At 42.4% G+C, this 41,118-nt stretch carries 42 protein-coding genes, 1 tRNA gene and 1 pseudogene; 29 read left to right on the top strand and 15 right to left on the bottom strand.

Going from position 1 to position 41,118, the window contains the following annotated elements; genetic code table 11:
• The first annotated feature begins 780 nt into the window (after positions 1 to 780).
• From spxA to pepF, 5 genes are all read left to right on the top strand, one after another.
• Complete coding sequence (gene spxA / locus AS888_RS17240; RefSeq protein ID WP_034314502.1) at positions 781 to 1,176, top strand: transcriptional regulator SpxA; 396 nt, start codon at positions 781 to 783, stop codon at positions 1,174 to 1,176.
• Positions 1,177 to 1,667: 491 nt separating this feature from the next.
• Complete coding sequence (gene mecA / locus AS888_RS17245) at positions 1,668 to 2,336, top strand: adaptor protein MecA (protein WP_061143389.1); 669 nt, start codon at positions 1,668 to 1,670, stop codon at positions 2,334 to 2,336.
• Between the two features lie 75 nt (positions 2,337 to 2,411).
• The gene (gene cls, locus AS888_RS17250; RefSeq protein WP_061143390.1) at positions 2,412 to 3,920 is read left to right on the top strand and encodes a cardiolipin synthase; all 1,509 of its coding nucleotides are present in this window, start codon (positions 2,412 to 2,414) and stop codon (positions 3,918 to 3,920) included.
• Positions 3,921 to 4,019: 99 nt separating this feature from the next.
• Complete coding sequence (locus AS888_RS17255) at positions 4,020 to 5,231, top strand: competence protein CoiA (protein ID WP_061143391.1); 1,212 nt, start codon at positions 4,020 to 4,022, stop codon at positions 5,229 to 5,231.
• A gap of 185 nt (positions 5,232 to 5,416) precedes the next feature.
• Entirely contained in the window at positions 5,417 to 7,234 is a 1,818-nt protein-coding gene (gene pepF / locus AS888_RS17260; RefSeq protein WP_061143392.1) for an oligoendopeptidase F, read from the top strand.
• An 864-nt stretch (positions 7,235 to 8,098) separates the two neighbouring features.
• On the opposite strand, the gene AS888_RS17270 is transcribed toward pepF, so the two are convergent.
• From AS888_RS17270 to AS888_RS17285, 4 genes are all read right to left on the bottom strand, one after another.
• Positions 8,099 to 8,992 carry a ClpXP adapter SpxH family protein gene (locus AS888_RS17270; RefSeq protein WP_081092501.1) on the bottom strand — a complete coding sequence of 298 codons (894 nt, stop codon included), beginning with the start codon at positions 8,990 to 8,992 and terminating at the stop codon, positions 8,099 to 8,101.
• Positions 8,989 to 9,393: a globin domain-containing protein gene (locus AS888_RS17275; protein WP_061143394.1), complete on the bottom strand. Its 405-nt coding sequence runs from the start codon at positions 9,391 to 9,393 to the stop codon at positions 8,989 to 8,991. Before AS888_RS17275 ends, AS888_RS17270 begins: the two co-directional genes overlap by 4 nt.
• Before the next feature lie 212 nt (positions 9,394 to 9,605).
• Entirely contained in the window at positions 9,606 to 10,274 is a 669-nt protein-coding gene (locus tag AS888_RS17280) for a lytic transglycosylase domain-containing protein (RefSeq protein WP_397252050.1), read from the bottom strand.
• A gap of 23 nt (positions 10,275 to 10,297) precedes the next feature.
• The gene (locus tag AS888_RS17285; RefSeq protein WP_061143396.1) at positions 10,298 to 10,876 is read right to left on the bottom strand and encodes a CYTH domain-containing protein; all 579 of its coding nucleotides are present in this window, start codon (positions 10,874 to 10,876) and stop codon (positions 10,298 to 10,300) included.
• A 316-nt stretch (positions 10,877 to 11,192) separates the two neighbouring features.
• On the opposite strand from AS888_RS17285, the gene yjbM reads away from it, so the two are divergent.
• Genes yjbM through AS888_RS17300 form a run of 3 tightly spaced genes read left to right on the top strand, consistent with a single transcriptional unit; the run spans position 11,193 to position 13,574 of the window.
• The gene (yjbM, locus tag AS888_RS17290) at positions 11,193 to 11,813 is read left to right on the top strand and encodes a GTP diphosphokinase (RefSeq protein WP_061143397.1); all 621 of its coding nucleotides are present in this window, start codon (positions 11,193 to 11,195) and stop codon (positions 11,811 to 11,813) included.
• A 49-nt stretch (positions 11,814 to 11,862) separates the two neighbouring features.
• Complete coding sequence (locus AS888_RS17295; protein WP_061143398.1) at positions 11,863 to 12,657, top strand: NAD kinase; 795 nt, start codon at positions 11,863 to 11,865, stop codon at positions 12,655 to 12,657.
• A 17-nt stretch (positions 12,658 to 12,674) separates the two neighbouring features.
• Complete coding sequence (locus AS888_RS17300; protein ID WP_061143399.1) at positions 12,675 to 13,574, top strand: RluA family pseudouridine synthase; 900 nt, start codon at positions 12,675 to 12,677, stop codon at positions 13,572 to 13,574.
• Positions 13,575 to 13,680: 106 nt separating this feature from the next.
• Here AS888_RS17300 and prpE read toward each other — a convergent pair whose 3' ends face one another.
• Complete coding sequence (gene prpE / locus AS888_RS17305) at positions 13,681 to 14,424, bottom strand: bis(5'-nucleosyl)-tetraphosphatase PrpE (protein WP_061143400.1); 744 nt, start codon at positions 14,422 to 14,424, stop codon at positions 13,681 to 13,683.
• Between the two features lie 113 nt (positions 14,425 to 14,537).
• Between prpE and mgtE the strand changes: the two genes are divergently transcribed.
• The gene (gene mgtE, locus AS888_RS17310) at positions 14,538 to 15,917 is read left to right on the top strand and encodes a magnesium transporter (RefSeq protein ID WP_061143401.1); all 1,380 of its coding nucleotides are present in this window, start codon (positions 14,538 to 14,540) and stop codon (positions 15,915 to 15,917) included.
• A gap of 112 nt (positions 15,918 to 16,029) precedes the next feature.
• Positions 16,030 to 16,803 (top strand): enoyl-ACP reductase FabI, encoded by a 774-nt coding sequence (gene fabI / locus AS888_RS17315; RefSeq protein ID WP_061143402.1) that lies wholly within the window; start codon positions 16,030 to 16,032, stop codon positions 16,801 to 16,803.
• Positions 16,804 to 17,177: 374 nt separating this feature from the next.
• Here fabI and AS888_RS17320 read toward each other — a convergent pair whose 3' ends face one another.
• Positions 17,178 to 18,092, bottom strand: coding sequence for an iron-hydroxamate ABC transporter substrate-binding protein (locus tag AS888_RS17320; RefSeq protein WP_061143403.1), 915 nt, complete (start codon positions 18,090 to 18,092; stop codon positions 17,178 to 17,180).
• Between the two features lie 337 nt (positions 18,093 to 18,429).
• Between AS888_RS17320 and AS888_RS17325 the strand changes: the two genes are divergently transcribed.
• The 9 genes from AS888_RS17325 (at position 18,430) to spoVIF (ending at position 23,024) form a co-directional block, all read left to right on the top strand.
• Positions 18,430 to 18,741: a hypothetical protein gene (locus AS888_RS17325; protein WP_061143404.1), complete on the top strand. Its 312-nt coding sequence runs from the start codon at positions 18,430 to 18,432 to the stop codon at positions 18,739 to 18,741.
• Between the two features lie 11 nt (positions 18,742 to 18,752).
• Entirely contained in the window at positions 18,753 to 19,337 is a 585-nt protein-coding gene (locus tag AS888_RS17330) for a hypothetical protein (RefSeq protein WP_061143405.1), read from the top strand.
• 15 nt (positions 19,338 to 19,352) lie between these two features.
• Entirely contained in the window at positions 19,353 to 19,718 is a 366-nt protein-coding gene (locus AS888_RS17335) for a DUF1360 domain-containing protein (RefSeq protein ID WP_061143406.1), read from the top strand.
• A gap of 297 nt (positions 19,719 to 20,015) precedes the next feature.
• On the top strand, positions 20,016 to 20,513 hold the full coding sequence (locus AS888_RS17340; RefSeq protein ID WP_061143407.1) for a YhcN/YlaJ family sporulation lipoprotein: 498 nt from the start codon (positions 20,016 to 20,018) through the stop codon (positions 20,511 to 20,513).
• An 18-nt stretch (positions 20,514 to 20,531) separates the two neighbouring features.
• Positions 20,532 to 21,002, top strand: coding sequence for a stage V sporulation protein AC (spoVAC, locus tag AS888_RS17345; protein ID WP_061143408.1), 471 nt, complete (start codon positions 20,532 to 20,534; stop codon positions 21,000 to 21,002).
• 3 nt (positions 21,003 to 21,005) lie between these two features.
• Positions 21,006 to 22,031, top strand: a complete 1,026-nt coding sequence (gene spoVAD, locus AS888_RS17350; RefSeq protein ID WP_061143409.1) for a stage V sporulation protein AD — start codon at positions 21,006 to 21,008, stop codon at positions 22,029 to 22,031.
• A gap of 16 nt (positions 22,032 to 22,047) precedes the next feature.
• Positions 22,048 to 22,404, top strand: coding sequence for a stage V sporulation protein AE (spoVAE, locus tag AS888_RS17355; protein WP_061143410.1), 357 nt, complete (start codon positions 22,048 to 22,050; stop codon positions 22,402 to 22,404).
• Between the two features lie 101 nt (positions 22,405 to 22,505).
• Complete coding sequence (locus AS888_RS25215) at positions 22,506 to 22,658, top strand: YjcZ family sporulation protein (protein ID WP_081092502.1); 153 nt, start codon at positions 22,506 to 22,508, stop codon at positions 22,656 to 22,658.
• A 111-nt stretch (positions 22,659 to 22,769) separates the two neighbouring features.
• A complete protein-coding gene (gene spoVIF / locus AS888_RS17360; protein ID WP_034314458.1) occupies positions 22,770 to 23,024 on the top strand; it encodes a sporulation-specific transcription regulator SpoVIF in 255 nt (84 codons plus the stop codon).
• Between the two features lie 77 nt (positions 23,025 to 23,101).
• Here spoVIF and AS888_RS17365 read toward each other — a convergent pair whose 3' ends face one another.
• Positions 23,102 to 25,375 (bottom strand): ATP-dependent helicase, encoded by a 2,274-nt coding sequence (locus AS888_RS17365; RefSeq protein WP_061143411.1) that lies wholly within the window; start codon positions 25,373 to 25,375, stop codon positions 23,102 to 23,104.
• A 148-nt stretch (positions 25,376 to 25,523) separates the two neighbouring features.
• Between AS888_RS17365 and AS888_RS17370 the strand changes: the two genes are divergently transcribed.
• Positions 25,524 to 25,820, top strand: coding sequence for a hypothetical protein (locus AS888_RS17370; protein WP_061143412.1), 297 nt, complete (start codon positions 25,524 to 25,526; stop codon positions 25,818 to 25,820).
• A gap of 53 nt (positions 25,821 to 25,873) precedes the next feature.
• On the opposite strand, the gene AS888_RS17375 is transcribed toward AS888_RS17370, so the two are convergent.
• The 5 genes from AS888_RS17375 to AS888_RS17395 form a co-directional block, all read right to left on the bottom strand.
• Positions 25,874 to 26,365: a spore coat protein gene (locus tag AS888_RS17375; protein ID WP_061143413.1), complete on the bottom strand. Its 492-nt coding sequence runs from the start codon at positions 26,363 to 26,365 to the stop codon at positions 25,874 to 25,876.
• Positions 26,366 to 26,599: 234 nt separating this feature from the next.
• A complete protein-coding gene (locus AS888_RS17380; RefSeq protein ID WP_061143414.1) occupies positions 26,600 to 26,863 on the bottom strand; it encodes a hypothetical protein in 264 nt (87 codons plus the stop codon).
• A gap of 158 nt (positions 26,864 to 27,021) precedes the next feature.
• Positions 27,022 to 27,450 (bottom strand): GNAT family N-acetyltransferase, encoded by a 429-nt coding sequence (locus AS888_RS17385; protein WP_061143415.1) that lies wholly within the window; start codon positions 27,448 to 27,450, stop codon positions 27,022 to 27,024.
• A gap of 4 nt (positions 27,451 to 27,454) precedes the next feature.
• Positions 27,455 to 27,970, bottom strand: a complete 516-nt coding sequence (locus AS888_RS17390; protein WP_061143416.1) for a YjcG family protein — start codon at positions 27,968 to 27,970, stop codon at positions 27,455 to 27,457.
• Between the two features lie 70 nt (positions 27,971 to 28,040).
• A complete protein-coding gene (locus AS888_RS17395; RefSeq protein ID WP_061143417.1) occupies positions 28,041 to 28,763 on the bottom strand; it encodes an alpha/beta hydrolase in 723 nt (240 codons plus the stop codon).
• A gap of 191 nt (positions 28,764 to 28,954) precedes the next feature.
• On the opposite strand from AS888_RS17395, the gene AS888_RS17400 reads away from it, so the two are divergent.
• On the top strand, positions 28,955 to 29,512 hold the full coding sequence (locus AS888_RS17400; protein WP_061143418.1) for a phosphatidylglycerophosphatase A family protein: 558 nt from the start codon (positions 28,955 to 28,957) through the stop codon (positions 29,510 to 29,512).
• 20 nt (positions 29,513 to 29,532) lie between these two features.
• Here the strand turns inward: AS888_RS17400 and AS888_RS17405 are convergent, their stop codons facing one another.
• Complete coding sequence (locus AS888_RS17405) at positions 29,533 to 29,754, bottom strand: hypothetical protein (protein WP_061143419.1); 222 nt, start codon at positions 29,752 to 29,754, stop codon at positions 29,533 to 29,535.
• A 207-nt stretch (positions 29,755 to 29,961) separates the two neighbouring features.
• On the opposite strand from AS888_RS17405, the gene AS888_RS17410 reads away from it, so the two are divergent.
• Both AS888_RS17410 and AS888_RS17415 read left to right on the top strand, forming a co-directional pair.
• A tRNA-Val gene (locus AS888_RS17410) sits at positions 29,962 to 30,033 on the top strand.
• Positions 30,034 to 30,188: 155 nt separating this feature from the next.
• On the top strand, positions 30,189 to 31,016 hold the full coding sequence (locus AS888_RS17415; protein ID WP_061143420.1) for a hypothetical protein: 828 nt from the start codon (positions 30,189 to 30,191) through the stop codon (positions 31,014 to 31,016).
• Positions 31,017 to 31,159: 143 nt separating this feature from the next.
• On the opposite strand, the gene AS888_RS17420 is transcribed toward AS888_RS17415, so the two are convergent.
• The gene (locus AS888_RS17420; RefSeq protein ID WP_061143421.1) at positions 31,160 to 32,296 is read right to left on the bottom strand and encodes a site-2 protease family protein; all 1,137 of its coding nucleotides are present in this window, start codon (positions 32,294 to 32,296) and stop codon (positions 31,160 to 31,162) included.
• A gap of 543 nt (positions 32,297 to 32,839) precedes the next feature.
• Here AS888_RS17420 and truA point away from each other — a divergent pair.
• The 3 genes and pseudogenes from truA (at position 32,840) to AS888_RS17435 (ending at position 36,617) form a co-directional block, all read left to right on the top strand.
• Positions 32,840 to 33,576: pseudogene (gene truA / locus AS888_RS17425) on the top strand (tRNA pseudouridine(38-40) synthase TruA).
• A 102-nt stretch (positions 33,577 to 33,678) separates the two neighbouring features.
• Positions 33,679 to 34,203 (top strand): type 1 glutamine amidotransferase domain-containing protein, encoded by a 525-nt coding sequence (locus AS888_RS17430; RefSeq protein ID WP_061143427.1) that lies wholly within the window; start codon positions 33,679 to 33,681, stop codon positions 34,201 to 34,203.
• Between the two features lie 335 nt (positions 34,204 to 34,538).
• Positions 34,539 to 36,617, top strand: coding sequence for a YhgE/Pip domain-containing protein (locus AS888_RS17435; protein WP_061143422.1), 2,079 nt, complete (start codon positions 34,539 to 34,541; stop codon positions 36,615 to 36,617).
• A gap of 223 nt (positions 36,618 to 36,840) precedes the next feature.
• Here AS888_RS17435 and AS888_RS17440 read toward each other — a convergent pair whose 3' ends face one another.
• Complete coding sequence (locus tag AS888_RS17440) at positions 36,841 to 37,779, bottom strand: DHH family phosphoesterase (protein ID WP_061143423.1); 939 nt, start codon at positions 37,777 to 37,779, stop codon at positions 36,841 to 36,843.
• A gap of 365 nt (positions 37,780 to 38,144) precedes the next feature.
• Between AS888_RS17440 and AS888_RS17445 the strand changes: the two genes are divergently transcribed.
• Genes AS888_RS17445 through AS888_RS17455 form a run of 3 tightly spaced genes read left to right on the top strand, consistent with a single transcriptional unit; the run spans position 38,145 to position 40,886 of the window.
• Positions 38,145 to 39,332: a CaiB/BaiF CoA transferase family protein gene (locus AS888_RS17445; protein WP_061143424.1), complete on the top strand. Its 1,188-nt coding sequence runs from the start codon at positions 38,145 to 38,147 to the stop codon at positions 39,330 to 39,332.
• A gap of 14 nt (positions 39,333 to 39,346) precedes the next feature.
• Positions 39,347 to 40,552 carry an acyl-CoA dehydrogenase family protein gene (locus AS888_RS17450; RefSeq protein ID WP_061143428.1) on the top strand — a complete coding sequence of 402 codons (1,206 nt, stop codon included), beginning with the start codon at positions 39,347 to 39,349 and terminating at the stop codon, positions 40,550 to 40,552.
• Positions 40,553 to 40,574: 22 nt separating this feature from the next.
• Entirely contained in the window at positions 40,575 to 40,886 is a 312-nt protein-coding gene (locus tag AS888_RS17455; RefSeq protein ID WP_061143425.1) for a DUF3870 domain-containing protein, read from the top strand.
• The last annotated feature ends 232 nt before the right edge of the window (positions 40,887 to 41,118 follow it).

Below are 41,118 nucleotides of genomic sequence, written 5' to 3' on the forward strand. Positions count from 1 at the left end.
GCCCGCGGAAAGCGAGTGCCTGGAGTGGAAATCAACGTCTAAATTGTACAGGCCATAAAAATAGACAAACTCGATTTTCATCGAGTTTGTCTACAGTCTGCAAGGGCCGGTCATTCACCGGCCCTTTGATTTGTGAAAAAAGAGGGAAACGGGCCGAAATAAATACGCGGAAGCCCGAAAAAAGGGAGAAGCCGGCCGAAAAATTAAGTGGAAAGGGAGCGGATATCAGGAAACAAGGGGTTTTTTTCTGCAGCCACTGTCATTTTTTATAAGGAATGGAATAGGTATAGCTTCTCGGATGGAAATGACGCTGCCTTCTGGGGCTTTCGAATTCCTTTTTTTTACTTTTTGAAGAGTGTGTGCTAAAAGAAGCGTTTTTCATATGAAAGCAGGGATTTGGCCGTCATTAAAGAAAATATATTTAAAGGCTTTTGTTTATTGAAAGGGAAAGGGGGTAGATACAAGTAAAGGGAAAGTAAAATATATGAGGGCCGAATTGAGAGTTAAATGAGAATGACAGCCTGGTATTTTCAATTAGGAAAATGGATTGATAATGTATTACATAAAAATCAGAAAAAGCTATAGTACAGGCAAAACAAGAAGATTTAAAGGGTTTTTTCAAATATCAAAAAGGGTATTCATTTTAAATAAAATAGTGTATAATAAGGTTTATGAAATACTTATTTAAAATTATTTCAAATTAGAGTGGTACTTATGAATACTAATAGTAGATTTCCCCTCATAGATCACCGATTCTATATTTAGGGAGTGTGAGTAAACATGGTAACATTATATACATCACCTAGTTGTACTTCATGCAGAAAAGCAAAAGCATGGTTAGAGGAACATGAGATTGGATATAAAGAACGGAATATTTTTTCAGAACCGTTAACGATCGATGAGATCAAAGAGATACTTCGAATGACTGAAGATGGCACCGACGAAATCATTTCAACACGGTCAAAAACCTTTCAAAAGTTAAATGTGAATTTAGAGAGCCTGCCTCTTCAAGAATTATATAAATTGATCAAGGAAAATCCTGGGTTGCTGAGACGTCCGATTATCCTTGACGAAAAAAGGCTTCAAGTTGGTTACAACGAAGATGAGATAAGACGCTTTTTACCGCGTAAAGTCCGTACTTTCCAGTTGCGTGAAGCACAGCGCATGGTCAACTAATAAAAAGGTCTTTCAAGCTCTGCCAGGAATTGTGCAGGGCTTTTTCTTTATACATAATCGATTCTTTTTCGCTTTTTCCTTTTGTAATCGGGTACAATTATCGATTCTTAGTCAAAAGTGGATGTTTGGTGTTTCCGGGCATATCCTATATTCAGTCTTCATTTAAAGATTAAAGATGAATGAGGTGCACCTCATCTTATATATTGGGCATCATAAGGCAGTGCGGGAAAATGACGGGGTGCACGGTGAGAGTTGCATGCCGATGAATTTTTTTATAGAATGAATGGAATATTAGGCAAACAATTGTTTTTTAGATAAGTAATGTTTTTTATTTCCCTTCTTCAAGGTTTTGTCATAAAATGATGTAAAATAGTCTGTTCAACTGACTAACATGATTTAGAGTATTCACTTACGGGTAAAGAGCTTTAAGGGCAATTTTCGCTTGGGGGTTATTATCCCTTCAAAATGAGAAAGGAAGGGAGAGGGGAATCATGGAAATCGAACGCATTAATGACGATACAGTTAAATTTTATATTTCCTATATAGATATTGAGGAAAGAGGCTTCGATCGCGAAGAAATTTGGTACAGCCGTGAGAGAAGTGAGGAACTTTTTTGGGAAATGATGGATGAAGTGCATCAAGAAGAAGAATTCATGATTGAAGGACCTTTATGGATTCAGGTTCAAGCTCTTGAAAAAGGCTTGGAAGTATTGGTCACAAAAGCCCAGCTTGCCAAGGATGGTCAAAAACTCGAGCTGCCTCTTTCAGATGATAAGTTAAAGGATTTGAATGTATCGGATAAGATGGATACGCTTCTTGATCAACATTTTCATGGTAAGGATGAAGAAAGCGGCATGACATTCGAAGACGGTATGATTGAGTTCATTACAACTTTCGAAGATTTCGAAGATGTCATTTCATTAAGCAAGCGTCATGGCTTGGATGACTGGACAACGAAACTTTATGTTTATCAAAATAAATATTATCTATATATCGAGTTTTCCGAGGCGGAAATCGACGAGGAAGAAATCGATAATGTTCTAAGCCTTTTATTGGAATACAGCCAGGAGTCACCAATAACGGTGCATATGCTTGAAGAGTACGGGAAAATAGTTATTGAAAATGATGTATTCTCAACGGTCGATAAATATTTCGCCTAAATGTTGAGGCCGATTTCAGTAGAAATCGGCCTTTTCCACCTATGTGCCTGCGTTAGTTAATTGGAGGTAGCTTATGTGAAGAATATAGTTGGCATCACCCTGCTTTTCCTCTTGTTGGTCTGCCCTTGGTTTTTCCTTATGAATGAAGCCAATGGCGGATTTGTTTTTTATTCAAGCCTTACTTTGACCCTTTTTTTGACAATAATTGGATTTGTCATTTTCCTTGAAAATAGGAATCCATCCCAAACGATTACATGGCTTGTTGTTTTTGGTGCTTTTCCATTCCTCGGCTGCATTTTTTACTTTTTGTTTGGCCGTAATTTCAGGAAAGAAAGGATATTTCGCAAGAAGTATTTCTTGAATAAGCAATCTTTCGTGAAAATAAGCGGAGAAGCGGAACATCACGAACGGATAAAGGAAATGGGCGAAAGCTCACAGCAGTTAATCACCCTTGCGAATAGGCTGGGGAATAGTCCCATTTCATTTGTAACTGAAACGCGGATTTTAAGGAACGGTCAAGAGACATTTTTCAATATTATCGAACAATTAAAAAAGGCGAGACATCATATTCATTTGGAATATTACATCGTCAGGGATGACGGCATCGGCTGTACGTTAAAGGATGTCTTGCTGCAAAAGGCGAGTGAAGGGGTGGAAATCCGTTTTCTCTATGATGCGGTTGGTTCCTGGAGGCTGGCTCGTTCCTATATCGATGACCTTAAGCAGGGTGGAGTCGAGATGGTCGCATTTGGACCTTTGCAGCTTCCTTTTTTAAACAATACGTTCAATTTCCGTAACCATCGAAAGATCATTGTGATTGATGGTTCTGTCGGATTCGTGGGCGGACTCAATATCGGAGATGAATATTTGGGTCACGATTCAAAATTTGGTTATTGGCGTGATACTCATCTTATCGTAAAAGGAGAAGCGGTCCGGACATTACAGCTCATTTTTTTACAGGATTGGTATTACAGCACCAATCATAGCTTTTTAACGGATGAATATCTTATGGCCGACATGCCGCCCCTAGATGATCATGGCGGAGTCCAATTGATTGCCGGCGGTCCGGACAGTGAGTGGACGGTCATTAAAAGCATATTTTTCAAGATGATCACTTCGGCAGAAAAGTCTGTCTGGATCGCTTCCCCCTACTTCGTTCCTGATGACGATATCCTTCAAGCGTTGAAGGTAGCCGCTTTAAGTGGTCTGGATGTCAGACTGTTAGTGCCGATGAACCCAGACAAACGGATCGTATACCATGCTTCGAGAACCTATTTTCCGGAAATGCTTGCTTCGGGGGTGCGCATATTCCAATATAGTGAGGGTTTCATGCATAGTAAAATCATCATTGTTGATGGTCAGTTGGCTTCGATCGGGACAACCAATATGGATATGAGAAGCTTTCATTTGAATTTCGAGGTCAATGCCTTTCTCTACAGAACGGAAAGCACCCAACAGCTTGTTAATGATTTTGTGGAGGATTTGAAGGTATCTCAAGAGGTGGAAATGGATGCGTTTTCCAAGCGTAATGTTGGATTGAAAATACTTGAATCCACCTGCCGATTACTTTCACCGCTTCTTTAAAGGATGCCGTTTCCGTTATATGCCGATCAGGCATTTTTTTTTTGAATTGAAAGGGATTGATGGAGGTGCAAGCGAATGTTATGTGGGAGGAGGAGATTTATGCTGACTGCGATAAAAAAAGATGGAACATGGATTACCCTTCCTGAAAAGATGCCAGCTAACTTGCTGATGCAATGGAGGAGATCGGGGAAATATTACTGTCCAAGCTGTAAATCGGAAATGTCGATAAAAGCCGGAGAGGTCAGAATTCCCCATTTTGCACACAAAAATAATCATTCGTGCCATGCATCCTCGGAACCGGAATCCGCCTATCATTTAAGCGGAAAACGAAAATTGTTTCAATGGTTTTTGTCACATGATTATCAAGTCGAACTGGAAGCTTACCTTCCTGACATTAAGAAAAGGGCCGATATTTTGGCAACGGTAGGAGGCATCCGCTATGCAATCGAATTCCAATGCTCGACCATCCCCGAGATCGAATTCATTGACCGAACTGAAGCCTATCGAAGCATGGGCATCAAGCCGATTTGGATTCTTGCGGCAAATTGCCTAAAAAGGAAAAATAAGCATGAATTCCAGTTATCCGATTTTCAATGGCTTTTTGTCACTGGCAGTTACCAGCACCCTTTCCTGTGGATGTTCTGTCCCGAATCCAACCAATTATCAGCATTAAAGAACTTAACGCCTTTTTCCCCCAGAACTGTCTTTGCCGAATTGACGACTGCTCCTTTGAAGTTCCTTTCCCCTCATAAATTAATACCGCGAAAATGCTCCCGCTTCCCTTTTCTTCCTGCTTGGAGACAAAAACGAAAGAATTGGTGCCTGCATGTCGTGAAAAACGCACGCAGAGGCGACCCTTTTCTTAAAGGGCTCTACCTACACCGTTTGGCGGCTGCAACCATTCCAGTTGAAATAGGGATTCCCGTTAAGGGGATGTTATTGATCAAGACTGCGGCAGTTGAATGGCAGGCATGGATTTACATGGATGTGTTTGGAAAGAAAAGACCTGGGGAAATGATTTACATGAAGGATGTTATCCGTCATTTCCGGAATCATGCAAGGACTGGAAAAATAAAATTCAGGACGTTACCATTGCTTCATGATAAGTCTGCGGAATATCCATTAAGGCAACATCTTCTACTATTGGAGAACATGGGCTACATCATGAAGGTGGCCGAAGGTGAATTCACCGTTGAAAAACGCATGTCCGTTCCCTCGAACAGTGAAGAAGGACAAATGCTGGAAGAAACTTTCTATCATGAGCATAAGTTGATGATTGAAAAGGGAAATATCCAGTATAATGAGGGGTGATACTCTTTTGTCCTTGAATTGAGGAGAAAGGGCAGGATTATTTTCGTTAATGGAGAAATAGTAATAAGACTGGGGATTATAACTCGAACAAAGCATGGATGCCCTGGTACCGACTGAAGTGTTTGATCCGGTGTCATTTGATTGGCCGAGTGGCAAGTTTCTATAGAATGGAGAGGGATTTTTTTATGGTGCAGGAAACAAAAGTGAATACTTTACCGGCAAGAAATGAAATAGCTGCTGAAGATACTTGGAGACTTGAGGATATCTTCGCAACCGAGGAAGATTGGGAAGCTGCCTTTAAAGAAGTGAAAGAGGATCTCAAAAAAGCGGATGCACATAAAGGGATGCTTGGCGAGAGTGCAGAAAAGTTATTTGCCGCTCTTCAACTTCAAGATGAAGTGTTCGAAAACCTGGGCAAAGTGTATTCTTATTCACATATGCGCAATGATCAAGATACGGCCAATCCTTTTTACCAAGGGATGGAAGACCGGGCGAAAGCTTTATATGCCCAGGCAGCCGCCGCATTTTCCTATATGGTTCCGGAACTGTTGAGCATCGATGAAAGCAAAGTGGCGGGGTTTTTGGAAGAAAAAGAAGAACTGAAACTCTATAAACATTCATTAGAGGAAATAAGTCTTCAAAGGCCCCATATCCTAACGGCAGAACAGGAAGAATTATTGGCACAGGCATCAGAGGTACTCGATGCATCAGGCAATACATTCGGCATGCTTAACAATGCTGACTTGAAATTCCCGACGATCAAGGATGAAGAGGGAACTGAAGTGGAGATCACGCACGGACGGTATATCCGTTTTCTTGAAAGTGAAGACCGCCGTGTACGCGAGGAGGCCTTCAAAGGGGTATACAGCAAGTATGGAGAGTTCCGCAATACCTTTGCCTCTACCCTGTCTGGAGAGGTCAAGAATCATAACTTCAATGCAACGGTTCGGAAATATGATTCAGCACGCCATGCCGCTTTAAGCAGCAATAACATCCCGGAGACCGTATACGATAACCTTGTCAAAACGGTTAATGACAATCTGCCGCTGCTGCACCGTTACCTTGAATTGCGTAAGAAGGTACTCGCTTTGGATGAACTTCATATGTATGATCTATTCACTCCGCTCGTAAAAGAAGTGAAGATGGAAGTGACCTATGAGGAGGCAAAAGATTATGTCCTTAAGGGTCTTGCGCCTCTAGGCGAGGATTATTTAAATGTGTTGAAAGAAGGGTTTGAAAACCGTTGGGTCGATGTACATGAAAACAAGGGGAAACGAAGCGGCGCCTATTCCTCCGGTACATATGGCACGAATCCATACATTTTAATGAATTGGCAAAATAACGTCAATAACCTATTCACGCTCGTTCATGAGTTTGGGCATTCAGTCCATAGCTACTATACACGCAAATGTCAGCCATATCCATACGGGAACTACTCGATATTTGTTGCGGAGGTCGCCTCGACTTGCAATGAAAACTTATTGAATGATTATTTACTAAATACGATTGAAGATGAAAAGAAACGCATTTATTTATTGAATCATTATCTTGAAGGCTTCCGTGGAACATTGTTCCGTCAAACGATGTTTGCGGAGTTTGAACATACGATCCACTTAAAAGCGCAGAATGGGGAAGCGTTGACAGCCGATATGCTCACGAAGGAATATTATGAGTTGAATAAGAAATACTTTGGCGAGAATGTGACCATTGATGAGGAAATCGGGTTGGAATGGGCACGCATCCCACATTTCTACTACAATTATTATGTTTATCAATATGCGACAGGAATCAGTGCAGCAACAGCCCTAAGCAAGCAGATCCTTGAAGAAGGCGAACCAGCAGTCAAAAGGTATTTGGAATTCTTGAAATCGGGCAGCTCCGACTATCCAATCGAAGTACTCAAAAAGGCTGGAGTCGATATGACAAAAGCCGAGCCTGTACAAGAAGCCATGAATGTATTCGAAGAGAAGTTAAATGAATTGGAAGAGCTATTGAATCAATAGGATACAGAAGGGACCCGGCAAGCTCCGGGTCCTTTTTGGGATGTAGGTTATAATCCTTTAAACCGATTCCTCTGATTCCTGCTGTGAAGGATGATGAAAAAAACAAAAAATAAAATGGGCGAGGAGAAATAAAGGGGAATGAGGTCCATGATTCCGAGTAGCTGGACAAATAACGATCCTATCAAGAGTATCAGTAATATAACGCCTTTCAAAATGGCACCTCCAACCTGATGCAGAAAAAAGACCTCTGCTCCTATAGTAGATTTTATGTCTTGGAATAAGCAGTATTCTAAGAATATGACAAAAATGTGAAATGTCGCACAAAGTTCTTGCAATTGTCGTGCATAACCTGCTATAGTACAGATATAGAAGTTCTCACATCCCAAACATATACCCCTTTGTTTGAAAGTCGTGAAATTTCTCCCATCCCCTTTATTCGTATAAATAGGAAAAACCCTGACAGATTTTACGATTTGTCGGGTTTTTTTTTGTTGAATTGCTTAATAATTGGGTATATAAGTAAAAGAGGCAACCAGTAATGAAAAGTAAAAGTTTTAAAATGCATATAAATGTGATTTATTTCACAAGATAGAGCTTGTTTTTTAATAGGTGTAAATAAATGAAATCATAACAAAAAACTTGTTATCGCAAGGATGGGTGAAGATAAACATCGATTATGTGAACAAATTGTGAAATGTTACACAAGGACTTGATACGTGGATGGGTTATCTGTTATAGTTACTATTGTGAAGTGAATCACATACAAACTTATACCCCTTTGTTTGATCGTGAAAAATTTCTCCCATCCCCTTATTTCTTATATAAAAAACCATGCAATCGTTCGATTGCATGGTTTTTCCCTTTTCATGATTGCTTCTTTGTATATCTCCAGAACGTCCCATATTTAGCTGGAATTTTCTCAGCCAGCTGTTTTAATACAAGCTTCTTCATTTCCAGTTCGACGTTAGTTTTGTTCATATTATAGACCGTTTCGATTTCCTTGGTCGCCACGAGTTTGAAGCAGCTTAAGAAATCTTCAAGAGAGGGCGGTTTGGCAGGTGCCGGAAGGCCATTCAGCATATCTTCTAAAATTTGAACATATACCTCGTAAGAATAGACGCCCGAAACCTTGATTCCTTCTTCTTCGATATTTTGATTGAAGAAGACAAGTGAAGGGATTTCCGTCACTTCCATTTCACTTGTGATTTTCAGATCACATTGAAAGCCCTTGGCAGCGCTTGACGAGTTGATGTCGTATAGGAATTCCTCGACATCCAATCCAACCATTTCGGCACACTCCGTCAAAACATCGATATTGGAAATGTCCTTTTTCCCAATGAATACATATTCTTGAAGCTGTCTTAAGAAGCGAATGGCCAATTTCCGGCCCTGTAATTCAGCTGCTTTTATGGCGATGGAAGCAGTATATGGAGAAGAGATTGGGTTTTCGGACCAGAGGCTTCCGTCACAGGACATTCCCGATCGGCTGGCCGTCTTTTCCCAAACTTGAGCAAGGTTTTCATAATTTTTATTTTTCCCCATATTAAGAGAATCAATTTTACCGCTTAAAACATGGCGTAAGCTGAATAACTGACCATATTCTATCTGTAATTTTCTAATAATTGGTTCTAAGCCCCAGCATTCGGGGCAAAGCGGATCAACAAAAACATAAATTTCAATTGGCTTTTTTCCTATATCATAGCAATGCTGTGTTTTAATCCAATCGGAAATATTGAAAACTGGTTTATGTGCGCTCAACTGCCTTCTCCTTTCCCGTCCATACCGGATGTATTGATCATATGCTGTGCCGTCAAATAGAGGCGGTGATAGAAAAATTCCCTCATTTCACCCTTAAGTCCCACTTCGTCCATGGCATGATACATGCATGATAACCATGCCTTGGCACGTTCTGGTGTAATTTCAAAAGGCATATGTCTTGCCCGCAACATGGGATGGCCATGTTCTTCGGTATATAAAGACGGACCGCCTAGATATTGAGTCATGAATTGTTTTTGTTTACGGACCGTTTCCGTTAGATCGTGAGGGAAAATCGGCTTCAAATCAGGATGTTGACTAACGTTGGAGTAAAACACATCAATTAACCTGTGTAATTGCCCTTCTCCAATTATTTCATATGGTGTAGGGTTTCCCTGCATCATGTTGATTACTCCTTTTAAAGAAAAATGGTTGATATTATTCATATTTTATCAATGACGTCCTGATATAACAAATATATAGCTTGAAGAAAATTTTACATCTGTAGTATGACACAGCGGGAGAAGGGGGGGAAGCCGGGTCTAGGTTGCACTGCTGGAGGTAGTGAGTGAACATGAAAAAACTGACCCCCGAATACTAGAAGGGTCAGTTATCATTAACTTAAAAATGTCCCGTAAACGCTTTGAACATAATTCTTTGTTTCTTTGAATGGTGGAATGCCGTTATATTTATCCACATTTCCCGGTCCTGCGTTATAAGCCGCAAGGGCGAGTTGGATGTTTCCGTCATAACGGGCCATCATCTGGCTTAAATATTTACTTCCGCCCATGATGTTTTGTTCGGGATCCGTGGCATCATTCACTCCAAGGCTTCTGGCGGTTGCGGGCATTAATTGCATAAGCCCGGCCGCGCCGGCGTAACTGACCGCTTTAGGGTCAAAGTTCGATTCCTGTTTGATGACCGACTTAATCAGCTTTTCCGGGAGCTTATACAAAGTGGCTGCCTGGCTGATGATTTCATCGTAATTTGATCCGGTTTCGCTCATCTCCCGTCCTGCCGGGGCAGGGGAGACAGGGGTGTTGGGGACCATCGATGCTGCGTCCCTTGATTGAAGGATGGAGTTCGCTTCCGTTTCCACAGTGGATAATAACGAACCCAATCTTTGCGACGCGCCGTCTAGCGTATCACCCGATACGAGTTCAGACAGCATGTCCTGAAAAATCGATTGCGATGAAGGCATATTTGTATGGTTTTTATTTGTGAATGGCTGTAGGGCCTGCAATTCGATAAAAGTTTTGAAATCCTGTACTTTCAAACTCCTCACCTCCGATTGTGGTTCAAGCAGGATTAATCCCTGAATTTGGCACGATAAAACCTCTTAACTTTATTTTCGGTTTTTCTTTCAGGAATTTGAAGGGTTTGAAGCAGGGTTAGGAAAATATTTTTCCCCGCCTTTGCGTCCGTCACTTCGTATTCAAGCTCAAAGTCCTCTTGATTTAGATATGAGCTATGATCCAAGACGAGCAACCCCTGCTTGTATGGGAATTCAAACCTGTCCGTCTGCAGAGTCCCGAAGCAGGCAAAGGCTCCCGGATCGAATCCCTCTGCCGTGAGGAGCCGTAAGATCAGCCCTTCAGGGAAAGTGCCATGCTTCAGAAACGCTGTGGCAGCTTCGGCGGTGATGTCTTGGTTGGTTTCCAATAGTCCCTCTGTAGCGGGCTGCTTTAAAGTCAATTCATAACGATTGTTTTTCTCCCGAATCCGGAGCGCAGAGCTGCGTTTTTTCAATTCGAATTCAGATGTATCGAAATAATGATTATGCTGTGATGTAAAATCGGCGGCATCGATCTCGAAATGATCGATCAGCTGCCGGAATTCTTTTTCGTCCAAAAGGTTTTTAAACTCGATTTCTATATGCTGGTCCATTTGTTTCTCCCTTTCTGATCTTTAATTTAAATCAATCATATAAGAACCAGTCCGGCTGTCAAATGGAAGGCAATAAATTTTCGCTATTGTACTTGAATATTTAGGAATCATTTGCAGGTTATGATAAAATATAAACGTTGAACACATGATGTGGATTCCATAAAAAGAGAACTCATACATATTTTTTATCAGTGAAGGATTTCATCGGATCCAGGGTTGAAGGCAATGTGTCCTATAACCGCTGGATAAGGAGAGAGCGTCCTGCCCATACCAGAGTTGAACAGGCGCTTTTTAGATAGATATAGGTGGTGTGGCAATGGAGAGTTGGGACGATTTCTTGGCGCCTTATACACAGGCTGTCGAAGAATTGAAGGTTAAGCTAAAGGGATTAAGGAAGCAGTTTGAGCGTGAGAATATTCACTCCCCCATCGAATTTGTTACGGGCAGGGTAAAGCCGATTGTCAGCATTTTGGATAAGGCAAGTCTGAAGGACATTCCGATTGATAAATTGGGAACCGAGATTCAGGATATTGCAGGTCTTAGGATGATGTGCCAGTTTGTGGATGATATCGCACAAGTGGTTGAACTGTTACGTGGCCGCAATGATTTCGAGATCGTTGAGGAAAGGAATTATATTTCCCATAAAAAAGCAAGCGGCTACCGTTCTTATCATGTGGTCATACGTTATCCGGTCCAGACGATACATGGCGAAAAAAATATCCTTGCCGAAATTCAAATCAGGACACTCGCAATGAATTTTTGGGCGACGATTGAACATTCGTTAAATTATAAATATAAAGGCATTTTTCCGGAAGATATCCAACTGCGGCTGAAACGTGCGGCTGAAGCGGCTTTCCTGCTTGATGCAGAGATGTCGCAGATCCGGACGGAAATCCAGGAAGCACAGCGCCTTTTTTCAAGGAAGAAAGATTCTTGAACGCATGAAATAGTAAATACAAAGTTATCTAAAGGTAAGGTGGGATTACATGAAATTTGCGATTACGTCAAAAGGGGATGCAAAATCGAATACCTTGATGCAAAGGATGCGAACGTATCTCCAGGACTTTCAGTTGGACTATGACGAGGATCAGCCGGATATTGTCATTTCGGTCGGCGGTGATGGCACATTATTATATGCTTTCCACCGTTATAAGAATCGTTTGGACAAAACGGCCTTTGTTGGTGTGCATACTGGGCATCTGGGTTTTTACGCGGATTGGACGCCGGATGAAATAGAAAAATTGGTGATAGCGCTAGCAAAAACCCCCTTTCAAATTGTGGAATATCCTTTGCTGGAAACGATTGTCCGCTATCAGCATGGAGGACGTGAGGCCAGGTTTTTGGCTTTGAATGAATCGACAGTCAAAAGCGTTGAAGGCACGCTCGTGATGGATGTCGAGATACGCGGCCAGCATTTCGAAACGTTCCGCGGGGATGGTCTGTGCATCGCGACCCCATCGGGCAGCACGGCATATAATAAGGCTCTTGGGGGAGCCATCGTCCACCCATCCATCGATGCCATCCAGATCACCGAATTGGCATCCATCAATAATCGTGTGTTCAGGACTGTCGGTTCGCCGCTATTGCTGCCGGCGCACCATACGTGTATGTTCCGGCCTGTGAATGCGGTCAATTTTCAAATTACCATCGATCATTTAACCCTTCTTCAAGAGGATGTAAAGTCGATTCAGTGCCGAGTGGCTGATGAAAAGATCCGCTTTGCCAGATTCCGCCCTTTTCCATTCTGGAAAAGAGTGCATGATTCATTCATTGCTAATTAAGGAGATAAACTCATCTCATGTCAAATCAAAATTTTTCTTTGACTTGGTCGGTTCTTGAAGAGGATTCCGGATCTTTATTGCGAGAGTTTCTCAGCAAATGCGATATTTCAAAGCGGGCATTAACGGATATTAAGTTTAAAGGCGGATCTATCTTGGTGAATGGCATTATCGTCACCGTCAGGGAACGTATTGAAGCTGGTGATGTCGTGACGGTCATATTTCCCCCAGAGCTGGCAAGCGGAGGACTTTTGCCGGAACCGATCCCCCTGGATGTCAAGTATGAAGATGAATTCGTATTGGTGGTGGTCAAGCCGCCTGCCATGAATACCATCCCGTCCCGGGAGCATCCAAATGGCAGTCTGGCAAATGGCTTGGCCGGCTATTATAAGAAAACGGGAATACAGGCAACGATCCATATCGTTACAAGGCTGGATAGGGATACGTCCGGACTTGTTTTAATTGCCAAGCATCGGCATATCCATCATCTTTTGAGTGGGCAGCAAAAAATGGGCCAGGTGAAACGGAGATACCAAGCCATTTCCGAAGGGCTTGTTGCCGGGCCTGGAGGTGTGGTCGACGCCCCTATCGGAAGGAAATCGACGAGCATCATTGAACGGGAAGTCCGCAACGATGGCAGGCATGCCCGTACGTTATTCCAGGTATTGGCACACACTGCTTCCCATACATTCCTCAAATTGGAACTCCAAACCGGGCGGACGCACCAAATCAGGGTGCATATGGCTCATATCGGGCATCCCCTGGCAGGTGATGATTTATATGGAGGCAGCAGGACGGAAATCAATCGCCAAGCCCTTCATTGTTTTGAATTGAAATTTTTGCATCCCTTCACGAAGAGGATGATGTTGTTTCAGGAAGAGCTGCCTGAAGATATGAAGAATTTGCTCGAAGTGAAGTGAGAAATGGGTTTCCTTTCATCAGGACAGTGCTGGAGTAATCGAAAACAAGCGAATGAAAAACATTCATAGAAGCAAAAAAACTCACCAAGTTGGCGAGTTTTTTTGATTAATCGAAAGAAGTCCTGAATTTTTCTGCTAGGTAGGGCATGGAAGAAGGTACATCTTGAAGTTCCATTTCAGGATAACGGATCGCTGTCAATTTGCCGCCGAAGACGCAGCCGGTATCAATGTTGTATGTACGATTGACTTGTCGGGCATTTGGGACTGGGGTATGTCCATACACGATCCAGGCATCTCCTTCGTAGCACCGGGCCCAATCCTTTCTGATCGGAGAACCGTCTGGATGTTTGGAGCCGTTGATATCACCATAGAGAACGAAGGTTTTCACCTTACTGCCATATTGGCCGATATACTCCCTCCGGATGCCGGCATGCGCAATGATTAAACGGCCATCATCCAGGTGTTGATAGAGGGGGGAGCGTTCATATAATTCCATGAATTTTTTGCGGATCTTCTTTTGTTCCCGAATGCTCCGGGATTGATATTCAGCTACTGTAGTCTCCAATCCATGTGATACTTGGACCTTATTGCCCGACAAATAACGATACAGCTTATTGCAATGATTACCTGGGGCATATTTTGCAAGTTTTTGATTTATGACCAATTCATGGACAACCTCGATCACCTGGAGGGAGCTTGGGCCGCGGTCTGTCAAATCGCCAACAAATCCAAGAATCCTGCCGGAAGGATGGATTGGTATCCCGGTTTCCCACGTATAGCCCATATTTTTTGTTAGCTGCTTGAATTCGGGGAAGCATCCGTGAATGTCCCCGATGATATCGATGTTCATTAGTCACATCCTTTGTTTGTTTTGTATATGTTTATGGTATTAGTATAGTATTAATAAAAAAAATAAAATATAAACGAAGAAATTAAAAAGTGCGTTTTAGGAGGTGTATAGGTATGGAGGAGATGAAGGAACTGGAAAAAGAAAGTAAACAAACGAATCATGACCTTTTGCATGAAGCTCTTGAAACGGAGAATTTGGATAAATTCCGTACGGAGTTCCTTGACATGCATCCATATGATCAGGCTCAATTTTATACAAGCTTGTCGGACGAATCAAGGTCCATCGTTTACAGGTACTTGTCACCTGAAGAAATGGCGGACCTTTTTGAAAATATTGAAATAGAGGAAGAGGATTACGAAAGTCTGCTTGCAGAAATGAATCCTTCCTATGTAGCCGATATGCTTTCGCATATGTATGCCGATGACGCTGCAGATGTGTTGAATGAGATCAATGATGAACAGGCTGTCAGCTATTTGACGATCATGGATGATGAAGCAGCCAGTGAAATCCAGGAGCTTTTAAATTATGAGGAATCAACGGCAGGAAGCATAATGACGACGGAGTTCATCGCCATTGAGGCGAATGAAACGGCTCGTTCGGCATTGCAGATTTTAAAAAGGGAAGCCCCCCAAGCAGAAACGATCTATTATGTCTTCGTCATAGATGAAGAAAAGAGACTGTTGGGGGTGTTATCGCTCCGTACCTTGATTATCGCTGATGAAGATGCTTTGATCAGCGATTTGATGGATGACCGGGTCGTATCCGTACCTGTCTCGGAGGACCAAGAAGAGGTGGCCCGTAAAATACGGGATTATAATTTCCTCGCCGTACCAGTCGTCGATTTTCAAAATCATCTGTTAGGAATCATTACGGTAGACGACATCATTGATGTAATGGATGAAGAAGCATCCGATGATTATTCTAAATTGGCAGGAATTTCAGATCTGGACCATGTTGATAAAAGTCCGTTCTCTGCTGCGAAGAAACGGTTGCCGTGGTTGGTGATCTTATTGTTTTTAGGCTTATTGACTGCAAGTTTAATCGGTCGATTCGAGGAGACGCTCAGCCAAAAAGCGATTTTGGCCGTTTTTATTCCATTGATTGGCGGTATGGCCGGTAATACCGGTACACAAGCACTGGCAGTAGCCGTAAGAGGGATCGCAACAGGGGATTTGGAACAGGAAAGCAAATGGAAGCTGGTGCTCCGAGAGGCTGGAACCGGGCTCATCATCGGACTTACATGCGGAATATCGATCATTTTCATCGTCTATTTTTGGCAGCATGATATAATGCTTGGATTATTGGTGGGCATTTCAATTTTCATCACGCTGATTGTAGCCACGCTTGCAGGTTCGATCGTCCCGCTTCTCATGCATAAAATGAAGATCGACCCAGCTGTAGCTTCCGGACCCTTCATTACGACGATCAACGATCTGATCAGCATCCTGATTTATTTCGGATTGGCGACATTGTTCATGGGCTATTTACTGTAACTTGAAGGATGCAGGCCTCGGTGAGAAAACGGTGTTTTTATTAATGAAAATTTGATATACTGTCATTAGTAGCAGGTACTAATAACTTGTATTAAAAATAGGAGGTCACAAGATGACTTTTTCACTAGAAGGAAAAACGTTTGTCATAATGGGTGTAGCGAATAAAAGAAGTATTGCATGGGGAGTTGCCCGTTCCTTACATAAAGCAGGTGCAAAACTGATATTCACATATGGAAAAGAGCGTACGGAAAAAAGCGTAATCGAACTATCTTCCACGTTGGAAGGTGAGCCTTCCATCATATTACAATGTGATGTAACGAAGGACGAGTCTATCGTGGCATGCTTTGCAGCCATTAAGGAAAAGGTAGGCATCATCCACGGTGTCGCCCATTCGGTCGCTTTTGCGAACAAGGAAGAACTGGACGGAGAGTTCGTCAACACAAGCCGTGAAGGATTCTTGCTTGCCCACAATATCAGTTCTTTCTCTTTAACGGCTGTAGCCAAAGCAGCGAAAGATCTCATGCCTGAAGGCGGCAGCATAGTCACGATGACGTACCTTGGCGGTGAACGCGTCATGCCGAACTATAATGTAATGGGTGTGGCTAAGGCTTCGCTTGAAGCCAATGTCCGTTACCTATCAAGCGATCTTGGCAAAGATAACATCCGTGTGAATGCCATTTCGGCCGGCCCGATCCGTACGTTATCGGCCAAAGGGGTCCGTGACTTCAATAGCATTCTGAAGAAGATTGAGGAAGAGGCACCTCTTCGCCGCACAACGACTCCTGAAGAAGTCGGCGATACGGCCCTCTTTTTATTAAGTGATATGTCCCGCGGCATTACCGGCGAAAATATCCATGTCGATTCTGGATATCATATTATGGGGTAATGACAGCAAATCCAAAAAGGGATTCGGAATGAAAACATTCCGGATCCCTTTTTGATTTTTCTCAAGCATTTTTAGCGGGGGCTATCTTAAATCAAACCGCTCTTTAAAGTCCGCTTGAACCTGGCTCCTTGATGAAGCTGGTGTTGCAACCACAATGAGGAGGACTAACTATAAAGAAAGGGAGCGAGATACTCTCTCAATAGAATGCGGGACAAAAGGAAACCTCCACTGCCGTGGCCGGACGTGGCCTTAATATAGGAGTGGCAAGAAATGGTCGTAGTCCTATTCCGTCAATATGTCAGCAAACGGGGCTCCAGCTTATTCTTCATTAAACCATAAAAAGCAGGGAAGATGAATTCTCCCTGCGCAGCCTCTTATTTATCCAAGAAATGTGATTGGAAAAATTCCAATTGATAGTCCAATGTTAGAGGGTCATTGAATATAAACTCGTTACCATTTGCTTCGAATACATGATTTTCTTTCACTGCAGGCATTTGTTTGTAAACATCGGTGTTTTGAAAAGAGTTATCTTGATCCCTATATTTGCTAATGATCAAATAGTCGCCGACATATTGGGGCAGTACTTCCAAGGAAATCGAATAATAGCCTTCCTTATGGACCATTTCCTTTACTTTGTCGGGCATTTTTAATCCCATTTCTTGATAGAGGACCTCGGTGCCCCTTCCCCAATTATCTCCAAACACAGCAAGCTGCTTATCATAGCTTTCCACCACTGTAACGGTAGCATCTTCCCCGATTTTTTCTTTAATTTGCTTTCCGGCTGCCGCCGCACGTGATTTATAATCATCAATCCAAGCTTGTGCTTCTTTTTCCTTGTTCAGCAGCTTACCGATTTCCAAATGCTGTGATAAATAATCCACTTTACCGTATGTATAAGTTACAGTAGGGGCAATTTCCTTCAACTTATCCAAATTTTTGGTAGTGCTTGCACCGATGATCAAATCTGGATCCAATTCGATTATTTTTTCCAATTCATCTTCTGATACCGATTGTACGTCTTTTAATTTTTTTTTGAACCTTGGGTTCATTTTGGACCAAGGTTCTACACCAACTAAATTTACTCCAAGTGACATGACATCTCCCGCATAAGATGCTAAAACGATAACCCGTTTTGGGTTTGCAGGGACCTCAATCGCACCATTTTCCGACTGATAGGTAATCGTATTTTTTTTGTTTTTTTCGCTCGATGTTTTTTCAGTGGCTGCATTGCCGCAGGCACTGACTAAAAGCGTAAAGATGAAGACGATGGGTAAAAGTATTTTTTTCAAAATGAAGTTCTCCTTATAGTAAAATATTTTTTGCCTTGTGGATCCTGCCGAAGGTTTCCTTTCTCTAAAAAGTGTTTGTTCACCAATAGATGAGAATGATAATCAATAACAATTAAAGTTTAATCTTCATTTTCAATTAAGTCAATGTTAAAAAATTATTATCCCGACGTCCTATGCTTGGCTGAAACCGATTATTCCGCGGTCACATCTTACGCATAAAAAAAGCTTATTTTCATATAAATGATACATAGAGCAGATATTCCATTGTCTAGACACAATCAGCTTAAACCTGCTTTCAGCCCTATTGGGGCCAATGAAAAAGGAGGAGGGGCATCATATGGACGTGAAGAAAGTCGATCTGCCTTGTGCTATCGGGAAACGAACCGTATATGACATGAAGGGCCATAAGCCATTTAATGAAAAAAATATCAGCACGTCATATAGTGCCGAGGAATTGGTGGAGCTATTGTCCCGACTCCCAGCCTTTGCACCCAAGCCCGTTTGTAAATTCATCATCAATGGCCGTACATTATTTGGGAAATTGGAATATAAAAAGAAATCCGATTTGTATATAAGGCATAAATTTGGGAAAAAGGTTGTTCAATACGATATGAAGCAGCTGCAGTCTGTCGATATTCTGAAATATTAAGGAGGAAGAACATGGCAGAGAGGAATGACGATAAACAATCCAAGCCGCTTTTATATGTCGATTCATCAAAGATTTCCGATCAGCGAGGAAATATGCAAACGGATTTCCGGACGAAAAAGAGTACGGCTCCTGATACCGTTGAGCCAGAGCTTCAGGAAGAACAGCATGGGGAGCAAGAACAAAAGGAAGAAAAAGTAGAAGAAGTTAAGCGTGAATTCGGTGTATATGATGCCATGAAGGAAATCGAAACGGAAATGACCGCGATCAGGAACATAACCAATCAATATATTCCTGTGCAAACGCCATCCGAGCAGACGGAGCCCCCTCAACAAGCAGAAAAGGAAACGGTAAAGCCAGTAAAGAAAAAGCGGAAAAAAATCGAGAAAAAAGAATCTTCTCGCGATATCATAACGCGATTATCCCAACATCAAGGATTCCCGAAGCCATTGTGTGAAGCGGTAATGAACGGAGAAACGCTTCGGTTCCACGTATTGGGGATTAAGGGGGAATCGGTGAAGATTAAAAGGGGCAACCGTATTCACTTTGTCGCTCTTCCTGATATCATCGATGCCAAAATAATTGAAGAACCGAAGTGAAGGGGGCAATAGAGAATGTTTCTCCCGCATAATGAGTTCACCTTGTTTGTACTATTAGGATTGGCCTCCTTCAGGCTGACACGATTGATTGTATTCGATAAAATCATGGAGCCGCTGCGCCGCCCTTTTTTTAAGGAAATAGAGGAAAAGAATGCAGAAGGCGAAGTGGAAATATATTTGCTTCCCAAAGAAAAGGGATTACTTGGCTGGGGAGGACAGTTGCTTAGCTGTTTTTGGTGCGTGGGTGTCTGGGTCAGCCTTTTTTTGGTATTCCTGCACCTGCAAAGTTGGTTCATAGGGGACATAGTGGTGTTGATTCTTGCCGTAGCGGCCGTAGGAGCGATCATTGAGGTCATAATCAGTAAAATTATGGACATTTGATTGGAAACAACTTGTCTCTTCATTCATATAGTAAGTTATAGACTTTAAAGGAGGCGTCATAACTTGAATAAGAAGCAGAGCCCATGGACTTATGCCAAACCGGTGAAAAAGGATCAGCCAATCAAAATCAAGAAAGACTGTGGCTGTAATAATAATAATAATAAAAATAAAGGCTATTACTGAGTAGAAAAACCTTTCCGTTTAGGGAAGGTTTTTTTATTTCCTAATCCTACCATTCATAAAAAAACCATTAAACAAGAAAATACTAATAGAACGATTAATTAGGATGTGATTCTTTTGTTCAGGAAAAGAAAATATGTGTATCGCAGCTGGATGCTCCTTTTGGTTGCTTTGTGTATGCTGACAGCCTGCAGCAGCCAAGGAGACGGGAAAACGGAGAATCTGGCTCTGATTAAACGGACGAATCCCAAGCCGATGGATATCATCAATGGGATGGATGAAGAAGATGAAAAAGGCCTGATCTCAAAGGTGAAGGAAACGGTAGCAAATGAAGATACGATTTATGACGTTATCGTGGTGAAAAATGAAAAAAAGATTATCGTCGCTTATAAAGTCAAACATTTACAACGTTTCCATATGAAGAAGATTGAAAAGAATGTGACCCAACACCTGGAGGAAAGATTCCCGAAGTATGATTTCATCGTATCGAGTGATTATAAAATCTTTTTGGAATCTTTAAGGTTGAATGAGTTCCTTAAGAAAGAAAACGTTCCTGAGAAAAAGGCACGGAAGAAGTTCAAGGAAATTGAAGAACTTCAAAAAGAATTGATTTAGAAAGCGAGGTTCAGAACGATGAGCGGCAAGGAGAAAACGACTCCCCAACAGGATGCATATAAACAGCTTCAAGGAAAGCATGAAATTAAAAGACCGATAGTGAAGAATTGTTTGAAGGCTTTTTTGGTAGGAGGGATCTTCTGCATGGTGGGACAAGCGATTTCTTACTTTTATATTTACTTTTTCAACTTTACCGAACAGACAGCTGGAAGTCCAACCACTGCGACCATGGTATTCCTGGCCCTATTGATGACAGGCTTCGGCTTCTACGATCGGATTGGGCAGTTCGCTGGGGCAGGAAGTGCAGTCCCGGTTACCGGGTTTGGTAATGCAGTCATTTCAGCGGCCATCGAACATAGGACCGAGGGGTTCGTGTTAGGGGTCGGATCGAATATGTTCAAATTGGCAGGCTCGGTCATTTTATTTGGAGTATTTTCAGCCTTTGTCGTGGCGTTGATTAAAACGATTTATTTAATGATTGGGGGCTAAAGGGTGTTAAAAGGAAAACAAACATGGATGTTCGCCAATAAACCAGTCATTTTGGAAACAGGAGTAACAGGCGGGCCGTTTGAAGCAAATGGCGAAATCGCGGGCGACTTCGATATTTTGTACGGAGATTTGTGGATGGAGAAGGATTCGTATGAGAAGGCCCATCGCCACTTGATGGAGAAGGCTGTGGAACTTGCATTGGAAAAAGGAGAAATTGAAAAGGAGCAGGTGCAGTTTTTCTTGGCGGGTGATTTAATTAACCAGATTACCCCAACAAGTTTTGCGGCAAGAACGCATGGCATCCCCTACTTCGGGTTGTTTGGGGCGTGCTCCACTTCAATGGAGGGGCTTGCATTGGCTGCCTTCATCACAAATTATGGCGGGGCGAATTACGTGCTGACAGGGGCCTCGAGCCACAATGCAGCCGTTGAAAAGCAATTCCGCTATCCGACTGAATATGGAGGGCAAAAACCTCCTACAGCTCAGTGGACGATAACGGGAGCGGGGGTGGCACTGGTCGCTCCGAATGGAAGCAGGCAAGGCGAATACCCGCATGTGGTTTCGGCCACGATCGGCAAGGTCATTGACATGGGGCTGAAGGATCCGTTCAATATGGGGGGAGCGATGGCCCCGGCTGCCGTCGATACGATCCTTGCCCATTTCAAAGATACGGGATTGGGTCCGGATGATTATGATTTGGTCATTACCGGTGATTTAGGGCAAGTGGGCAGGGAAACCGCCCTGGATTTATTAAAACAAAAGGGATGTCAAATCAATCAGGAAAAATTCAAAGATTGCGGCTTGATGATTTTTAAAAAGGACCAGCCCGTTTTAGCGGGCGGCAGCGGCGCGGGATGTTCAGCAGTGGTTTTATATGGACATATCCTCAATCAAATGATTTCAGGTCATTATAAAAAAATCCTGCTGGTTGCTACTGGGGCATTATTGTCGCCGTTATCGGTCCAGCAAAAGGAAACAATTCCGTGCATTGCTCATGCGGTATCCATCGAGTATGGGATGAATTCATGAAAAAGGAGAGATTTGGATGTTAGCGATGTTTTTTTGGGCCTTTGTCATCGGTGGATTGATTTGTGTAGTCGGCCAGCTTCTTTTTGATGTTGCTAAGCTGACACCAGCACATACGCTAAGTTTATTCGTTGTAATAGGGGCGGTTCTTGGCGGGTTTGACTTATATGAACCGCTTGTTGACTTTGCAGGCGCAGGAGCAACGATACCGATCGTTTCATTTGGGAATTCCCTTGTGAACGGTGCGATGATGGAATCCGAAAAACATGGCATCGTCGGCGTACTAACAGGAATGTTTGAAATCACGAGCTCCGGTATCTCGGCAGCCATCATCTTCGGATTTATCGGGGCTTTGGTTTTCAGGCCAAAGGGATAGGATCGGAAATGGGCAGCCTGGACTAGGACATGGCCTATACATATTTGTCCAGACCTACATATGTTATCAGTAAGCTTTTAGCGAAAGCGAGGTGATATAGTATGTTTGGTTTCGGTGGCTACGGTTGCTGCGGCAACAGCGGTTATGGATATGGCGGCAGTTATGGCGGAGGCTACGGTGGTGGCGGTTCTACGTTCGCGATAATCGTTGTGTTGTTTATCCTATTGATCATTGTAGGGGCTTCTTTCTGCTAAAGTAAATGGAATAGGCAGAAGAAGCCTATTCCATTTCTTTTTATTTTATCGGCCTTGCACCATTTTCTGTTTAAACCATAGGATAGGTACAGAAAAGGGAGGGGCTTAGGTATGGATAATAACTTTTTTAAAAACATAGAAGGTAAAACGGGCGTGAATATGAAAGATGTATTGGAATTGGCAAACTCTCTACAAGGGGCCAACTTCAAAGATGAAACAACCGTCAGGAATGTCATTAAACGCGTTTCAAAAATAGCGAACAAACCGGTCAATAAGGAAACGGAAGACAAAATCGTCCATTCCATCGTAGCTGAAGGCAATAAACTCGACTTTGGGACGATTTCCAATATGATAAATAAAAAATAATGAATCAAGGCCTGCTATAGATGCAGGCCTTTTTCATATGGCTGAATCCTGCCTTCTGCCATGAAAACAAGGTAAGGTCAGAGCTTGAGGAAGCGTGATGGATGTGCGGTCCGTCCGCGTCTTGTTTGCAGGATGGAAAGGTAAAGATCCGTTTTGGCTCTTGTCGCTGCAACATAAAGCAGTCGTCGTTCCTCCTCAAGAGGGGCAAGCTCCCCTTTTCGATAGGATTCAAGTGCGAAATCATGTGGAATGCTGCCATCGACTGCAGCAAGTACATATACGGTCTTATATTCAAGCCCTTTGGAACGGTGTACGGTGGTAAGCTGTATGGCATCCTTGAAATGTTTCGAGAGCTGTTTAATTTCTTGGACCATGGCTGTCATATGGTCGACATGCTCAAGGAAAGCGGCGACTGTGGGAAAACGGTTGGCTGCCACCTTTAGGTCGCGAATGTCATCGGAGCCTTTTTCCAGATTCGCTTCGTTGCCCCGTTTTTTAACATAATCCTGGTAGCCCAAGTCCTTTTCGATGATTTCCAAAGCAACCAGCGGCGACATAATCTTTAAAGAACGGATTTGCCCTGGAATCGTTTTTAATTTTTTTTCTTGGAAAGCATGACCTGTCTTGATGTAAGCAAATGCATCGATATAATCACAGTCCTGCAATATGGTTTGTGCTTTTAATTCCTGCAAAATGCTTTGCCTTAAAAATAATGAGGAAAGAACATCCGCTGCTGCCTTGCTATCATGAGGAAACAAACTTAAGCGCATGAAGGCCAGCATGCCGCGTATGACCCTGCGCTGATAAAAGGAATCTGCATCTTTTTCGATTACAAATGGCAGGTTGGAAGCGGCCAGTCTTTCAAATATGGCCCTGGACATTGTGTGTGTCCTGTATAATACGGCAAAGTCCCCGGGATTTGCTCCTTTGGCGATTTTTTCTTGAATATCATTAACGATCATCGTTGCTTCCAATTCCTCATCATATGGATAAAATAATACTGGCGGATTTCCTGAATCATGCTGTGCCCGCATTTGCTTCTCCATCCGATTCTGGTTGCGCTTGATCAATCGATTCGCAGTGGCGACGATTTGATGGGAAGAGCGATAATTTTCGGTTAGCTTGACAACTTGGGATCGAGGGAAGTCATGATTGAAATTCAGGATGTATTTCGGATCGCTCCCCCTGAAGGAATAGATCGATTGATCATCATCTCCAACCGCACACACATTTTTTGATTCGGAAGAAAGGAGTTTTATCAATTCATATTGAACTTTATTGATATCCTGAAATTCATCCACCAAGAAATACTGAAATCGTTGCTGGTATTTCTTTAAAAAATCGGGGTGATTTTTTAAGAAGACATAGCAGCCGACAAGCATATCATCAAAGTCATATTTTCCTGTTTGCTTTTTATACTCTTCATATTTCTTATATAAGAATAAACAGGATTTCTCCCACTCGTCATCAGGTTGAATATCTTCGGGGAAAGCCAATGAGTTTTTCCAGAGCCCGATTTGCTGGAGTGCTTGATCGTATGCAAATTCCTTATCATCAAGTTCCATTTCCCGACCAGCCTGTTTCAAGATCTTTTCTTTTTCCCATTCCCATTTCAATAGCAAATCGCGCTGCCATTTGGATGGTTCGTGAAAAATCAGGATTTTATAAAAAATGCTATGAAAGGTCCCGCTCACAACTTGGGAAACGAGGGAGGGCGTCATATTAGGATAACTGAGCAGCCGCTGCTGCATCTCCTTAGCTGACTTTGCGGTAAATGTCACGAGCATGATGCTTCTTGGATCGATTTTCTTCACCGTAAGCATGTAGGCAGTACGGACCGTTAATACCCGGGTTTTCCCGCTGCCTGCTCCTGAAAGGACAAGAATGGGTCCTTCGATCGTTTTTACGGCTTTAAGCTGTTCTGCATCTAGTACGACCCCGCAAGAGGATAATTCCTGGAAATATGGTTCCTCTAATTGTGCCAGGGAGGCGGTTTTATGTGAATATTGCGGATTTCCCGTTACCTGCCGGCTTCTAAGGAAAGGCTCCGTAATGGTTTTTGTTTCGGTTATGGTTCGAGACTTGGGGATCTTAAATCCATTCTGTTCCATATATTCTAATGGCTTGTCCTGATTCATTGGTTCGGAATATGGCATTACACAGGGTGCCTGCGATGGGTCACTATGATAAAAATAGGGCGTTTCATGAATGCCAATGAATAATTTAACGGGCTTTTGACAAACGATGCAAGAAAGCTGATCACGTTTCCCTTTTTCGAATAGTGTCTGCAGCTCACCAGCTGAAACGGTATGTATATGTACAATTTCATTGCCAGATTTTGCTTGATTCATATAAATGGATACCTCTAATCTATTAAAAATATCGGCAATACCCATCATACCAGAAGATGAGGAAAAAAGAATGTGGAAATGGTGTTTACCTCTCACCCTGGGCGGGTATTTAAATGACAGCATACGTACATGAAAAGGAGGGTAAACCATGGGATACATAGCGCCGGTCACACAATTTGATTATATTCAATATGCCAACAGGACGGTCGAAGCTGCAGAGAAAGTAAGAATTGTTAAAGGCACGACGCCCATTCAACCCATCCGTTTCACTCAGGTATTAGAGGAGGAAATGGGGAGTTTTGAAGGATTCAATCAAGTTCATCAGCGTACCCATGAAAGAACGGCAGGAGCGGGCACATATAAAAAGCAATTGGCCATGAGGGCCAGCAACCAGCTGACTGCTGCAATGACGGGAAAGGGAGTCTACTTAAACGTTATGGTCTAGAATGCCATGAAATACAAAAGAGGACACGTGAGTGTCCTTTTTGTGTTGATTTCTTAAAGGATGTCTATTTCAACGATTAGAGCTAACAATAGTTGTAGTAATAGTTGGATGTTAAGAGCGATTTGTGCATCCGTTGTCGTAATGTCGATATCACGGCTGTTCTCAACAATTGTTTTTTGACGCGTGATTTGTTTGACATTAGAGGATTGGATCAATTCTTGAGTGATTCTTTCGGCATTATCTGCATCTGCGATGGAAATGCTTACGATGACCGCAATTGCAGCTTGCAATGCAGCTTGAAGAGAAAGGGCAGCTTTAACATCTGTTGAAGTGACATTTACATTACAGGAATCTTTAATGTAAATAAGTTCTTCGGAAAGCTGAACTTGATTATTATCCTGTCTTGCCTCTTGGTCAATCCTTGTGTCATCGTTGCCGTTACAAAATCCTGTCAGGGGGTGGTTGGAAGCGGAATCTAGAGCTGACCAAGATCTGTCACAGCTTTCATGTGTGTTACAGTTGCTACGGTATACATTTTGGTTCATGTCGTTTTTTCCTCCTTAGGTTTTATTCCCTATTAAAATATGCTTCGATGATTATTCTGGTTGGACGAATAAATCAATTAATTCGTCTATTTTTTTAAATATTTCGGAAAAGTATCGATGTGTGGGGATGAATGATAAAGAAGCTGGAGTTTCAGAATGAAATGTAAGTGCTGCTATGTCTTGGTTAATTTAATTCTCGCCAGCAAGTAAGGTTTGATTAGCTGATATGGTCAATCATTTTTTTTTGGAATCCGTGAATTTATTATGAATGGAATTCGTAACTGGATTAACATCGTGTTCCGTGATGTTTTTTTCCTGGTTTATGAGAATTTGCGATTGCTCCTGTAAATAGCGAATGGTTTCTTTTAAGTTGTTTCTCTCTTTTTCAGTTAGATCAACTTTCTCCTTTTTGAAACCATGTTTTCTCATTGTCCTTGAAACAAGTAGCTCCATTAATCTTTTTTGCGACTCCTCCAGGTTAAATTCATTGTTACCCATAAAATTATCCCTCCTTGTTGCTTTCTATATATAGACTATGTATTTTTGCGGAGATTGCCATTGAACGGAAAGGGTTTTTTATAAAACGATCATCAAGGAAGATGAAACAAACAAAAAAACGCTGTCCATCAGATGACTGAAGGGACAGCGTTTTGGTATCATGATAAAGTTTTTATCATCGTTTTATGAGGAATGCCAGCATCCATGAATTCATCGGACACAATCTCATATCCTAATTTGGAATAAAACGGTATGGCGTGAACTTGCGCATCAAGCTTCAATTGATGCATTCCCTGCTGGATGGCGTATTCCTCGATTGCGTTCATGATCATGGCACCGGCCCCATTTTTCCTGCCTGTTGCCAGGACACAGATGCGTTGGACTTTACCGATGTTGTCGATGTCCCTTAAGCGGCCTGCACCGACTGGCTGTTCCTGCTCATTATATAAGACGAAATGCGTGGAAACGTCTTCGTATTGATCGATTTCTTCTTCAATCGGCACATTTTGTTCTTGAACGAATACTTGCCTTCGAATCATATACGCTTTTTCACGCTCTTGGCTGTTTTCGGCAATTTTTACAAACACGGCTTTATTCAGCTCCTAACCTAAATGTTTCGTATACCGTCCAGGCACCGTCCTCTAGCTGATACAACAGATGAATCCGCTTCACTTCTTCTTCATGGCTGACATCAAGCATGCTTAGCTGACCTAAAACATCGGAATGTTCATTATCGGATAAATCTTGGGCGATGGTGATGTGCGGCACGAAAGCATATTCATTTTCACTTTTTATGAAACTCTCATCGTTCAGCGCCTCATGCAGCTCCTGAAGCCCTTCGGATAGCTCCACCTTGAAATAGATCGTATTGCTTACCGGTTGGAAGGACTTCGCTTTCGTCACATTCATCGTAAAAGGCCTGCACTTTTGGGCAATGTCTTTTATTTGGTCAGCAATCGCCGAAATTTCCATGTCCGTCGCTTCAAACGTTGGCTTAAGCGTCAGGTGCGGTGGAATGAACGCATACTTCGTATCATATCTCTTTCGATAGGAGTTAGCTAAGTCTTGAAGTTTCTTTGTAGGGAAAATGGCAACACCGTATTTCATAAATAAAACCTCCTGATATTTATAATGGTTGTATGGTGGCTGGATATGTTGTGGAGAAACCTATTACAGGTTAGAACATTTCCAGCAGTGCTCTTTTTAAATCTGCCTGCCAATATTTCCAGGTATGATTACCTTCAAATTCTTCATAGAAGCACGGAAATCCTTTTTGGTTCAATAATTGATGCAATTTCCTGTTGGGCTCTATGAAATTTGCCCGATTCCCATCAGTCGTTGGTACGTCGGTTTCATCAGTCCCGATCACATGATAAAGTTCGAGTAGATGCGGATCCTCAAAGTTGCGTACAGCCTCCATCACGGCTTCATTGGCCAGGGGCGACTGCATGATGCACTTCCCGAATGTGTGCGGATACTTCAGGGCGGCCAATAATGAAACAGTACCGCCAAGCGAGTCGCCTATCAGGGCGCGGCCATGTCCCATTTGATAGGTCGGAAATTCTTCATCCAGAAACGGGACAAGTTCATGGGCAAGGAAACGTATGTATGCAAGGTGCTGTTCCCCGTCTGGATGATATTTGCTTCTGCGGTCAAAACGATCTTTATAGGGAATGCCCACAACGATTATATTCTCGATTTCATCGTTACCCAATAATTCATCGGCTACACGGCCGATTCGGCCCATTTGAAAATAATCACGTCCATCCTGAGCAATTACAAGCGAATATTTATACAATGGTGAATAATTAGCAGGCAAGTAAACAAGCAGTTCCAATTCCTCCGCCAGCGCTTCACTTTTAAACATGTACTCTTTAATTGTGCCTTTGCGTAAACTCATTTCCCGCACCTCGATGATCATTAATAATGAAATACTTATTACTTAGTTATTTTATCATAGCCTTGCGAGATTTTCCCGTCCCAAGAATTTGGAATAAAAAATTTTCTTTATATTTTCTAAAAATTTAGAAAATTTAATGCTATAATACAAGGATATCTATCCATCATACTATAAAAAAGGTGGGGAATTAAATGGCAGATGTACACGTACACAGCAGGGAAGTAACAAAGGCGGCAAAGCGCCTCTTAATGGAACGCGGCGTCAGTGTGGAAGCCATAGCGAAAATCGTTTACGAATTGCAGATTCCATACAAAGCCGATCTCGAATTGGAGGAATGCATCCGCAGCGTCGAGCGTGTCCTATTGAAAAGGGAAATACAGCATGCGATTCTAGTCGGTGTGGAGCTTGATAAACTGGCAGAGCAAAAGAAGCTTTCCGAACCTCTTCAATCCATCGTTGAATCCGATGAAGGCTTGTTCGGCGTCGATGAAACCATCGCATTCGGTGCAGTCCTCGGATACGGAAGCATTGCTGTCACGACATTTGGCCACTTGGATAAAAATAAAATAGGCGTCATCCACGAGCTCGATAAGAAGCAGGAAGGAGTTGTCCATACCTTCCTGGATGATATCGTTGCAAGCATTGCCGCGAGTGCCGCCTCAAGATTGGCCCATCGCCTGAGGGATGAAGAAGAATCGTTGACGGAAAGGGAAAAGGACATCCAGGAAGAAGAAGAGTTAATCGGATGAATCCTATGGGTCATGCGGACTCATCCGGATCGATCGTATTTTGCCTTGATGAGGCGGGCAGAAAGGATATTATTCATTTTGAACGTCCGTTTCGTCTGCCTCAGAAAACAGAAAGCATGAATATGGCCTGGATATATTTCTAGAACCTGGATTTTCCGTTGTGTAATCTTTCCTTGCTCCGAGAGGTAAATGATCTCCAGAGGAACCTTTTCTTCCATATGCTTGCGAAGGATATATTTCATTTCCGATCGCCCCTTTGCTAACTTACTTGGTTTTAATCATTATATGCGAACGTACGTTTTTTATGCAAGTGAAAAAGGAACATTTGTTCGTTTTTGTGAAAAATGAAATAAAATTAAAACTTTTTTACTATAATGCGTTGACTTTTCACCAAAAAAACTTATAATAAATTATGTACTTAAGTAATTCACACGCAAGCTTATACATACGACTTGTTAGCTCAGTGGGAGAGCACTTCCTTGACAGGGAAGGGGTCGTGGGTTCGAATCCCTCACAGGTCATCAACTAACAAAGGCTCAAATCCTTGATATAATAAGGGTTTGGGTCTTTTTTTTGTATGTTTCCCATTAATTCCTTATGAGGGTGTCAAATACTTACGATAAACACAAGTTATTCTTGAATCAACTAACAAGGCACAATATTGAAGGAGAAAATCATGAGTTATCTCGGAGAGTATTTGAACATGCCGCCAACAATTGACAAGCTCCATACATTAAAGAAGGAAATTGAAAAAGAAGGCTACTCCTTAAGTGATTTATCGCTTTATTTAGAATTTGACTTCTCCCCTTATGAAACTACTCTCTATGATGTCATTACTTTTGCCAGTACAGGCGTTGACGGCATACATTTCGGATTTCTAACTGACTTCGGTAGAGTATCTGATTTAGAGAATGCGTTCGTCGTTTGTATTAGTCCCATGGATTTTGATACACATATCAAGATTGTAGCAAGAAATATTAGGGAGTATCTTAGCTTGGTTTGTACGATGAAAGATGCCTTAAGTATATCTAACTTTAATATCTTCGAAGAAGAAGAACAGTATATTCAATATCTTCAAGAACAAAATCAAGTAAAACCTGAAGATAAGGAATTTGAAGAAGAAGCAAAATATGTAGTGGAGAAGATATTAGACGCGTTTGGAAGCGAATCAATCGAGGATGTCTATCATTATGTAGAGATAAAAGTAAGGGAACAAAGAGCACAACAAACCATTTTTCCCACTCTTGATGGGTTAGGCATCATACCTGTAGATAACGTGACGAGCAGCCATATCCTATATAAACTTGAAAAAGATATGACGATTGACTTGGCAGAAATGAAAGCCTTTTTTTATTCTGCAACAACAGAAAGTAAACTGGCTTTCATCAGAGATGTCCAATTCACTTATTTAATTACAAATGGTATAGCGTTAAAGGAATTGGTCATTCAAGAAATGATTAAATTGGGTTTACAGGATGAAGTGGATAGATTATACGTGTTTTAGGCCTTTTTTTCTTGCCTAATTGACACCTTTGGGCGTAACATGCCAAAAATGCTTAGGGGTTACTTGCAGAGGGATTCATTTGGGGATCGGACTTCGGCAAACAAAAGGGACGCTCATTATTGAGGTCCCTTTTTCAAAATGCGTTAAGGTAATGAAGTTTTATATTGTTCCATTAAATCACCTGCATATAAGCTCGTTAACATTAAGAAAATGGCAAGTCCAAGGTATAAGGAGAACCAGATCACTTTTGTTTTGAGACTTGATGAGTAATAGGATTTCTCTTTGTCCCTGATTTTCGTTTGTTCTTGCACTTCTTTAAAAAACGTTGCTGCAATTCGTTCATAGGTGCCTATATTTTCAAAATCGGTCGGTCCGTACTGGTATTCATTCGAATTAGCAGCATCAAGTAAGGATCTATAAATAGTTAATTTTACCTCGGTCCGTTGTTTTTCTTTTAGCTTATCATCATCGAATAGCGGGATATGCCAACTCTTCATTTTGTTAAGCTTTCCATGCAGCCGACTTAATTCCATATTCCAAATATTGACGAGGCGAATTTTTTCTTCTTCTGTTGCAGCTGCAAATTCCTCTAGCTGTTCCATACCAAATTGATTGGATTCGATTACGCTATCTCTTTGATTTATGGTTATCTCGCTGCGGAATTCGTTCCACCATTTAGAGATTCCTAATATGAAGAAAAGAATTAATAACGGATTGGGGCGGAAGAACATATATACGACCATTCCGATAATCCCGACTACCCAAAGTTTTGCAGAGATGACTCCTACAATACGTCCCCCATCAAGAGGATGCACAGGCATTAGATTGAACAGATTAATCATGGCTCCAAGGGTAATGACCAAAAGCCAAAACGGATTTTCCGTCACCAAAAATAAGGGGATGGCTGGTAAGAATGCTACTGTACCTAACAATGGTCCTCCAAATGCAAGATAAGCTTCTTGGTTAGCATTCTTCGGTTCTTCTTTAAGGGCAATTAACGCTCCGACAAACGGGAAGAAAATGGCACTGGATGTTTTGATGCCCTTTCGCTTAGCCGCAAGTAAATGGCCCATTTCATGGATATAAATAAGGTAGACTAAGGCTGCAGCAAATTTCCAACCGTAAACCAACGCATACGCTCCCAGTGAAACGAAAATAGATAAGAGAGAACCCACTTTTGCTACTTTCAATAGCGCAAGCAACCACTTTATTTTCCCGAGGAAAAACAACCCGATTGCACCTAAACTTACCCATCCTTTATTCAATGTAGATTCTTTCAAAACGTACCTCCTAGAGTATATGGGAAAACAAATGATCCCGGTGATACTCTTCTTATTGATTTATCCACTTTTAATATCCTTATTATAGCTTATTTTTTCTTTGCCTTTAGGAGTATTTGCCTGAAAATATCAACTTCCAAATCTTTTTTTATTTAACAATCACCATAGAAACGGAAAGTATGGGCGAGTGATAATCGCCTATGTGTCAGTGTTTTATTGAATGATAAAGAACCAGAGCGGTGGTTTTGACAGGGGAAAGCGCAAAAAAGTGATTTGTGACGGTGGCTCGTCCGTTGCAGGGCATCAGCCTCTTTGGTACACTATGCAGAAGTGCATTATTCTTTGATTGGGAAATATTACGTTCCGATTTGCATTGTGGTATTTCGTTTTCGGGGCACATAATAAATGACAATGATGAAAACTTAAATATGTAAAGAAGCGTTTCTAAGGAAAAATCATATGTTCCCTCATACAGCAGGCGTGTATGGGGGCTTATATTTTATCAGGTTTTTTGTCCGGATAGCTTTACAGTAGGAGGAAGCAATGAACAATTATAAGCTGACCATTCAATATGATGGCGGACGCTATAGGGGCTGGCAACGGCTGGGCGATAGTGACGATACGATTCAAGGGAAAATAGAAAATGTATTAACGGAAATGGCAGGGGAGAAAATCGAAATCATTGGATGCAGCAGAACGGATGCCGGTGTTCATGCTTTTGCCCAGATTGCCAATTTCAAGATCGCTGGAAATTTGACAGAATCAGAAATAATGAACTATTTGAATAGATATTTGCCCCAAGATATAAGCATCAAAGAGGTCATGTTAGTTCCTGATCGTTTTCATGCCCGTTATAATGCTAAGGACAAAACCTATTTATATAAGATCTGGAACGAGAGGTATACGAATCCGTTCATGAGAAAGTACAGTATGCATGTTGAGGAAAGCTGGATATAGAAAGAATGAAAAGGGCGTGTCAATATTTTATAGGTGCCCATGATTTCACTGCTTTTTCAAATGCAAAGTCCAAGAAAAAATCAATGGTGCGTGAAATATATGTGATTGATATAGTGGAAAATGCCGGATTCATCGAAATTAGTGTGCGTGGGGATGGTTTTCTTTATAATATGGTTAGAAAGATGGTCGGGACGCTGATAGAGGTCGGTCTTGGTGAAATAGACGCTGAGCAAATCCCGGGCATTCTGGAGTCGAAGGAAAGAATCCAAACGGGCCGTATGGCGGATGCCGGCGGGCTGCATTTAGTAAAGGTTGATTTTTAGACAGGATATGGCTGGACTGGTTGTCTGGAGAAAATGGTTGAAAAAGTGAAGAAACAGGGAAGAATGGTAAAGTTGAATAGCACGAAGGAAGGGGAGATTTTCATGAGGTTAGCTGGAAAGAAAATTATCAGTCTTGTGCACCATGATTTTGAAGATTTAGAGCTCTGGTATCCGATCTTACGATTGAAAGAAGAGGGTGCGATCGTCCATCTTGCTGGGGAGAAGGCGAATGAAACGTACATTGGCAAATATGGTGTACCCGCCGTATCCGATTATGATTATGGCAGCATTGAAGCGGAAGATTATGATGCGATTCTCGTACCGGGCGGTTGGGCCCCTGACAAAATTCGTCGGTTCCCTGAAGTGATTTCACTTATTCAAAGCATGGAAGAAACAAAAAAACCGATCGGGCAAATTTGCCATGCTGGCTGGGTGCTGATCTCCGCAAAAATTCTAGCTGGCAAGAATGTAACAAGTACACCTGGCATTAAGGATGATATGGAAAATGCCGGAGCAACCTGGATTGACGAAGCTGTCGTAGTCGATGGAAACCTAGTATCAAGCAGACGCCCGCCTGATCTGCCGGATTACTTAAGGGAATTGATAACGGTGATAGAAAAACGTTGATGCAATTTTGATGAAAAGGCCAATCGAACGGAACGGAAGGCAAACCCGAAAGCGGGTTCGCCTTCCGTTTTTTCTTTATGAAAAGTCCCGATGTTCATGCAACGACCGATATGGGCAACTCATGGTTTTAACATATTCTTCGCACAGAGTGGATTGGAACGGAAAGCGAGTGCGAGCAGTTGAATGGAAATTTCACAGGAAGAGCTAATCGATAGATGAGAGTGGGAAAATCCATGGATATGTTTACTTAGTATCGAATATGGAGGTTTTCCGAATAATAGTATCAAAATACGTATGCACGGGGGTATATTTTGAGAAATATTCGGGAGATCTTCATGGACGATTTAAAAAGCATTTATAAAAATTTCTTTGTTTGCATCGTGGTTGTTTTCCTTATGCTCATCCCGTCCATTTATGCGTGGTTCAATATTGTCGCCTCTTGGGACCCTTATGCCAACACGGAAGGAATCCTAGTCGGTGTTTCCAATAATGATAAAGGTGCCGAGTTGAATGGTAAAGCCGTCAACTTAGGCAATGAGGTCATAGAGGGGTTAAAGGGGAATAAAGATTTAGGCTGGAGATTCACATCGGAAAAGGATGCGGTTGCAAAGGTGAAGAAAGGGAATTATTACGCGACGATCATCATCCCTGAAAATTTTTCCGAGCATATTGCAACCATCATGACCGATGAACCTATGAAAGCGGAAATTGATTACTATGTTAATGAAAAAATCAATTCCATCGCCCCAAAAATTACGGCAGCTGGAGCCAACACCATCGTCGATAATGTAAGCAAAAGCTTTATTAAGTCAGCTAGCGGGAGTATCCTGGAAATCTTTAATGAACTGGGCATCACGTTGCAAAATGAATTGCCGACCATTCAGAAGATGAAGAATATGGTGTATGTATTGGAGGGGGAACTTCCAGAGCTTGAACAAAACTTGAAAATCGTACAAACACATGTAAAGAGGGCAGAAGAGATCATTAACAAGGTCAATGAAGGCCTGGAATCAATAGAGGGGATAACGTCGCAGAAAGATGAATTGGTGTCAGGCGTTTCTGGTTATGTAGAATCGACCAAGCAGGCATTCGAAGAAATCCAGCCACTCTTGAAGAATGATATTGCGAAAATCAGGAGCGATAATGAAACGATCTTAGTGCTTGCAAGTAGGGTAACAGATCAGAATTTGCCTAGCGATGAGGTTAATCAGCTAGTTGAACAAGGGAGAACGCGGTTAAATAAAGAGCTCTACCTTTTGGACAGTATGTATGACTTATTGGTGAGCGTAAATCAATTTAGTGAAAAAGACCGCCTTCAGCCAGAAATAATGCTAGTGGATGGTTTACGGGATAATGCTTCGGGCCGGCTTCAAGCTCTGAATGACCATTCCTTCGATTCACTCAGGGTTCTTGGTGAAAATAATGATCAAGTCTTGGAGAGCCTCCAGGATACCTTTTCAAAGCAAACAGGATCTAAAATACATGAAATCTGGACGGAAGCGAATTCCATATTACAAAAAGCCCAGCTTTCGATCGAAGAGGGCAGCCAGGCTCTTCCTGAAGTGAAGGCACTTTTGAATGACACCGATCGAACGCTTGGGGCTCGCATGGGGGATATCGATACGTTACAGGATAGGTTTCCGGTAATCGAAGCAAAAATCAAGGCGCTGGCCTCTAAAATGAGAGAAATTGATAAGTCTTACAATATGGAAGAAGTCATTGATTTCCTAAAAAATGATATCGAACAAGAGAGTGAATTTTTCTCGGAGCCGGTACTGCTCAATAAACACAGTCTATTTCCGATTCCGAACTATGGATCTGCCATGTCTCCCTTTTTCACGGCACTGTCCCTCTGGGTGGGCGGGACCATACTGATTTCCATGCTTAGCGTGAGCGTCTCTCAAAAGGGCTACAGTCCATATCAAATTTATATTGGCAGATACCTAATATTTTTCATCATTGGATTGGTCCAGGCTTTAGCCGTTTCCATCGGCAATCTTTTTCTGATTGATGTATATGCAGTGGATAAATTCGAGTACGTCATTTTTTCGGTCTTGATAAGTACGGTGTTTACATTAATGGTCTACACCTTCGTTTCGGTTCTGGGGAATGTCGGGAAAGGGATAAGCGTTGTTCTGATGGTACTTCAAATATCAGGTTCGGGAGGAACTTTCCCCATTCAAGTAACTCCACCGTTTTTTCAACATATCAACCCTTTCCTGCCATTCACCTATGCTGTCGGTTTACTACGTGAATCCGTTGGCGGGATCACCTGGAGTGTCGCCGGCAGGGATATATTCATCTTATTCATCTATTTACTACTGACCATCGGGTTTGGCATCATTCTGAAAAAGCCATTGCATGAAAGAACGCAAAAGATGAAGGATAAACTGTACGGAAGCAGGATTTTCTAATTGCATCAAAATATGCTGCTGTAAAGAAGTTTTTTGTACGCATATAAAGGTCGGGTTACTACCAGTATAGGACGATCGAAAAAAGCCGGATTAATCCGTTGTAGGACGAATTGCTTCCAATCCAGGCCGGATTAAACGAATTTCGGTCGAATAATTACGATGTAGGACGAATTAATTTCAGTACAGGTCGAATTAATTGATATTACGCCGGAATAATTGCCTATCATGGACAAACTTGATTCAATGCTTGAATCACCTGATCGACTTCCTCCCAGGAATCAATGGAGGCACCAGAGGCCAGCGGATGTCCTCCGCCATTGAATTGCCGAGCCACCGAGTCAATGGGGGTAGTGCGTGAACGGATCCTGACACGGATTTTCCCAGGATATTCAATGAAAAATACCCAAATCTTGTTAGCCCGGACACTTGATAGCGTATTAACTAAATTCGAAGCGTCGTTTCGGTCCATGTTATACAATTTCAGCAAATCCTCGGTAATGATGAAGTAAGCAACTCCTTTATCAGATACCTTGAAGCCTATGAGGATGTCTTTTTGAAGCCTGGAAGAGTTTTTCGACTTTACCTGGAGAAAGTTATGAATTCGTTCCGGTTGAAAATCATAAGCTCGCAATCGAGAAACCAAATTTAATGTTCGTGGAGTGATTTTTCCATTCATGAAATTACCTGTATCACTAAGTATCCCTGTATAAAAGGCTTTAGCCGTTTCTTTATTCATTGCAAAATCATCTGGAAATTCCAAGGACAAATCCGTCAGCATTTCACTTGCAGAGCTATAGGAAGCGTCGACCCAAGAGAGGTCGCCAAATGGCTCGTAATCGGGGTGGTGGTCGATTTTAATCAGCCCATCACCTAAACGAAAGCGGGAATCACTGATCCTCGAAAGGTTGGCAGTATCACAAACAATCACTAAGGCCCCTTCGTATATATTATCCGGAATGATATCCATTTTTCCGATGAAAAGAAGCTTATCGACTTCCTCGCCTACCACAAAGATTTCCTTAGACGGGAAGGAGTGCTTCAATAAGTGCTTTAGCCCGACTTGTGACCCCAGGGCATCCGGGTCCGGATCAACATGGCGATGTATGATGATGGTTGAATATTTCTTGATGGTTTCCACTATTTCGCTTTTTATCTTTTCCATTTTGCGATCTCCCTTCGAGGCGTTCGTTCATACCAATATCATCACACGCTTCAAGGATAAAGGCAATTTCAATCACAATACCTTTTGATGCATGCGTCATCCGACAAAAAGAAATTCATTATTATTGAAAAATTCAAATAATTACCTTATACTTAATTTACCAAACCGATGACAGCAAGCTTCCTACCTTGCTGCATGGCCGGCTTGTCCTAAAACTGGAATTCATAAAAATTGACTTGGTTCACTTGATCTTCCTTTGCAGGAAGACAGTGCGTGGATAAGGGTCAGTGAAACGTACAATGTGATGGCATTGTTTGTTTTACTGGCTCTTTTGTGTATCCGGGCAATTTGAAAGGGGTGATGGTATGAATGGTGCTTTGGATGGAGTCAGGATCATTGATGTTTCCCGTGTTTTGGCAGGGCCGTTTTGTTCGATGATCCTTGGTGATTTGGGAGCGGAAGTAATTAAAATTGAACATCATGAATCAGGTGATGAAACAAGAGGATGGGGCCCCCCATTCTCAGGCGGGGAAAGCGCCTACTATTTATGCGCCAATCGAAATAAGCAAAGCATGACTTTGAATTTGAAATCTGAGCAAGGGAAAGAGATTTTTCGAAAACTGATCTCGTCCGGGGATATTGTGATTCAAAATTTCAAGACCGGTACATTGGAGAAGATGGGCTTAGGCTATCGGGAGTTAAAGGAATGCAATCCCAAACTGATCATGGCCTCGATCACGGGCTTTGGCTTAACCGGTCCTTATAAAGATTTGCCGGGCTATGATTATATCATTCAGGCGATGAGCGGGTTGATGAGCATAACCGGGGAAAAGGATGGAAGTCCCGTGAAAGTCGGTGTGGCCATAGCAGACATCTTGACTGGCTTGTATACATGCATTGGCATTTTATCGGCCCTGCATCATAGGAATGAATCGGGGCAAGGACAGGAGATTGATATTTCGCTAATGGATTGTCAGGTTTCTTCGCTAGTGAATGTCGCGAGCAACTATTTATTCAACGGGTTGACTCCAGGACGAATGGGGAACCAGCATCCCAATATCGTTCCATATCAAACGTTTCCTACAAGTGATGGAGAGCTTGTCGTGGCGGTGGGGAATGACGAGCAGTTCAGGCGGTTCGCGGCTGTTATTGGCAGACCTGAGTTAGCGGAACAGCAACGGTTTAAGCTTAATGAAATGCGCTTGCTGAACAAGGAAGAATTAGTGCCGCTATTGGAAGAGTCATTAAAAACAAAGACAAAAAAACAGTGGAAAGAGCTGTTTGATGCTGCTGGGATACCGAATGGTCCGATTTATGATATCGCAGAGATGTTCGAGGATCCACAAATCAGTGCCAGAGGCATGCTTGTGGAAATGGAGCATCCGACCATCGATGGCCTGAGGATGATCGGATCGCCGTTGAACCTATCCAGAACGCCGGTCACGATGAGGAAGCATCCGCCGCTGTATGGTGAGCATACCGATGCCATTTTGGCTCAATTGGGGTATGATTCCGGTCAAATCGACAAATTCAAGCAAAATAAAATGATCTAGGAGGAATCTTGATGATGAATTTCGAATTAACAGAAGAGCAGCAAAGTGTAAAAAAAGTGGTCAGGAAATTCGTGGATAAGGAAATCATCCCATATATCCAAGAGTGGGATAGGCAAGGTCAATTTCAGCCACATATCTTAAAACGATTGGCGGAATTACAGTTGATGGGCGTTTGCATCCCCGAAGAGTATGGCGGGGTGGGAATGGATTATAATACCTTGGCCATCGTTTGTGAAGAGCTGGAGCGGGGTGATACGGCGTACAGAACTGCGGTATCGGTACATACAGGGTTGAATAGCATGACGTTGCTGCAATGGGGTACCGAAGAACAAAAACGGAAATATTTAGTTCCGCAGGCAAAAGGGACGAAGATTGGCGCTTTTGGACTGACTGAACCGAATGCAGGGTCTGATGTGGCGGCGATGAAATCTACTGCCAGACGTGTAGGCGATCATTATATTTTGAACGGATCGAAAACATGGATTTCCCTCTGTGATTATGCCGATCATTTCCTCATTTTTGCCAAGACTGATCATGATCTTGGCTCAAAAGGCATAACGGCATTTATCGTGGAACGGACTTTTGAGGGAGTGGAATCGAAGGCCATCAAGGGAAAACTGGGAATTCGCGCGGGAAATACAGGGGAAGTCTTTTTAACGGATGTAAAAGTTCCGGCAGCGAATAGGCTTGGGGAAGAAGGCGAGGGCTTTAAAATATCCATGTCGGCTTTGGACAGCGGCCGTTTTACGGTGGCCGCGGGTGCTGTAGGATTAATCGAAGCCAGCCTCGAAGCCAGCTTGAAGTATTGCCATGAACGCAGTACATTCGGCAAGGAGATTGGCAGGCATCAGCTTGTCCAACAAATGATTGCCAAGATGACGGCAAATCTGGAGATTTCCCGATTGCTGGTCTTTAAAGCGGGGACGTTGAAAAACCAAGGAAAACGGAATACGAAGGAAACATCCCTTGCTAAGTGGATTTCCTGCAATGCAGCTAACGAAGCTGCCAATGATGCCGTTCAAATCCACGGTGCCTATGGCTATTCCGATGAATATCCGGTCGAACGCTTTTTGCGGAATTCGAAAGCTCCGGTCATTTACGAGGGAACCCGTGAAATCCATACGATGATGCAGGGTGAATACGCACTAGGCTACAGACAGGATAAAGAGCTTCGTAAGAAATTGCCTGCATGGCCCTTCGAGAAAGCTTCCGTACATTAAATATAGATAGAGGAGACCAGAGATGAACACATATTTCATTGCAGGGCATGCAAAACTTCCACAAGGGATGGCAGCGAGAAATTTATATGATTCCATCACGATCACATTGGAGCTGGATTATAAATATGGTGTCATCGTCGAGGCGTCCTGCACGCTCGCTACAGAGCATGGCAGGGAATTCATTCGGCAGCTGCTGCGTGGTTATTGCCTGCAAGATGGTATCGAGTTATTGATCGATCGTGTACAAATGCAATATCGCGGGAAGGCTGGTCAAGCCATCCAAGCAGGGCTGAAGGATGTGTATGCACAGTTCGCACTGGTCTCCGACAAATAAGGAAAAAGGAAGGATGCTGCCGATACATGAAGTCGGCAGCATCTTTTATTTATTGAAAACCCAATTGTACATGGAACTAAAAAAAGAGACGTTAAAGAACACGTCTCTTCTTCCAGACTGTAGACAAACTCAATGAAAATCGAGTTTGTCTATTTTTATGGCCTGTACAATTTAGACGTTGATTTCCACTCCAGGCACTCGCTTTCCGCGGGCGGTCGGGGAGCCTCCTCGG

Origin of the sequence: Peribacillus simplex (genome assembly GCF_001542915.1) — a bacterium.
Taxonomy (GTDB): domain Bacteria; phylum Bacillota; class Bacilli; order Bacillales; family DSM-1321; genus Peribacillus; species Peribacillus simplex_B.

Coding starts and splice junctions, on each gene's coding strand:
- spxA (WP_034314502.1), top strand. CDS start 781: ATGGTAACATTATATACATCACCTAGTTGTACTTCATGCAGAAAAGCA.
- AS888_RS17370 (WP_061143412.1), top strand. CDS start 25,524: ATGGGATACATAGCGCCGGTCACACAATTTGATTATATTCAATATGCC.
- AS888_RS17430 (WP_061143427.1), top strand. CDS start 33,679: ATGAGGTTAGCTGGAAAGAAAATTATCAGTCTTGTGCACCATGATTTT.
- AS888_RS17405 (WP_061143419.1), bottom strand. CDS start 29,754: ATGAAATATATCCTTCGCAAGCATATGGAAGAAAAGGTTCCTCTGGAG.
- AS888_RS17335 (WP_061143406.1), top strand. CDS start 19,353: ATGTTTCTCCCGCATAATGAGTTCACCTTGTTTGTACTATTAGGATTG.
- AS888_RS17365 (WP_061143411.1), bottom strand. CDS start 25,375: ATGAATCAAGCAAAATCTGGCAATGAAATTGTACATATACATACCGTT.
- spoVAC (WP_061143408.1), top strand. CDS start 20,532: ATGAGCGGCAAGGAGAAAACGACTCCCCAACAGGATGCATATAAACAG.
- AS888_RS17255 (WP_061143391.1), top strand. CDS start 4,020: ATGCTGACTGCGATAAAAAAAGATGGAACATGGATTACCCTTCCTGAA.
- fabI (WP_061143402.1), top strand. CDS start 16,030: ATGACTTTTTCACTAGAAGGAAAAACGTTTGTCATAATGGGTGTAGCG.
- pepF (WP_061143392.1), top strand. CDS start 5,417: ATGGTGCAGGAAACAAAAGTGAATACTTTACCGGCAAGAAATGAAATA.
- AS888_RS17445 (WP_061143424.1), top strand. CDS start 38,145: ATGAATGGTGCTTTGGATGGAGTCAGGATCATTGATGTTTCCCGTGTT.
- spoVAE (WP_061143410.1), top strand. CDS start 22,048: ATGTTAGCGATGTTTTTTTGGGCCTTTGTCATCGGTGGATTGATTTGT.
- AS888_RS17295 (WP_061143398.1), top strand. CDS start 11,863: ATGAAATTTGCGATTACGTCAAAAGGGGATGCAAAATCGAATACCTTG.
- AS888_RS17440 (WP_061143423.1), bottom strand. CDS start 37,779: ATGGAAAAGATAAAAAGCGAAATAGTGGAAACCATCAAGAAATATTCA.
- AS888_RS17400 (WP_061143418.1), top strand. CDS start 28,955: ATGGCAGATGTACACGTACACAGCAGGGAAGTAACAAAGGCGGCAAAG.
- AS888_RS17435 (WP_061143422.1), top strand. CDS start 34,539: ATGGACGATTTAAAAAGCATTTATAAAAATTTCTTTGTTTGCATCGTG.
- AS888_RS17415 (WP_061143420.1), top strand. CDS start 30,189: ATGAGTTATCTCGGAGAGTATTTGAACATGCCGCCAACAATTGACAAG.
- yjbM (WP_061143397.1), top strand. CDS start 11,193: ATGGAGAGTTGGGACGATTTCTTGGCGCCTTATACACAGGCTGTCGAA.
- AS888_RS17300 (WP_061143399.1), top strand. CDS start 12,675: ATGTCAAATCAAAATTTTTCTTTGACTTGGTCGGTTCTTGAAGAGGAT.
- spoVIF (WP_034314458.1), top strand. CDS start 22,770: ATGGATAATAACTTTTTTAAAAACATAGAAGGTAAAACGGGCGTGAAT.
- AS888_RS17390 (WP_061143416.1), bottom strand. CDS start 27,970: ATGAAATACGGTGTTGCCATTTTCCCTACAAAGAAACTTCAAGACTTA.
- AS888_RS17325 (WP_061143404.1), top strand. CDS start 18,430: ATGGACGTGAAGAAAGTCGATCTGCCTTGTGCTATCGGGAAACGAACC.
- AS888_RS17285 (WP_061143396.1), bottom strand. CDS start 10,876: ATGGACCAGCATATAGAAATCGAGTTTAAAAACCTTTTGGACGAAAAA.
- AS888_RS17395 (WP_061143417.1), bottom strand. CDS start 28,763: ATGAGTTTACGCAAAGGCACAATTAAAGAGTACATGTTTAAAAGTGAA.
- prpE (WP_061143400.1), bottom strand. CDS start 14,424: ATGAACATCGATATCATCGGGGACATTCACGGATGCTTCCCCGAATTC.
- AS888_RS25215 (WP_081092502.1), top strand. CDS start 22,506: ATGTTTGGTTTCGGTGGCTACGGTTGCTGCGGCAACAGCGGTTATGGA.
- AS888_RS17455 (WP_061143425.1), top strand. CDS start 40,575: ATGAACACATATTTCATTGCAGGGCATGCAAAACTTCCACAAGGGATG.
- AS888_RS17330 (WP_061143405.1), top strand. CDS start 18,753: ATGGCAGAGAGGAATGACGATAAACAATCCAAGCCGCTTTTATATGTC.
- AS888_RS17275 (WP_061143394.1), bottom strand. CDS start 9,393: ATGATGCAGGGAAACCCTACACCATATGAAATAATTGGAGAAGGGCAA.
- AS888_RS17380 (WP_061143414.1), bottom strand. CDS start 26,863: ATGGGTAACAATGAATTTAACCTGGAGGAGTCGCAAAAAAGATTAATG.
- AS888_RS17450 (WP_061143428.1), top strand. CDS start 39,347: ATGAATTTCGAATTAACAGAAGAGCAGCAAAGTGTAAAAAAAGTGGTC.
- mecA (WP_061143389.1), top strand. CDS start 1,668: ATGGAAATCGAACGCATTAATGACGATACAGTTAAATTTTATATTTCC.
- AS888_RS17375 (WP_061143413.1), bottom strand. CDS start 26,365: ATGAACCAAAATGTATACCGTAGCAACTGTAACACACATGAAAGCTGT.
- mgtE (WP_061143401.1), top strand. CDS start 14,538: ATGGAGGAGATGAAGGAACTGGAAAAAGAAAGTAAACAAACGAATCAT.